The sequence below is a fragment of the Sinorhizobium chiapasense genome (assembly GCF_045277575.1).
In the GTDB taxonomy this organism is placed as follows: Bacteria; Pseudomonadota; Alphaproteobacteria; order Rhizobiales; family Rhizobiaceae; genus Ensifer; species Ensifer chiapasense_A.
In genome coordinates this window covers 2,092,553-2,148,977 of the sequence record NZ_CP144205.1, presented here as the reverse complement: position 1 = coordinate 2,148,977, position 56,425 = coordinate 2,092,553, and the positions used below count along the sequence as shown (strand labels likewise).

Genomic DNA, 56,425 nt, shown 5'->3' with positions numbered 1-56,425 from the left:
TGATCTTCTTGAAGTAATCGAGATCGAGCAGCAGGAAGGACACCGGCTGTTGCCGTGCAAGGCTGGTGGTCAAGGCGCGCTGGCCAAGATCGAGCAGGGCGCGCCGCGACAGCACGCCCGTCAGCTCGTCGCGGGCGATCGCGGTCTTGAGGTCGGTGATCACCCGGTTCTGGATCATCAGGATCACGCCCAGGAACAGCACCGGCAGATAGAAGTAACGCATGACGGCACAAGCGAAATCCCAGCCGGCGGGTGCAGGCGGGATCGCTGTGCCTCCGTGGGCGGCGGGCGAGAGTACGGCGACTGCGAGCAGGGTCGAGCAGCCGGTCGCCGCGCACGCGATGACGTAGAGCCGTTCCACCGGCCCCGGCGCCTGGCGCCGGTGCTGCGAGCAGACGGCGATGATCAGCACGAAGGCGGCGGCGATGCCGATGACGGAAAGCGCATGCAAGGTCGTGCTTTGCGCGCCGAATGCGGCAGTGAACAGCGCGACGAACGCCATCGACGCGGCCGCGACAAGGGACGTCGAGGTGCGTCTGTGAACGCCGAGCGCGCGGTGAAAGCCGGAAAGCACGAGCAGGCAGGCGCCGGCCAGGAACACAAGGCCGATCAGGGACAGCGGCTGGAGTGCCGGAAACTCGGAGAGCATCATGAACACGGTTGAGGCGCTTGCCACCGCACTGGCCGCGGCGAATTCCGTGCCGCCCTCGACCATCGAGGCCCGCAGCGAAATCAGGACCGGGAGCATCGCCAGGAGGGCGATGATCGATATGGCAGGGAGAAAGCTCATTTCGAAACGGCCTGTCGTGCTAAAATCAACAAAGGCGGCTTGCGTCTCAGCCAGATATGCAAGGCCAATTGGTAGCGAGGGCGCCTTAACGAAAGCCGGCGAATTCCGATGCAATTTTACCGATTGGCCTAGATTGGCACGGTTGTTCACATCAGCGCCCGGGTAACCGAGAGATGGCGGATTGTCCGGGTTTTCATGCGCGCCTGATGGCTGGATGCAAAGATCTCCTTCGGCGGGCGCACGGGCTGCGGGGAACGACGGAGAGGCCGGGCTGGCGGAAAGCGCTGGAGGCGGGCGGAACCCGACCGGGCTTTTCATCATTCCGTGTCTGCGGGCCAATCCTCCGCGTCCGGCGGACCGGATTGAACCGCGGCGACGGCGAACCTGGGAGAGATGAGGTGTTTACGGGAACATGGCTCTTCGAGAACAGGGCGGATGCCGGACGGCAACTCGCCGAGGCGATCGAGGACGAGACGCTTACCGATCCGCTGGTGGTGGCGCTGCCGCGGGGCGGCGTGCCGGTCGCCTATGAGATCGCCATGCGCATCGGCGCACCGCTCGACGTCCTGATCGTGCGCAAGATCGGCGCGCCGGGGCACGCGGAATTCGGGCTCGGCGCGCTGGTCGACGGCGAGGAGCCGGAATTGTTCCTCAACCGCCAGGCGATCCGGCTCGTGCGTCCGGCAAGGGGCTACGTGGAGGCGGAAACCGAGCGCCAGCATGCCGAAATCCTGCGGCGCCGCGCGCTCTACTTCGGCGATCGCGCACCGATCTCGCCCAGGGATCGTGACGTGATCCTCGTCGACGACGGGATTGCGACCGGCGGGACCGTGCGCGCGGCGATCAGGGCATTGCGCCGGGCAAACCCACGCCGCCTCATCCTTGCCGTTCCGGTGGCGCCGAAAGGCGAACTCGCAGATCTCCGCAAGTCGGTCGACCGCGTCATCTGCCTCGCCACCCCTTCCGCATTTCGCGCCGTCGGCCTGCACTATCACGACTTCGAGCAGACGAGCGACGAGGAGGTGATCGCGTTGATGCAGAAGGCACGGCGGGAGGACGAAGGGTGAAGCGGCCGCCGGAGGTCATGGCGGATCGGTTGTTGCAATCGCCGCAACCCATCCAAATAGTTGCATGAAGCGCACTCGGCCGTATTGCAACGGCAGGCCTCTCGCGCCACATTCCCGGCGCGAGATGTTGGCGGAGTGGGCGCCGGAGGAGGCGCCCCGGAGGAGAGGCAATGGCCGCGAAGCTGGAGATTGGGAAGACGCTTGAGGATTTCTGCCGTCCGGAGCGCATGGCGCTGGTCGTCTACGACATGCAGGTGGGCATCACCCGGCAGATGAAAAACGGCGCCGAAATCACCGAAAGGGTGCTGAAGGTGCTGGAGGCGGCACGGGCAGGTGGGTTTCCGGTGATCTTCATGCGACACCTCTCGATGCCGAAGCCGCTGATGGGCGCCTTCCAGATGCGACAGGCGATGGCGTGGCAGCGGACGGACGACCCGGATGCGGTGCACCCCTGGTTCCTGCGCGGCACGCCGGGTTTCGAACTCGTGCCGGAGCTTCAGCCGCGCGAGGACGAGGCGATCCTCGACAAGATCACCTTCTCGGCCTTCGAGGGCACGCCGCTCGCCATGATCCTGCGCGATCTCGGGCTCACCTCCTTTGCGATCTGCGGCATTGCCACCGAGATCGGTATCGACCCGACCGTGCGCCATGCGACTGATCTCGGCCTTGTGCCCATCGTCGTGCGCGACGCCTGCGGGGCGGGGCACCACGAGGCGGGCGAACGTTCGATGGAGAACATCGTCTTCATGGGCGATGCGATCATGACCGACGTTCAGGCAATCACATCAGCTATGACCAATCGCTAGATGGGCAGTGCCACTCCGTTGAATCGATCATGGGACCGATAATGACTGACAATCTCCGCATCCGCCCGCTTGCCAAAGCCGACTATGATCAATGGCTGCCGCTCTGGGACGGCTACAACGCCTTTTATGGCCGCTCCGGCGAAACCGCGCTCGATCCCGCGATTACCGCCATGACCTGGTCGCGCTTCTTCGACGCCTATGAGCCTGTGCATGCGCTGGTGGCCGAAAGCGAGGGGCGGCTGATCGGCCTTACCCATTACCTGTATCACCGCACGACGACGTCCATCCAGCCGAACTGCTACCTGCAGGACCTCTTCACCAATGCGGAGGCGCGCGGCAAGGGCGTCGGCCGGGCGCTGATCGAGGGGGTTTACGAGGCAGCGCGTGCGGCCGGTTCGCCGCGGGTCTATTGGCAGACGCACGAGACCAATGGGACGGCGATGGCGCTCTATGACAAGGTGGCGGAGAAGTCGGGGTTTCTGGTGTATCGCAAGATGGTTTGAGGGGGCACTGGTCCTGCGCTCGCACTTCACGTTTCCGCCGGCGCCCGGCTTTCGACCTCGCTGGTATCGCGGCTCGGCGACTGCATGGTCCAGATTTCGATCGGGCCGAAACCCTTGATGTCTTCGTGGCCGGAGCGGACGAACTGGAAATGACCGTTTAATCGCTGCCTGATCTCTTCGGTCGTCGTGATGCAATCGGGCTTGCCGATGGCTTCCAGGCGCGCGGCAAGGTTCACCGGCGCGCCCCAGACGTCATAGGCGTATTTCGTTCGCCCAAGCACGCCAGCCGTTACCGATCCCGACGCCATACCCGCGCGCAGCGACACGACAACGCCATAGCGCTCGCCGATCTCGCGGGCCGCGGCGATGGCGCCGAAGCCGAACGCCGCAGCCGCCTTCTCCGGAGCCGGATGCCGCCTCGGCACGCCAGCCACTGCGAGATAGGCGTCGCCAATGGTCTTGATCTTTTCAACACCGACATTCGCAGCCAGGCGATCGAACGCGCTGAAGAGTTCGTTGAGCAGGCTCACGGTCCTTTCCGGTCCCAAGCCATTTGACAGGTTCACGAACTGGACGATGTCGGTCAGGACCACGGTCGCGTGCTCGAATTCGTCGATGATCGTTTCCCGTTCATTTCTGAGGAGGCGTGCCACGATCTCGTCCGGCATGATCGATGCCATCAGACGGGCGAGCCGCCCTTGCGCTTCTCTCGCCAGGTGGAAGGCATAATAGATCGTGGCGAAGCACAAGAGCGTGAGGGTGACGATCGAGGATGAATAGAGGAGCTGCAGGAAGCCGTCGGCGTCGTAGACGCCTGACCGCGCCTCCGGGAACGCGATGGATGCGGCGATGACCGTGATCGTAGCCGTGGCGCTCAAGACCGTCACCAGGGCGATATTCTCAAATCCAAGGATCGCGAAGGCGACCGGCGTCACGCCGAGCAGGGTCAACAGGACGCCGGAGTCCCGGCCGACATAGGAGGCGATCCAGACCAGGATCACGATGCAGATCCCGAATTCCCAAAGCCCCGACGCGATACGCCCGAAGCGATGAAACAGCGGCGTCAGTGCAGCGGCCGCCGCCAAAGCGAGATTGGCGTAGACGAGCCGCACCAGGCTCGGCTCGCCATAGAGAGCATAGATCAATGCGAACGTCGTCGTGGTGACGACGATCACGCACGCCGCGACATTCGCGACGAGAATGCCTTCGCGGTCACCCTCGGCAGCATTTGAGGTGCCCAGCTCCAGCAGGCGGCGAACAGCATTCGTCCAGGACATGTCTCCATCCACTTCGCGTCGAGGGAGATCGGTACAAGGTTTCGTTTAAACGCGAGAATTGTGCCTGCAATTATTAGGGCACTTCTGAGGTCGGCGCCATGAGATCGACGGTTGCGCGATCAATGACGATGCACGTGGGGAGAGCTTCGGATGGGCGAAAGCGATCACCCTCCATGGCGAGGTAGTGGCCCCGTTGGGTGGTCACGCTCCCAAGAAGCCGGTCCAAATTTTTCTCATGCCTCGCCGTTGAATTCGTCGTTTGTCGGGCCTCTGCAGGTCTGACAGTTTTCCGCCGCTCGTAGTGTACAAGGCGCCGTCCCGGCGTTTCGCAAGGAAGGACGATGTTGCCCATGGACGAAAAAAGGCGAGATAGCGCGACCTCATCAGGCGCGACAGGCCGCGATCGGGTCCTCCGCAGAAAGTCCCGCGCCCTCTTCGTGATTGGTCTTCTTGCGGGAACCATGGCTGCGCCTGCGATGGCCGGGGAAGACACCGTTGTCGGACGGCGCGGCCTTGCCGGGGCGGAGGAGACGCCGGCCGAGGTCGCAAGCTGCGATCACCTTGCCGAAACGCTCCGCGATTTCAAACTACCTGATGGGCGCGTAGACCTTTGGGCAACTGGGCCGCTCACCCTCGTCGAGACGGATCAGGTGCTCTGGTATCTCGCCATCTGCTCCGACCCGGGTATCCGGGTGATGTGTGTTACCTATTCCGCCAACGGTTTGAAGGTGGGCGAACAGGCCACAATTCGCGGCGCCATGCGGATCGAGGACGAAAGGCATGTGGTGCTCGACCCCTGCCTTGCCTCCCGAGATTGAGGTGCCCGCTGGTCGGCTGGCGTGATGAAGGGCCATGCCGCTGGCCGAGCCCGCCTCACACCTTCTCGACAAATCCATCCAGCACGCGCTTCTGGCCGGCGCGGTCGAAGTCGATGGTGAGCTTGTTGCCTTCGATCGCGGCGATGTTGCCGTTGCCGAATTTCATGTGGAAGACGCGGTCGCCGACCGAGAAGCGTGAGGGTTCGGCGGTCGTCGATTTGGCCACCAGTTCACCGTCGATGGTGCGGCCGCGCGGGCCGCTTTCGCCGTAGCCGATGCGCTCGACCGCGTGGCCGGAGCGGGTGCCCCAATTGTCGCGGGTGGCGTCGGAGCGGTGCTGCTGGGCGCGCTTCCAGCCGGGGGTCGCGTAGGAGTTCTGGAAAGGATCGGCCTTGTCGAAGCGCGACTGGCCGTAACCGCCGCGGCCATAGCCGCCATAGGACTGTTCATTCTCGGCCACGTCGACATGGGCAAGCGGCAGCTCGTCGAGGAAGCGCGAGGGCATGGTCGACTGCCAGAGGCCGTGGATGCGGCGGTTGGAGACGAACCAGATGTGGCAGCGGTGCTTGGCGCGGGTGATGCCGACATAGGCGAGGCGGCGTTCTTCCTCGAGGCCGGCGCGGCCGCCTTCGTCGAGTGCGCGCTGGTGCGGGAACAGGCCTTCCTCCCAGCCGGGCAGGAAGACCGTGTCGAACTCCAGGCCCTTGGCCGAGTGCAGCGTCATGATCGACACGGCATCGAGGTTCTCGTTCTGCTCGGCATCCATGACGAGCGCGACGTGCTCAAGGAAGCCGCGCATCGACTCGAAGGCTTCCATCGAGCGGATGAGTTCCTTCAGGTTTTCCAGCCGTCCCGGGGCTTCGGCCGTCTTGTCGGCCTGCCACATGGCGGTGTAGCCGCTCTCGTCGAGGATCTGCTCGGCAAGCTCGGTATGCACAGTCGTCTCAAGCAGGCTCTGCCAGCGGCGAAAATCGGTGACGACATCGAAGAGGGCCTTGCGCGCCTTCGGCTTCAGCTCGTCGGTCTCGATGATCTCCGAGGCTGCCGCCAGCATGGGAATATCGCGGGCGCGGGCATAGTCGTGCAGCGTGCGTACGGTGGTATCGCCCAGGCCGCGCTTCGGCGTGTTGATGATGCGCTCGAAGGCGAGGTCGTCGGCCGGCTGGCAGACGAGGCGGAAATAGGCCATGGCATCGCGGATTTCGAGGCGCTCGTAGAAGCGCGGACCGCCGATGACGCGGTAATTGAGGCCGAGGGTGACGAAGCGGTCTTCGAACTCGCGCATCTGGAACGAGGCGCGCACCAGGATCGCCATGTCGTTCAGATTGTGCTTCTGGCGCTGGAGCTGCTCGATCTCTTCGCCGACGGCGCGAGCTTCCTCTTCGGAATCCCAGGCGGCGTGCACCTGCACCTTCTCGTCATCCGGATCGGTGCGGTCGGTAAAGAGCGTCTTGCCGAGGCGGCCCTCGTTGTGGGCGATCAGGTGACCGGCAGCGCCGAGGATATGCTCGGTCGAGCGGTAGTTGCGCTCGAGCTTGATGACCTTGGCACCCGGGAAATCCTTCTCGAAGCGCAGGATGTTGTCCACCTCGGCGCCGCGCCAGCCATAGATGGACTGGTCGTCGTCGCCGACGCAGCAGATGTTGACGCTGGATTGCCCCTCACCCCGGCCCTCTCCCCGTTCTGACGGGGAGAGGGGGGCCGTAGAGCGTGCCGCTTGTCCCTTCTCCCCGTCTTGCGGGGAGAAGGTGGCCGACAGGCCGGATGAGGGGGACCCCGCAGGGGAGAAGGCCGGCTTGCGGCCCGGCCGCTGCGCCAAGAGCCGCAGCCACATGTACTGCGCCGTATTGGTGTCCTGATACTCGTCGACGAGGATGTAGCGGAACTTGTCGTGATAGTCCTTCAGCACGTCCGCATGCATGCGGAAGATGCGGATCGGGTGCAAAAGCAGATCGCCGAAGTCGCAGGCGTTCAGCGTCAACAGCCGGTTCTGGTAGGCGGCGTAGAGTTCGCGGCCCTTGCCGTTGGCAAAGGCGCGGGCGTCACCCTCGGGGATCTGGGCGGGGTCGAGCCCCTTGTTCTTCCAGCCGTCGATCATGCCGGCAAACTGCTTGGCCGGCCAGCGCTTGTCGTCGATGCCTTCGGCCTGGATGAGCTGCTTGATCAGCCGCACCACGTCGTCGGTGTCGAGAATGGTGAAATCGGAGCGCAGGCCAACGAGCTCGGCGTGGCGGCGGAGCAGCTTGACGCCGATCGAGTGGAAGGTGCCGAGCCAGGGCATGCCTTCGACCGCATGGCCGACGAGCACGCCGATACGCTCCTTCATCTCGCGCGCCGCCTTGTTGGTGAAGGTCACGGCAAGGATCTGCGAGGGGAAGGCGCGGCCGGTGGAAAGGATGTGGGCGATGCGGGTCGTCAGCACGCGGGTCTTGCCGGTGCCGGCACCGGCGAGAACGAGCACCGGACCATCGAGCGTTTCGACCGCTTCGGACTGTTCCGGGTTGAGGCCTGAGAGATAATCCGGGCGCGGCTGGGCGCGATCGCGCGCCGCCATGGCACGCGCGGCGATGCCGCCCGTGGCCGGGATACCTCCGGTGGCTGGCGGCTGCTTGCGCGGCGCCGGCTCCTCGTCGAAGAAAGGAATGTCGTCGAAACCACTCATCATGCGGCTCAATGTAGTGATTCGGTGGGGAAAGGCCAGAAAGGATGTTCTTCTTTTATTCCGTTTTCTGCGCCAGCCGCACCAAGCCTGTGGAAAGACAGGCGATTTCGAGACCGCTTATTCTTGGACGCTGGTTCGTTTCTCGCATGTCGTTATCGCAAGACCGCTGCACACTTTTGCGCGACATGCTTATTCAGCCGTTTTGTCGAAGACGGCATCGACCGGCACCTGCAGCGCGGTGGCAAGCTGGTTGGTGCGGGCGGCAAGCGAGATCACCCGGAGCAGGTCCGCATGCTCGGCATCGTTCATGCCCTTCGCCCTTGCCGCCGCCGTGTGGGAATGGGCGCAGTAGCCGCAGCCATTGGTGACGGAAACGGCGATATAGAGCATCTCCTTTACCAGCGGATCGAGGGCAGAAGGCGTGGCCATCACCGCCTTGACGTCGCGCCAGGTCTGCTCCAGCAGATCCGGGTCGAAGGCGAGCCACAGCCACATATTGTTGATGAAATCGGATTTGCGCGTGGCGCGGATATCGTCGAACACGGCCTTGACGCGTGGGTTCGCTTCCGGGTCCTTCGGCGGGGCAACGGTACTCATGGGCTTCCCTGCGTGGTGTTGCCGGCGGCCTTGCACCGTCGGATTGAAGAATGGGGATCAGGCAAGGGCAAAGACGCGCGCCGGGCCGCCGGTGCCGCCGCGGTGCTTCGGCGCACCGAGGATGAGCGTCGCGCCCTTCACCGGCAGCTTGTCGAGATTGGCGGCGGCTTCGAGGCCCCAGCGGCCCTCGGGCAGCCAGGCATAATGCGTGGCGAAATCGGGCGAGGGGCCGTGGTCCAGCGAAAGCGTATCGACGGCGATGCCGGCGGCCTTGCTCTCTTCGATGAGATATTTCGCAGCCTCGACGTGAAAGCCGGGAAAATGCAGCTTGCCGCTGCCGTCGGCGTTGCGGAATTTCTCCGTGCCCATATGCGCGCTCCAGCCCGAGAGCATGGCGACGCAGGCGTTTTCCGGGATCTCGCCATTGGCGGCGATCCAGGTCTTGAGATCGTCGGGCGTCACCTGCGCGTCTGCATCACCAGATGCCTTTTCGCGGATGTCGACGATGCAAAGCGGCACGACGAGCTTTTCCACCGGCAGTTCGGCGACCGAAAGGCCGTCGGCGGAAAAGTGCAGCGGCGCGTCGACATGGGTGCCCGTGTGTTCGTTCACCCGCAGTTCGAACAGGTTGAACTTGTCCTTGGCGTAGTTGAACTTCTGTTCGCGGAAGAACTGCTGCTGACCGAAGAAGGTCGGAAAATCCTCGTGCAGTTCGTGGGTGAGATCGGTGACGCTTGTGTGCCCCTGAGCCAGGGCCGGGGGCGCGAGACCGGTGCTCGCCGCGGCGAGGCCGGCGGTTCCAACGGCAGCGGCTTTGAAGAAGCTGCGGCGCGAGAGCATGCGCTCCTTCACCGTTTCCATCACACAGGCATCACACATCTTTCTTGCTCCCCTTCAAGAAACTGAAAAAACCAGACGGCGAAATCGCTCGAAGAAAGCGGCCGGCGGTTGCAGGATAGCGCGTCCGAAGTCGCTGTAAATGCCGGCTCGTGCAGGAAATCGCGATTGGCGGCGGGGACCGTGGGGCCACTGCGCCGCGCGTCATCATGCCGCCACCAAATTCGCTTTTATTACAATTGCGTAATGATGCCATTCCGTCATTGCCCCGACGCGCGCGAACAGGGATACTCCGCGCAATCGGAACGAACCGCCGGCCGTGCCGCGCTGGGGCGTGTTTTTTGCTTTATCTGGAGATTTGAATGCGGGTTTGGAAACAGCTTGCGGTGAGCGCCGCTGTGCTTCTCGTGGGCGTGACCGCCTGGGTGCGGTTCGTGCCCGGCGCAGGTGAAACGCTCGCCGCCATCGGCGTTTCTCACCCGCTGATCGATGCCCTGTCGAAACCCACGACCGGCGGCGGCCAGGGCGGCGAACGCAATGGCGGTCGTGGCCAGGGCGGCGGCGCGATCCTGGTGATGGTTCGCCCCTCGGCAACATCAGTCGTCAACGACCGGCTGAACGCCATCGGCAACGGCGAGGCGATCCATTCCGTCAGCGTCACGCCGACGGCGACCGGCAATCTCACCGAAATCCTCGTGCGCTCGGGCGAAAAGGTGGCGGAGGGTCAGGTGATCGCCCGGCTCGACAGCGACGACCAGAAGATCGCCGCCGACCAGGCGCGGCTGACGCGCGACAGCGCGCGCGAAAAGATGGAACGCTACCGCAACCTCAGCACCGCGCGGGCGGTGACCGCGGTGGACGTGCGGGATGCCGAAATCGCGCTGCAGGCGGCGGAGCTGGCGCTGAAGACTGCCGAGCTTGACTTGAAGCGCCGCGATATCGTCGCTCCGTCCAAGGGCGTCGTCGGCATCATCACCGTCAATGTCGGCGACTACGTCACCACGACGACGCCGATCGCCGTCGTCGACGATCGCTCGGAGATCCTCGTCGATTTCTGGGTGCCGGAGCGCTTCGCCAACAAGATCACCGTCGGCCAGCCGGTCACCGCCTTTGCCATCGCCCAGCCGGGCAATCAGCTCGACGGCGCGATCCACGCGATCGACAACCGGCTGGACCAGGCAAGCCGGACGCTCCGCGTGCGCGCACGGCTCGAAAACCCCGAGGATACGCTGCGGGCCGGCATGTCCTTCTCCGTGACCATGGCCTTTGACGGCGACACCTATCCGACGGTCGATCCGCTGGCGATCCAGTGGAGTTCGGAAGGCTCCTACATCTGGCGCGTTGTCGGCGATAAGAGCGAGAAGGTGCCGGTGAAGATCATCCAGCGCAATCCCGACAAGGTGCTGGTGGACGCCGCACTTTCCGAAGGCGACGAGATCGTGACCGAAGGCGTGCAGCGCCTGCGCAACGGCGGCGAAGTCCGCATCGCCGGCCGTGAGCGCAAGCAGGATGCCGCCCAGAAGGTTGCGGAGGAAACCAAGTGAGCGGCGGGGAAGGGCACAGCAAAGCGTCCGCCCGCGAGCGCGGCAAGACCGGCTTTACCGCACTCTTCATCCGCCGGCCGATCTTCGCGCTGGTGGTGAATACCCTGATCGTCGTGGCCGGCCTTGCCGCCTGGAACGGCATCGAGATCCGCGAACTGCCGCAGGTCGACCAGCCGGTGATCTCGGTGACCACGACGCTCGATGGCGCGGCACCGGAGACGATGGACCGCGAAGTGACCTCCGTTGTCGAAGGTGCCGTCTCGCGCGTGCAGGGCATTCGCGACATCTCCTCGACGTCGACCTTCGGCCGCAGCCGCGTGACGCTGCAATTCTCCGACACGACCGACATCGGACAGGCCTCGAACGACATCCGCGATGCGCTCGGCCGGGTGCGCAACCAGTTGCCCGACAATGTCGACGAACCGAGCATCGTGAAGGCCGATGCCGACAGCCAGCCGATCATGCGGCTGGCGCTGACCTCCGACACGATGAGCATGGAAGACATGACGCTGCTCGTCGAAAACGAGATCAGCGACCGGCTGGCAGCGGTGGAAGGCGTTGCCGACGTCGCGGTCTATGGCGACCAGGAGAAGATCTTCCGCATCGACCTCGACCAGGCGAAGCTCGCCGGGCGCGGGGTGACGGTGGCAAACCTGCGCACGGCGCTGGCAAACGCCTCCTACGACGTGCCGGCCGGCAAGCTGACCAGCGCCAGCCAGGACATCTCGGTTCGCGCCACCGCCGACCTGCAGACGCCGGAGCAGTTCGAGAACCTGATCCTCGTCAACAACGTGCGGCTGCGCGACGTCGCCACCGTGACGCTCGGTCCGGATACGGGCACGACGGCGCTGCGCTCCAACGGCCGCCAGGGCATCGGCCTCGGCATCGTCCGCCAGGCGCAATCGAATACGGTCGATATCTCCGAGGGCGTTCGCAAGGTCGTCGATACGATCCAGAGTGAGATCCTGCCCGAGGGCACGCAGCTTCGGATTACCAGCGACGACGCGGTCTTCATCAACGGCGCCATCCACGAGGTGGAGATTGCGCTGGTCGTCGCGGTCTTCATCGTGACGCTGGTCATCTACCTGTTCCTGCTCGACTGGCGGGCGACGCTGATCCCGACCATCAGCATGCCGATCGCGCTGATCGGCACGGTGGCAGCGATCTATCTCGCCGGCTTCTCGATCAATATCCTGACGCTGCTGGCGATCGTGCTGGCAACCGGGCTTGTCGTCGACGATGCGATCGTGGTGCTCGAAAATATCGTGCGGCGGCGCGCCGAAGGGCTCGGCCCGCGTGCGGCTGCCGTGCATGGCACGCTCGAGGTGTTCTTCGCGGTGCTGGCGACGACGGCGACGCTTGCCGCCGTCTTCGTGCCGCTCTCCTTCCTGCCGGGGCAGACGGGCGGTCTCTTCCGCGAGTTCGGCTTCGTGCTTGCCTTCTCGATCCTGTTATCGTCTTTCGTGTCGCTGACGCTCTGCCCGATGCTTGCCTCGCGCATGCTGACGAAGGAAACGCATACGGTGCCGGGGCCGATGGCGCGGTTCGGGGCACGCGCCGCCGGCTTCTACCGGGTGACGCTTCGCGCCTGCCTCAACTCGCCGGTGATTGTCTTCGTCGTCGCCGCCTTCTTCACCGCCATGGGTGCGGCCGGCTTCCTGACGCTGAAATCGGAACTGACGCCGAGCGAGGACCGCTCGCAGGTGATGATGCGGATCAACGCGCCGCAGGGCGTTTCGCTCGAATACGCCCAATCCCAGATGCGCCGCATCGAGGACGGCCTGCAGCCGCTGGTCAAGTCCGGCGAGATCGACAACATCTTCTCGATCTCGGGCCAGGGCGGCTCGGTGAACAGCGGCTTCATGGTGCTGACGCTCGCCTCCTGGGAAAAGCGTGACCGCACCCAGCAGGAGATCGTCGCCGACATCAACAAGGTGACGGCCCGCATCCCCTCGGTCCGCGTCTTTGCCATGCAGCCGAACAGTCTCGGCATCCGCGGCGCCGGCAGCGGCCTGCAGGTGGCGCTGGTCGGCAACGACTACAACAAGCTCGGCGACGCGGCGGCGAAACTGGTGCGCCAGATGGAGGACAGCGGCCGCTTCGAAAACGTTCGCCTCAATTACGAGGCCAACCAGGCGCAGCTCTCGATCACCATCGACCGCGAACGGGCCTCCGACATGGGTGTCGACATCGGTGGTCTAGCCTGGGCGCTGCAGGCGATGCTCGACGGAAACAGTGTCGTCGACGTCTATGTCGATGGCGAATCCTATCCGGTGAAGCTCTTATCCTCGACCAATCCGGTCAACGACCCGACGGATCTGCAGAACATCTTCCTCAAGGCCGGAGACGGCAAGATCGTGCCGATGTCGACGATCGCCAGCGTCGAGGAGATGGCGGTGGCGCCGCAGCTTTCGCGGGAATCGCAGCTTCGCGCGGTATCGCTGTCTGCCGGCCTCAAATCGGACCTGGCGCTCGGCGAAGCGCTGACCATGGTCGAGCAGATGGCCGAGCCGCTCTTGCCGCCGGGGTCGCGCATCATGCCGCTCGCGGAAGCGGCGACGCTCAACGAGAACGCCAATGGCCTCTTCGTCACCTTCGGCTTCGCCCTCGTCATCATCTTCCTGGTGCTGGCCGCCCAGTTCGAGAGCTTCGTCAGCGGCCTCATCATCATGTCGACGGTGCCGCTGGGGCTCGCCTGCGCGGTCTTCGCCATGATCATGACCGGTAACACGCTTAACATCTACAGCCAGATCGGTCTGGTCATGCTCGTCGGCATCATGGCGAAGAACGGCATCCTGATCGTCGAATTTGCCAACCAGTTGCGCGATCGCGGCCAGGACGTGCGTTCGGCAATCGAGAACGCCGCCAATATTCGCCTCCGCCCCGTGATGATGACGATGATCGCCACCATCGTCGGCGCGGTGCCGCTGGTGCTGGCGAGCGGCGCGGGTGCCGAAGCGCGCATCGCGCTCGGCTGGGTGCTGGTCGGCGGTCTCGGGCTGGCGGTGATCGTCACGCTCTATCTGACGCCGGTCGCCTATCTCGTCATTGCCCGCTTCACCAAGCCGCATGCGGACGAGGAGCGGAAGCTGCACGAGGAAATGGAAGCGGCAGCGGCGCTGGAGGCGCACTGAGTCGGCAGCTGGGGTCCGCTCTGCGCTACAGTTCGAGCGCGGCGGCAATGAGAAAGATCGTTGCCGCCAGGCCGCCAAGTGCGGTTCGCCCGGCATGGAGCCTGCCCCAGCGCTTGAGCAGGCTGCGGCTTTCCTCGCCGGTCTCCTCCGGCCGCGTTGCCTCCAGCTTGCGATTGACCGGCATCACGAAGAACAGCGTATAGGGCCAGTTCAGGATGATGATTGCGGCACCCATGCCCCAAAGCACATGGCCGGTCCTTCCCCAGGCGGCGGCGCCGAGCAGGCCGGAGACAAGGGCAAGTGTTGCCTGCATCTCGAAGGCGCGGCGGTAGGAAGGAACCCATTGCGCCAATGCGGCGCGATCGTCGAGATGGAGCCTTGCGGGCTGTTCGGCGAGATTGATGTAGATGGCGGCGCCGAAAAAGATCGACGCGGTGAGCAAAGCGGTGAGACCCAGCATTGCCTCTCTCCCTTCACGCCAACATGATAATCCAACGCCGGCAATTTGAGCAGGTGTTTTCTGCGCTCTCGCCCTCATAGGTGGACCCGGATCCCTTGAAACTGATTCCGATTTCGCTGGCAGCGCCTTGAAATCGAATCGCTTTTGAGGTCTGCCGCGCTGAAAAATTTGCTATTTTCCCCGCTCTGATACGGTCTTGTGACACTCCGGTCTCACGTCAGGCGTTTTCCTGCGTTAGCCTGGCAGTCAAGAGCGCGAGCGTCTGGACAAAGTGAATCCGATTTGCACAGTAGCGCCTTGAAATGACTGCGCTTCCAAAGCATCGCTTCGGGAGTGCCGTGCATGCAACAGGAAGGGCGTTTTCCGTGGCATTGAAGGCGATCAGAGCTGGCGTGAGGAACGAGGCCGGCATTACGGCGGCAAAGCAGGAATTGGCCGACCGCTTCGGCGACCGGTTCCAGACGGGCGAGGCGATCCGCGCCCAGCATGCCCACACCACCACCTACATTCCGGCGCAGCTTCCCGATGCGGTGGTGTTTGCCGAAAGTGCTGAAGACGTGCGCGAGATCGTTCGGATCGCCGCCCGGCACAAGGCGCCGCTGATCCCCTTCGGCACCGGGTCGTCGCTCGAGGGCCATATCAATGCGCCGCATGGCGGCATCTCGGTCGATCTTGCCCGCATGAACAGGGTGCTGGAGGTCAATGCCGAGGATCTCGACTGCCGGGTCGAGCCGGGCATCACCCGCGAGGAGCTCAATACCTATCTGCGCGACACCGGCCTCTTCTTCCCGATCGACCCCGGCGCCAATGCCTCGATCGGCGGCATGGCCTCGACGCGGGCTTCGGGCACCAATGCGGTGCGCTACGGCACGATGAAGGACAATGTACTGGCGCTGACGGTGGTGACGGCCGATGGGCGCGAGATCCGCACCGCCCACCGGGCGCGCAAGTCTTCGGCGGGCTACGACCTGACGCGGCTTTTCGTCGGCGCGGAAGGCACGCTCGGCATCATCACCTCGATCACGCTCCGGCTGCAGGGTATCCCGGAGGTGATTTCCGGCGGCGTCTGCCCGTTCCCGACGATCGAAGACGCCTGCAACGCGGTGATCCTCACCATCCAGTCCGGCATTCCGGTGGCGCGCATCGAGCTTCTCGATGCGCTGCAGATGAAGGCCTGCAACGGCTATTCCGGCCTCTCCTACGCCGAAACGCCGACGCTCTTCGTCGAGTTTCACGGCAGCGCCGAAAGCGTCGAGCTGCAATCGCGCCAGTTCGGCGAGATCGCGTCGGAGTTCGGCTCGACCGGCTTCCAGTGGACGACCAATCCGGAGGAGCGGGCGCGGCTCTGGAAGGCCAGGCACAATGCCTATTGGGCGCAGAAGAGCCTGATCCCGGGCGCCGCTATCCTGTCGACCGACGTCTGCGTGCCGATCTCGCGGCTCGCCGATTGCGTCGTGGCGACGCAAGAAGACAGCGCCGCCCACGGACTGACCGCGCCGATCGTCGGGCATGCGGGCGACGGGAACTTCCACGTCGGCCTGCTGTTTGACGACACGGACGCGGCCGATGTGGCGCGGGCCGAGGCTTTCGTCGAGCGGCTGAATGCCCGGGCGCTCGAAATGGATGGAACCTGTACCGGCGAGCACGGCATCGGCCAGGGAAAGATGCCGTTTCTCGAGGCCGAGCTCGGCGACGCGCTGGACCTGATGCGGCAGGTCAAGCGTTCGCTTGATCCGGACAATATCTTCAATCCGGGCAAGATCTTCGCCTGAGGCGGCCCCCCGCGCGAGGGCGTCAGGTTTTGGCCCAATTTTTCGGGCAATGCGCCGGCGCCAAAGTGTGGTACTGCATAGTTCCGAAGTCGGAATCGACCCCGAACGAATTATGCGGCAAATCAGGGTGCCAGGGCGCGAGCCACTGGCGCTCAAGTGACGTGCGGCGCGTAAACGCGCCGATGAACTGAATGGGAATGTAGGCACGGTGCTTTCGCGAATTCTGCTTGCCGTCGGTGGACTTGTGGTCGTTGCGCTCTTCGCGGCGCTGATCGCCCCGTGGTTCATTGACTGGACGGATTTTCGCAAGGAGTTCGAGCGCGAGGCGAGCCGCATCATGGGCAAGCCGGTGGTCGTGCATGGCAGCGTCGATGCGCGGCTGATCCCGTTCCCCACCGTGACGCTTAATGATGTGCGCGTCGGCGCCAGCGAAGACGGTGAGCCGCTGATTCAGGTGGCGCAGTTTTCCATGAGCGCGGAACTGGCGCCGTTCCTGAGCGGCGAGGCGCTGATCTTCGACATGCGGCTGGACCGGCCGAAGGCCAAGGTGCGGCTGCTGCCTGACGGCACGCTCGACTGGGCGCGCGGTCGCCGCACTTCGATCCCGGCCAAGACCGTCGTGCTTGAAAACGTCGAGATCACCAATGGCCAGATCGAGTTCATCGACGAGCAGACCGGCCGCACTCGCCGTGTCAGCGGGCTTGCCGCCGATGTTTCCGCCCGTTCGCTCGCCGGTCCCTGGAAAGTGGAGGGGCGCGCGGCGCTCGACGGCGAAGCCGGCAGCTTCTCCCTTACCAGCAACGAAGTGGACGCAGCCGGTGCGCTCAGCCTCAAGGCGCGCGTAACGCCCGACAAGCGCCCCTTCGGCGTCGAGACCGACGGCGCATTGAAGATCGTCGATTTCAAGCCGGTCTACAGCGGCCGCTTCACCCTGACGGAAAACCGGCAGGGCGAGGACAAGGATGACGACCGGGCGCCATTGCGCATCAATGGTGACTTCCAGCTCACCAACGAAAGCATCCGCGTCCCGGACTATCGCTTCGAGGTCGGTTCGACGGATGATCCCTATGTGGTCACCGGCGAGGCGACGCTCGATACCGGCAAGGATCAGAAGTTCCTGCTGATCGCCGACGGCCAGCAGATCGACGTCAGCCGGATCGGCCCCAATCGCAACGCCAAGACCGGCCGTGACCCGGCGATCTCCATGCGCCAGCGGCTGGAGGCGATGCTGACGATTGCGGCCGAGATTCCCATCCCGCAGGTGCCGGGCCGCGCCAGCCTGAAGCTGCCGGCGATCGTCGTCGGTGACACGACGGTTCGCGACGTGCGCATTGACGTCCAGCCCGATGGTGCCGGCTGGGTGATCGACAACGTCGTCGCTCTGCTGCCGGGGCGCACGCAGCTCGAGGCCAAGGGGCGGTTGAACCTCAAGGGGCAGCGCAGCTTCCGCGGCGACCTGCTGCTTGCCTCCAACCAGCCATCCGGTCTTGCGAACTGGCTGGCAGGCTCGGTCGATCCGGCAATCCGCAAGCTGAAGACCGCCGGCTTTTCGGCCAAGGTGAACCTCACCGATACGCTGCAGCAGTTCGAAAACCTCGAACTGGCGGCCGGTGAAGCGAGCCTCAAGGGACGTCTCGAAAGGCAGTCCTTTGCCGAGCAGCAGCCGAACCTCTCGCTGCAGCTCAAGGGCAACCGCATCGATTTCGAGGCGCTTCAGGCGCTGACCGGACTGGTGGCGGGCGACGCCTCCACCGATACGCTGCTGCAACACGCCATCGCTGCCGACCTTTCGGCCGACGAGTTCTCCGCCTTCGGTGAAGAGGCCAAGGACGTGCAGGCGGTGCTGACGCTGAAGAACGGCCAGCTCCAGGCCGAGCGCGTGGCGATCGGCTCGCTCGCCGGCGCCCAGCTCGCTTTCTCCGGCCGGGCCAGCGGCGATCTGGAAAAGCCTGTCGTCTCGGCCAAGATGAAACTCGCCGCCAAGAACCTGGCGCCGTTCCTGGAAATGGTCGGCCGGCACGCGGTCAACCATCCGGCGCTCAGGCAGCTGATCAAGGCTGGACCCTATTACAGCGACGCGGCTTTCGACGTGACGCTGACGGCCGGTAACAAGGAAGGCAATGCGCCGGCGACTTTCGGCATATTCGGCACGGCGAACGGCACCAAGATCGCCGCCAGCTACCAGGCGCCGGACATGGCGCAGGCGCTGACCGGCAAGGCGATCCTGCTGGAAGCGACGCTCGAAAATCCTGAAACCCGCCTGCTTCTCGGTCAGACCGGTTTCGATCCCTTGCCCTTCGATGCGGACGCCAACGGCATTCTCTCGGTCAAGCTGCAAAGCACCGATGGTTCGAAGGCGAACGGCACGGTGACCTTCACCACCGAGAAGTCGTCGCTGGCTGCCAAGGGCAATGTCGATCTTTCACGCGACCACTTTCTCGAAGGCCAGGCGAAGATCACGCTCCAGACCCAGGACATCGAGCCCTATCTGCTCCTGCAGGGCGTGGCGCTGCCGCAGATGGGCAGCGGTCTGCCGCTGACGATCTCGGCCGATGTCGCGGCAAGTCCGGAGGCGATCGCGCTGACGGCGGTCGAGGGCAAGGCGGACAACAACGGCTTTACCGGCACCTTGACGGTGGACCGCAAGACACCTGGTGCTGCGACCGGTCAGCTCACCGTCGACACGCTCGACCTCGCCTGGCTGGGCGAGGGCATCCTGGGCCCGGTCGAGGATGCGAACGGCGCGTTCTCGAAGAGCGCCCTGGCGCAGCCGGCCTGGACCGGGCTCAACGTCGCACTTGACGTACAGGCGGGAAAATTCTGGCCGGGCGTCTATGGCGCGGTCACCAGCTTTGCCGGCAAGATGGAATGGAAGGGCGACGAGATTTCCCTGACCGATGCCACCGGCGACTGGCTGGGCGGCAAGCTCGCCGGGCGCGTGCAGGTCGGGAACGCCAACGGCTCCGGCTTCCTGCGCTCGCGCCTGGACGTCAAGGGCGGCGACCTCGCGCAGGCGGGTTGGACCCATTCTGAAGCCCCGGTGGCGACCGGGACGTTCGATCTCTCCGTCGCGCTGGAAGCATCGGGCGCGACAGCGGAGGCGATGGCGCATTCGGCCAGCGGCTCCGGTACGGCAACCTTCAACGGCCTGACGTTGAACGGCATCAACAGTGCCGCTCTTCCGCCATTGATTGCCGCCGCCGATGGCCAGAAGACGCAGATTTCCGCGGATAGCATCCGCAGCGCGGCGGAAGCGGCCGTGTTCTCCGGTCAATCCGTGGTCGGCGTCGTCAAGGCTCCCTTCAGCATCGCCGGCGGCGTGCTGAGGGTGCAGAACGTCACGGCCGGAGATGGTAATGCCGCCTTCATGGGCGGAGCCGCGCTCGACCTTGCGGCCGGCCGGATCGATGGCGGCATCGACCTGACCTTCCGCCCCGGCGAGGAGGCGCTTGCCGGGGCCGAACCGCGCGTGCGGATCGGCTATGCCGGCCTCATCGAGGCGCCGGGCGTCAGCCTCGACGTCGCCGATCTGGCCAATTTCCTGTCGCTGCGCGCCTTCGAGCGCGAGCGCCGGCGGGTCGAGATCCTGCAGGCGAACGTGCTGGAGAAACAGCGGCTGCGCCGTGAAGTGGCACTTTACAAGGCGAAGGCGGAAGCACGTGACCTCGAACGGCGACGGGCCGTTGCCGAAGAACGCCGGCGTGCCGCCGGGGCTGCGGAAGCAGCCCGCGTCAAAGCCGAACTGGAAGCGCGCGCCGCGGCTGAGCGAAAGGCTGAAGCCGAACGGCAGGCCGAAGCGGCACGCCGGGCGCAACAGGCGCCGTGGGGCATGCGCGGTGCCGGCGGGGAGCAGCAACCGATCGCGCCGCAAGGTGGGCCCGACGGTGCCCAAGGCGGCAGCTCCGGGCGGCCAGCCGGCCAGAAGCTGAACTTCGAAGTGCTGCCCGACATCACGGTGCAGTAACCGGCACTCAAATCCGAACCGATCTGCGCGCCTCAGCAGCGCCTTTCGCGCCCTGCGCCCCGCCAATCCGGCGCCGCGTTGCGTGGCAGGGCCTCCTATGCCCAGACATGCGCGCGCGACCGAATATCGTCGATGCTTCCGGATTCCGCTGGGGATTAAGGCCCTCGCAGCAGCGATTTCGACAAAGTTTAACGATTTCTGAAGCCATTTCTCTACGTTTGGTCGCTAAATTAGCAAGATGTTTTGGAGCGCAGGGAGGGGCGCGGCCGATTGGCCGCTTCTAGCTCCAACTCATTGGAATCGATGACGTCTCTTGTTTTGGGGCCATGTGGCTCCGAAGTCGTCGTGATCTGCTGAGGGGCAACGAAGCAAGATGCTAAGCAAACTGAAGAACAAGCTCGTCCGCATGCTTGAGGACGAAAGCGGCAACTTTGCCGTCATGACAGCCCTGGTGATGATACCGCTGTTTACGGCTGCTTCCATCGCCATCAATCTCGCCCGCATCAATCTCGAGTCCGCCAAGATGCAGGACGCGCTCGATGCGGCCGCCTTCTCCGCGGTCAAATCCTATGGAGAAGGGGAAGATGAAGCCCAGGCGAAAGACCTGGCGAACAACACCTTCTTTGCCAATTTCGGCGTGCCGGAGATCGTCGACGAGATCGGGTCGGGGGGAAGTTCGACGCCGGTGGCGGCACAGGCAATCAAGGTCGCTTTCGGCACGGCTGGCGTGGAGAGCACGGCGACGGCCACCTATGAGCTCAAGTATGCTCCGCTCTTCTGGGGGCTTCAGCCCTATACGATCGACCGCGCAAGCGTCGCGGCGCGCATGCCGGGAAGGGAAGCGTGCATTCTGGCGCTTCATCGGACCGCAACCCGGGCGTTCGAAGTGAGCGGCAGTGCCAGCGTCGATACGTCCGGCTGTACCATCACGTCGAATTCGAGCGATGCCCAGTCGATCTATCTCAGTGGTTCGGCCAGCTTGAAGGCCGAGTGTCTTTACGCGGCCGGCAAGGTATCGGCGACGCTGGCCCATCTCGAGCTCGCCTGCGGCAAGGCGGTGGAGGATGTTTCGCCGATCCTGGATCCGTTCCGGTTCAAGAAAATGCCGACGACGGGGAGCTGGGTGAGCCTCGCCGGATGCGGACAGAACTTCGTGGCCGGCGGTGGCGGCAATGGCAACTGCAACGGCACGAGCAAAACGCCGAACAACGCACCCGTCGGCTATACTGTCGAACTGAAGCCCGGCACCTATGGCGGTCTGGAAATCAAGGGCAAGGTTCTCTTGCGGCCGGGCGCCTACATTATCGACGGCGGTGTCCTGAAACTTGCCAGCCAGTCGGTGCTCACGGGTGAGGGCGTCACCTTCTTCCTGATGAACGGCGCCCAGCTCGACATTCACGGCGGCTCGACCTTCAAGATCACGCCATCCCTGACGGGGGACTGGGCCGGTTTCTCGATCGTCGCCGCCCGGAACAATACGGCGACCGCGACGATCAACGGCAACAGCGCCTCGTCGCTTGCGGGCATCATCTACATGCCGGCATCACGCGAGATCCAGTATGCCGGAAGTGGTTCCACCGGCGGCGAATGCGTGCGCATCGTCGCGCAGGAGATCACCATGATCGGCAACAGCAGCTTCAAGCTCGATTGCAAGGCGGAGCTCGCGAACAACACCATCAACAACCCCGGTGCCATTCGTCTGGTCAGATAGGCTGCGGCCAATCTCGCCATACGACGTTAAACCCGGTTGCAGGGCAACCGGGTTCTTTTTGCGCGAAGGCTCAAGCCGTTTCAGAAGCGTATGGCAAGGCCGAGGATCGGGCCCTGTTGAACCACGTCGAAGATAAAGCCGTCATTGTCGTAGTCGACGCCGAGTGCACGGTAGCCGGCAATCGCCGAGATCGTGTCGTTGAAGCGATAGCCGAGGCCGAGGGCCACATCCCAGTCGATGTCGGCACCGCCGCCGCCGACGAGGCCCCAGCCGGTCAGGTAGATTTCCGGCGTCAGATAATAGGCGCCGCGCAGGCCCACCATGCCGTCGACCCAGGTCTTGCCGTCGTCGCGGCTGACACCGTCAAGCGGACCGCCATGGAAGGAGATGGTGGTATCGACCGACCAGACCTTCACGCCGCCGACCACGTCCAGGTTTGATTGCTGATCCTGGAACACCGTGTAGCCGACGGCGACGAGGCCGGCGAAGGTCTCCGAGTCGACATCCACAGTGTCGGTGAAAATTCCGCGCGCCTTACCGTCGCCGGAAAGCTTCGAGTAGATCAGATCGGTAAAGATGCTGAAGCGATCGTTCCGCGCTTCGCCGATCGCCATGGCGGCGAAATCGAGATTGCTCCAGATGTCGCCGAAGTCGGAATCGATGTGGACGGTCGGCAGGCCGAACTGCGCCGTGTCGCCGGAGAGCCCGGCGATCCAGAAATAGGGGGCGAAGGTGAATTGCCAGCCGCTCTCGGTTTCCTGGACCGGTGCCGAAGGGGTCATCAGCGGTGTGATGTCTGCTGCATTGGCCGGTAGAAAGGGCACCAGGCTCAGGCAGGCCGCAAGGCCCAGTCGCGTAGAGATACTCATGAAATGCTCCCCTCTGAGACGGCAGCACTAGCCGTCTCTCCATGGGACATTTTTATATAAGCCTGCCCGAAAACAACTGAATTCGATCGATGATGGGGGTCGCGAAGGGCAAAACCGGCCGGGCTGTTGCAAGGCGCACACAATCAGGCCGTGCGGGTAGGCTATTTCTCGCCGTCAGGCCCCGTCGGGCGAAGATGCCAGAATCTTCGCCTTCAACCATTCGAGCACATAGACACGCAGAGCCGACGAAAGATTGCTGTCTGGGCCGCGCTGGTCGTCGATCTCGGCGATGAGTTGGGCAAGCGGCATCGCCCTTGCCGCGGCGATTTCCTTCAGCTCCTGCCAGAAGGCATCCTCAAGCGAGAAGCTGGTGCGGTGGCCGTGCAGGGTCGCGGAGTGCTTACGGATCATCGTCCGGTCTCTGTATCAAAATGACTTTGGGGCGGATTGCGCGCACCCCCTTATAAATTGGAACAGGATGCCGGCGAAAAATCGCCGCACGCGGCGCTCCGGAATCGATTCACCTGAAGCGCATCGCGATTCGCGCCTTGCGCTTGAAGTTTGATATTTCGCATGTCGTTATCACAAGACCGCCGCACGCTTTTGCGCGACATGCTTCCGTTGGCATTTCGATTCGGAAAGCGGCCGCAACTCCTTGCTCCGGAATCGCTTTCTTCGAGGAGGGCGGCTCAGTCCTTGCCGTCGCCGCCTTCGTCCTTGGCCGGCCGCTCCAGGCGGCCCTGGTCGAGGCGGGTCTCCGCCTTGTCGTTCAGCGCCTTGGTCAGGGATTTTTCGGCCTTGGTGCGGCCGAAGGAGATGCGGTTCTGTTCGGCCTGCTTTTCCTTTTCCGTGCGCTCACGGCGCTTGCGGAACTGGCGCAGATTGACGACGTCGCCGGTCATGACCCGAGGCTCCTTCAGCCGGCTGCAATCAAAGAAACATGCAGTCGATGGTGATCAGTTCTTCTTGCGGAAGGAATCGAGCGAAACGACCGAGCCGCCGCCGTTTTTCGGTTCGGTCGGCTTGTCGTCCTTGGCCGTGGCCTCGCCGTTTTCCTCCGGGACCGGATAGGCGGTGATTTCGGCCGATTCCACTTCTTCCTCCTCGCCGGCGGCGACATCGAACTCCAGCTCGAAATTGACCGAGGGGTCGTAGAAGCCGCGGATGGCGTTGAACGGGATGACCAGCCGCTCCGGCGTATCGGAGAAGGAAAGCCCGATCTCGAAGCCGGTTTCGGTTACCTTCAGTTCCCAGAACTGATGCTGGACGACGATGGTCATCTGCTCGGGATACTTCGCCTTGAGGTGCTGCGAGATGCGCACGCCCGGCGCGCCGGTCAGGAAGGTGATGAAGAAGTGGTGTTCGCCGGGCAGATGGCCCGTCGTGGCGACCTCGGTCAGGACCTTGCGGATGACGCTGCGGAGCGCGTCCTGTGCCAGAATGTCGTAGCGGATGTGGTCCTGGCCCATGAGTGTCCCGTCTTTCCTCGAACTCAATCTTACTGCTTTTCCGTCGGCGATCCGCCGTCGACTTTTCATTGCCCATCCACAAGGAACGAGTCAATTATTTGAGCATCTATAGACCATTTCGAGCCGGGGGAGAAGGTGAAGGCTTCTGTTGCCAGGTGCCTTCGGACCCCGCCTTACGGTGCTACCCGCAAGGGCTTGATTTGAAGTGCCGCACCGCCGTTAGGCAGCGAGACGTGCTTCAGCATAGTTGTCGTTTGCAACTATAAGTTTAGCCCGATAACGGTGGTACAATGCCGAGCAAAAAGTCGATCTTTACGCCCTTGTCGATCCTATTTCGCCCCCATCAAAAGCCGATCCTCGAAAGATCGGTTTTTGGTGGAGGCGCCGGGTACCGCCCCCGGGTCCAATGGGTTTATTTCATCGCCCGTTTATTGCCATAGCCGCCCGAAGACGGCACCGTTCATATAGGTCTTTCCGGCCTCCAAGAAAAGGGGGATGTGTCGGATATATGACTTTGTCCCGGGCTGCGCGGCGCCGAACTGCCTTGACTTGACCGACATCCGTGAAAAACTCCCGCTGTTGCACGCGGCCGGCAAGATCCGGCCGCAGTTTCGAGAAACGAAGCAAGCTGGAGGCCTCATGGCGGACTACCTCGCAGATGTGCTGAAATACGACAGCGGTGCCGACGAGGCGATCGTGAACAAGATCGTGCGCCACCTTGGCATTGCCCTTCGCAACAAGGATTCTTCGCTCGTTTCGGCGACGGACCCGAAGGAGCTCGAACGGGTCAAGGAAAAATGGTGCGAGAAGAAGCTCGGCATCAGTGGCGCCGACGCGGACAAGGCGATCGACGCCACCGTCCAGGCGATGTCCGCCGATCGCTCCAAGTCGCGCGTCACCTTCTATTACCTGGTGGCGAAGAACCTCGGGAAGCTGCAGGCCCTGTAGCTCACCTTGGTTTCGGGCCGAACGGACCCCAAACCATAAATGGGATCGCTTCCGATCGATGGAACGGGATGCAGGCGGGCCATGCACACGTTTCCTCATCCTGCGCCAGCAGACGGCCGAATTTCCGGGATAATCACCCGGACGCCATTGGTTCGCCGCCGGCTTCGTCCTAAATTTGGGGCATTACGAATCGGCGGCGCCAGACCATGCAGCAATATCTCGACCTTCTCGATCATGTGATGACCAACGGAACCGACCGGGGCGACCGGACGGGAACGGGCACGCGCTCGGTCTTCGGCCACCAGATGCGCTTCGATCTCTCCGAGGGCTTCCCGGTGCTGACCACCAAGAAGCTGCACCTGCGCTCGATCATCCATGAGCTGCTCTGGTTCCTGAAGGGCGATACCAATATCGCCTACCTCAAGGAAAACGGCGTCACCATCTGGGACGAATGGGCCGACGAGAACGGCGACCTCGGCCCGGTCTATGGCTACCAGTGGCGCTCCTGGCCGGCGCCCGATGGACACCATATCGACCAGATCGCCGGGCTCGTCGAAAGCCTCAAGACCAATCCGAATTCGCGCCGCCACATCGTTTCGGCCTGGAACCCGGCATTGGTGGACGAGATGGCGCTGCCGCCCTGCCATTGCCTGTTCCAGTTCTACGTGGCGGATGGCAAGCTTTCCTGCCAACTCTACCAGCGCTCCGCCGATATCTTCCTGGGCGTGCCCTTCAACATCGCCTCCTACGCCCTTTTGACGATGATGGTGGCGCAGGTGACCGGCTTCAAGCCAGGCGATTTCGTCCACACGCTCGGCGACGCGCACATCTACCACAACCATTTCGAACAGGCCCGGCTGCAGCTCACCCGCACGCCGAAGGCGCTGCCGCGGATGGAGATCAATCCTGACGTGAAGGACCTGTTTTCCTTCCGCTTCGAAGACTTTACGCTCGTCGGCTACGAAGCTGATTCAACGATCAAGGCGCCGATCGCGGTCTAAGGCAATCGGGCCCGGCAGTCTGCACCAAGCTATGTCTTGGCGTGCGCAGCGAGGCTTCGTCGCCAAGGTTGCGCGGCAGGCATCGCCCATCGGTCATGGCTGCGGCGAAGAATGGCCGCGGAGGGCTCGCCCTTGAGGGAGGTATGATGCTCACACTGATCCATGCGCCCCTGTCGCGGTCGTCGCGCATCGTCTGGCTGCTCGAGGAGTTGGGCGCCGAATACGAGATCCGTTACGTCTCGATCCGCCGCTGGGATGGCTCCGGCGCGCCCGATGACAACAATCCGCATCCGCACAAGCAGGTGCCGGCGCTGCTGCACAACGGCGCGGCGATCTGGGAGTCGGCGGCCGTCGTGCAATATCTCACCGACCTCTATCCCGATTGCAGCCTCGGCCGCCCGCCGGGCCACAAGGATCGCGGCGCCTATCTTTCCTGGCTTGCCTACTATGCCGGCGTGATCGAGCCGACGGCGCTCGCCCATGTTTCCGGCGCGACCATCAACAATCCGGCCCAGGCACGGCTCTACAACGACATGTGCGCGCATGTGATCGACGTGCTCACCCGCCAGACCTATCTGCTCGGCGAGACGATGAGCGCGGCCGACCTGCTCTTGGCAAGCGCACTGCAATGGATGCGCAAGATCCTGCCGGAGAGCACGGTGGTCGACCGCTACATACGCGTGGTGACGGACCGGGCGGCCTATGACCGGGCACGGGAAATCGACAGTAAACCGAACGGGTTCCATGACTGAGACGAAGAGCACACATCCGAAGATATCGATCGTCGTGGCGGTTGCCGCCAACGGCGTCATCGGCCGCGACGGCGATCTGCCCTGGCGGCTTTCGACCGACCTCAAGCGCTTCAAGGCGCTGACGATCGGCAAGCCCGTGATCATGGGGCGCAAGACCTGGGCTTCCCTGGGGCGACCGCTGCCCGGCCGCGCCAATATCGTCATCACCCGCAACGCGGATTTTGTCGCGGAGGGAGCGAGCGTCGTGCCGTCGCTCGAGGCTGCGATTGCGCTCGCGAACCGTGAGGCTCAGGCGACGGGCGCTGACGAGATCTGCGTGATCGGCGGCGGCGAGATCTATCGCCAGTCGATCGGCGTGGCCGATATCCTGCATGTGACCGAGGTCCAGGCGACGGTGGAGGGCGACACGCGTTTTCCGGATATCGACGCGCAAGTCTTCGAGAAGGTGTTCGAGGAAGATCTGCCGCAGGGCGAAAAGGACAGCCACGCCATGCATTTCGTCACCTTTAGGCGGCGTGCGACAGCCTGACGCGCCGGATCGTCAACTATTTTGAACCATTTACGGTGAACTCGGCCCTATCGCGTTGAAAGCGGTGCGGGTGATACCTATAACGGTTTGACATCGTGAACGACCGTGCGGTGGCGCGGCCGTTTGGCGTGGGAAGTTTCAATAGAGAGGTTTTGATGCCCTGGAGCAATCAGAATGGCGGCGGCGGCCCGTGGGGCGGCGGCGGCGGCAATCAGGGGCCATGGGGCCAGGGGCCAAACCGGCCGCGCGGCAAGGGCGGCCCGCCGGATCTGGAAGAGATCATTCGCCGCGGCCAGGACCAGCTTAAGAACGTCGTTCCCGGCGGTTTCAACGGCGGCGTCTTTGCCATTGTCGGCCTGCTGATCGTCGGCTTCATCCTGATCAACTCGATCTACACCGTCCAGCCGGACGAGCGTGGCGTCGAGATGCGCTTCGGCAAGCCGAAGGACGAGATCTCGATGCCTGGGCTTCACTACCACTTCTGGCCGTTCGAGACCGTCGAATTCGTGAAGATCACCGAGCAGCAGCAGAACATCGGCGGGCGCGGCAGCGGCCAGTCGAATTCCGGCCTGATGCTGACCGGCGACCAGAACATCGTCAACGTGCAGTTCTCGGTGCTGTTCTCGGTCACCGACCCGCGCGCCTATCTCTTCAATGTCGAAAATCCGTCCGACACGCTGCAGCGGGTGGCCGAAAGCGCCATGCGCGAAGTGGTCGGCCGCCGTCCGGCGCAGGACATCTTCCGCGACAACCGTCAGGCGATCGCTGCCGACGTGAAGAGCACGATCCAGGCGACGATGGACACTTACGGCGCCGGCGTTTCCGTCAACACGGTCGCGATCGAGGACGCAGCGCCGCCGCGTGAAGTGGCCGATGCGTTCGACGAGGTGCAGCGTGCCGAACAGGACGAAGACCGCTTCGTCGAAGAAGCCAACCAGTACGCCAACCAGGTGCTCGGCAAGGCTCGCGGCCAGGGCGCGCAGATCCGCGAAGAGGCAGCCGCCTACAAGGACCGCGTCGTCAAGGAAGCACAGGGTGAAGCGCAGCGCTTCATCTCGGTTTACGACGAATATTCCAAGGCGCCCGACGTGACCCGCAAGCGCCTCTATCTCGAAACGATGCAGGGTGTTCTCGGCAAGTCGAAGAAGGTGATCCTCGACGAGAAGAACGGGCAGGGCGTTCTGCCCTATCTGCCGCTGAACGAAATCGGCCGGCCTGTCCAGTCGGGAGCAGCCGCAGCAGCATCGGGAGCAGCCCAGTGATCAACAATCGTACCTCCGTCATCCTGATCCTGCTCGCCTTCGTCTTCGTCGGCATCTATTCCTCGATCTTCGTGGTGAACGAGCGCCAGCAGGCGATCGTCGTTCGCTTCGGTCAGATCAAGGACGTCAAGAGCCAGCCGGGCCTTTACTTCAAGCTGCCCTTCGCCTTCATGGACGCCGACCGCGTTCAGTATGTCGAAGACCAGGCGCTGCGCTTCGACCTCGACAACATCCGTGTCCAGGTTTCGGGCGGCAAGTTCTATGAAGTCGACGCCTTCGTCGTCTACAAGATCGCCGATGCCCGCCGCTTCCGCGAAACCGTTTCGGGCGATCGCGACTCCGCGGAATCGCGTCTGCGCACCCGTCTCGATGCGTCGCTGCGCCGCGTCTACGGTCTGCGTGGCTTCGAGGCGGCGCTCTCGGACGAGCGCGCATCGATGATGCGTGAAGTTCGCGCCGACCTCAAAGGCGACGCCGAGTCGCTCGGCCTCAACATCGAGGACGTCCGTATCCGCCGCACCGACCTGACGCAGGAAGTCTCGCAGCAGACCTACGACCGCATGAAGGCCGAGCGTCTGGCGGAAGCGGAACTGATCCGCGCCCGCGGTAACGAAGAGGGCCAGCGCCGCCGCGCCATCGCCGACCGTCAGGTCGTCGAGATCGTCGCCGACGCCCAGCGCGATTCGGAAATCCTGCGCGGTGAGGGCGAAGCCGAACGGACGAAGACCTTTGCCGACGCCTTTGCGCGCGATCCGAAGTTCTTCGAATTCTACCGCTCGATGTCGGCCTATACCCAGTCGATCGGCAGCCCGGACACAACGCTGGTGCTGTCGCCGCATTCGGAATTCTTCCGTTTCTTCAACAATTCCGAAGGCACGGCACCGGCTGCCGCGGCGCCGCAACCAACCACCGGGAACTAGGCGAGCGATGTCGGATTTCCTGACGGGAATCGCGTTCTTCCTGATCATCGAGGGGCTGGTGTACGCACTGGCCCCTTTGGTTTTGGTGGAAATGGCGAAGCGTTTGCCGTATGTCCCCGAACATCAGCTTCGACTGGCGGGGGTCGTTTCCGTGGCTGCCGGGGTCGGACTTGTATGGTTGCTTCGAGGATAATGCGAAATGCCACATAAACTGCTGATCCGGCTGGTCGATGCCGAATACGCCATCACCCGCCTCAATATCGGCTCCAGCATACCCGAATGGTTGCCGGGGCCAGGCTTCTGGACCGTGTCGAGCTCGCGCGAAGAGATGACGCTGGTCTGCCGTGCCGCCCGCGTGCCTTCCAGCGTCCAGAGTTCGCTCGGCTGGCGCTGCTTCCGAGTCGAACAGCATTTTGCCTTCGATGTACCCGGCGTACTGTCTTCTGTGCTCCGGCCGCTTTCGGCCGCCGGCGTCGGCGTCTTCGCCAACTCGACCTTCAGCACCGACTATGTCTTTGTTGCCGGTTCCGATCTCGACAAGGCGGTCCAGGCCTTGAAGGACCACGGGCACGACCTGACGACCTGACGCGTCGCGCCCCTTCCAAGAACGCGCAGCCGGTATCTTTTACTTCCAGCAGTCCCTGCGCGGGGATCAGGAAATCGTGTTTGGACGCTTCCGAATTCCGCCTTATCTTCTGGTAAGGTCGGATGTCGAGCGGTTTGCGGATTGCGTCGACGGTTCCTGCTGCTTAAGCGATCTTGCCGGTTCCGGTTGACGCAAGATTATGCGAAGAATCAAAGTTCTACGGCGCCTCAACGCCGTAGACGAGAGCGGGACGAGGAAAGGTGCATGCGGTGTTCCGCCCCGGATTTCGCTCTAACTTATGACAAACGATCACGCTATGATCTTGGGTCGGTTGGACCCGAGATCATCGGGATCCAGGAGAGGTGGCGGCCAGGAGAACCGGTCGATCATCGCGCATCGAGAGGAGCCTAAGCGACTTGTCCACGCGTACGAAATCCCGAGCTTACTCGCTTGGCACCTCCTTGGGCATTCTGGCGCTCGCAGGCGCGCTTGCCTTCAGCAATACGGCGCTCGCGCAGAACGCCGCCGTGCGCCCGCCGACGAACGGCCCGGCTTCCGTTGCCGATCTCGCCGCCGGCCTGCTCGACGCGGTCGTCAACATCTCGACCTCGCAGAAGGTCAAGAACGACGACGATGCGCCGACACCCCAGGTGCCGGAGGGTTCGCCCTATCAGCCCTATTTCGATGAATTCTTCAAAGGGCAGGGCGGCCAGGGCGGTAACCGCCAGCGCACGGTCGATTCCCTCGGCTCCGGCTTCGTCATCGACCCGACCGGCTACATCGTCACCAACAACCACGTGATCGAAGGCGCCGACGATATCGAGATCAACTTCGCCAATGGCAGCAAGCTGAAGGCGAAGCTCGTCGGCAAGGATACCAAGACGGATCTGGCGGTGCTGAAGGTCGAGCCGAAAGCGCCACTGAAGGCGGTGTCCTTCGGCGATTCCCGCAAGATGCGCATCGGCGACTGGGTGATGGCGATCGGCAATCCGTTCGGGCTCGGCGGTTCGGTTTCCGTCGGCATCATTTCGGCCCGCGGCCGCAACATCAATGCCGGTCCCTATGACAACTTCATCCAGACGGACGCCGCCATCAACCGCGGCAATTCCGGCGGACCGCTCTTCAACATGCAGGGCGAAGTGATCGGCATCAACACCGCGATCATCTCTCCATCCGGCGGCTCGATCGGCATCGGCTTTTCCGTGCCGACGGAGCTTGCCGCCAATGTGGTGCTGCAGCTCAAGGACTTCGGCGAGACCCGGCGCGGCTGGCTCGGCGTGCGTATCCAGCCGGTGACCGACGATATCGCCGAGAGCCTGAAGATGGCGACGCCACATGGCGCGCTTGTCTCCGGCATCATCGAGGGCGGGCCGATTGCGCACGGCGAGATCAAGGCCGGCGACGTCATCGTCAAGTTCGATGGCCGCGACGTCACCGAAATGCGTGACCTGCCGCGTGCCGTTGCCGAAAGCCCCGTCGGCAAGGCGGTCGACGTGGTGGTGGTGCGTGACGGCAAGGAGCAGACGGTCAAGGTCACCCTCGGCCGCCTCGAGGACGGCGGTGAACTTGCCAGCGCACCGGCGGCGACGACTGGCGACGAGACGCAGAAGCCGGACAAGCCCGAAGCGGCCCCGCTGCCGGCGACAGACGTCGTGCTCGGCATGAAGCTTGCGACGCTGAACGAGGAGACGCGCAAGAAATACGGCATTGCCGACGACGTGGATGGCGTTGTCATTACCGAAGTCTCGCCGAATTCGGCGGCGGCGGAACGACGCGTCGAGCCGGGCGACGTCATCGTCGAGGTCGGGCAGGAGGCGATGGACACGCCTGACGACGTTGCCCAGCGGGTCGAGGAGCTGAAATCGAACGGCCGGCGCAATGCGCTGCTGATGCTCTCCAACAAGACGGGCGAACTGCGCTTCGTCACGGTGCGGGTGGAGTAGGGCCCCACCAGGATGTGCGGCTGCGGCATCGGTTCGGTGCCGCGGCGCTGCTTTCGAGCGAGGGCGATTGCCGAATCTTTTCAGATCCATCGCCGGTCGCGCTGACAGATTGAATCCGCTTCCTCAGATTTTGATTCAAGCTCCCGGTCGCTGCCGTCTTCGGCGCTTGGCAGCGCCGGAAGTGGCCCCTCATCCGCCTGCCGGCACCTTCTCCCCGCAGGCGGGGAGAAGGGACAACGCCGCGCCCGCTCGGAGAGCGACGTCCGGTCCGGGCTGTTTTCCGCCCGAGGCTCTCCATTCTTGGACCGGGGCCATACGGTGGTTGGTGGCCGGGCACGTCCCTTCGCCCCGCGAGCGGGGAGAGGTTAGTCCTCGGGTTAAACCCGAGGAGAGGGGCAAGTCTGGAGGGTGTCGCATTTTGATATCAGCAGTCGTCGCCACTCGCCGACCGTTCCGGCGCGTAGGGTGCCTTTCGCGCAGGCTGGAAGGTCACCAGCCGCAGGGCTTCGAACAGGATTTCGATGATCGCAAGCATGGCTGAACCTCCTTCCGGGTTCCCATTTCACCGCACTTGCCCGCACCCCTCAAACGAGTTTACTGTGGCTCTCGAATGACTTGAGGTTATGCATGAAGCGCAGCCGCTTGCCTCTGACAGCGTTGCGGAGTTTCGAGGCGGCCGGGCGGCTCGAAAGCTTCACGCTGGCTGCCGCCGAGCTTTTCGTCTCGCAGGCGGCGATCAGCCGGCAAGTGCGCGAGCTCGAGGACCTGATCGGCCGGCCGCTGTTCGAGCGGCATCATCGCAGCGTCCGCCTGACCGCCGATGGCCGCGCCCTGCTCGGCGTGTTGACGGCCGCGTTCGACATGGTGGGCGAGCGTCTTGACATGCTCTCGGGGTGGCGGCTCTCGCAGACCCTGAAGGTCAGCGCCGAGCCGTCTTTCGCCGGCTGCTGGCTGGTGCCGCACCTGCAGGAATTCCAGGAGGCGCATCCGGAGATCGATCTGGAGATCGATGCGGAATCCCGGCTCGCCGAGTTTCGCAGCGGCGATGCCGACATCGCCATCCGCCACAGCCTGACCGCCGATTCATGGCCGCGGGTGGAGACGCGCCCGCTTGCCGAAGTCGAGATGATCCCCGTGATCGCGCCGGCGCTGGCGGCCGGTGGGCGACCGCTCGAGCGGCCCGAAGACCTGATGCAGCATGCGCTGTTGCATGAGGACAACCGGCAGCTATGGGAACATTGGTTTGCAGCCGCCGGCGCCGGCCCGGTCAAGGTGGATCGCGGCGCCATCTTCGCCGATGGTTCGATGGTGCTTCAGGCGACGCTCAGGGGAAATGGCGTCGGGCTGATCGACCGCGACCACGCGCGTGACGATATCGAGGCCGGGAGGCTGCTCCAGCCCTTTCACGTCTCGGTGCCCTATGGCGCGTTCTTTCTCGTGGCGCGGCGCTTCGATGCGCTGTCGGACGCGGCAAAGGCCTTTGTCGCCTGGATCGAGCGGAGCTATCCGGGGGCGGAGCGGAAGAGGTGAGGTCGAGTGGACGCTATGGCCCGGCGACCGGGCTGCCCCTCATCCGCCTGCCGGCACCTTCTCCCCGCAGGCGGGGAGAAGGACACCCCAGCGAGCGCTCGGCACTCGTCAACGTTTGTTGGGGGAGCAACATTGCGGTTGGCATCTCTCTCCCCGCCTGCGGGGAGAGATGTCCGGCAGGACAGTGAGGGGCCGTACGGTCGAAAGGAGGCGCTTACTTGGCCTTCGCCTGCGCGCGCCATTCCTCGGCGCTGATCGCGTAAAGCACATGACGCACCAGTGCCGGCTGGTTGGCGGGGACGGTCGAAGTCGCGGCTTGCATCGCGGTGCATGCCGAGCCGCTGCATCACCGCCGTCGAGCGGGTGTTGGCGGCGACGGCAAAGGAGACGACCTCGTCGAGCCCTCTTTCCTCGAAGCCGTAGCGCAGCAGGTCGGAGGCCGCTTCGGTGATGTAGCCCTGGCCCCAATAGCGGGCGGCGAGCCGCCAGCCGATCTCGACCGTGCCATTGGGAAAGTGCGGTTCCAGGTCCGTCAGGGCAAGGCCGCAGAAGCCGATCGGGCGGTCGTCGGCCTTCAGCGCTATGGCGAAGAAACCCAGGCCGGTTTCGGCGATGCCGCGGCCGACACGATCGAAGAGCGCGTCCGCTTCCGCGCGGCTGCGACGGAAGGGAAAGAACTCCATGACCTTGGGATCGCTGTTGATCTCGAAGAAGAGATCGCGATCGCTGTTCTTCCAGGCCCGAATGCGCAGCCGGTCGGTCTCGCAGATGATCATCCGACGAAGTCCGTCTTGCGATAGCCCTGGAGATAGAGAAGGGCGGTCAGGTCGCCATGGTCGATGCGAACCTTGGCCTGTTCGGCCACCACGGGCTTGGCGTGCAGTGCGACGCCGGTGCCGGCGAGCTGGATCATGCCGAGATCGTTGGCGCCATCGCCGACGGCAAGGGCCTCACCCGTCGAGATGCCGAGGCGCGCGGCGATGTCGATGAGGGCATCGACCTTGGCCTGCTTGCCGAGAATGGGGTTGGCGACCTCGCCGGTCAGAATGCCCGCTTCGGCGATCAGCGTGTTGGCGCGGTTCTCGTCGAAACCGAGCATCTCGGCGATCGGCCCGGTGAAGACGGTGAAGCCGCCGGAGACGAGCGCGGTGTAGTGGCCCTTGCTCTTCATCGTCGCAATCAGTTGCCGCCCGCCCGGCGTCAGCGTGATGCGCTTGGCGATCACCTCGTCGACGACGCTGAGCGGCAGGCCCTTCAGCAGCGCGACACGCTCGATCAGTGCCGGCTCGAAGGCGATCTCGCCGTTCATGGCGCGGGCGGTGATTGCCGCCACCTGGTCCTTGAGGCCGACTTCGGCGGCCAGTTCGTCGATGCATTCCTGGCCGATCATGGTCGAATCCATGTCGGCGATCAGCAGTTTCTTGCGGCGACTCTCGGCGTCCTGCACGGCGACGTCGATGGCGGCGGTTCCGATTTCGGCACGCAGCAGCGCTTCGGCCGCGTTCGCGTCGGTGCCGTCCTTCAGTGCGATGTCGCAGGCGACGCCATCGGCCAGCCAGTAGAGGCCGGACGCCTTGACTGCATCGGCAGCCGCTTCCGCGAGCGCGGGTGTCAGAACAGGATTTGACGGATTGGCGATAAGCGTGGCAACGAGAGCCATGGACAATAACCTTGAAACCGAGAGCGACGCGATCCTGATAACCGGGCCGACCGCCAGCGGCAAGTCTGCGCTTGCCGTCGAACTGGCGCGGCGCCACGGCGGCGTGGTCGTCAATGCCGACAGCATGCAGGTCTATGACACGCTGCGGCTGCTGACAGCGCGGCCCGATAATCAGGATATGGGCGGTGTGGAGCACTGCCTCTACGGCCATGTACCGGCGGCATCAGCCTATTCCACCGGCGCCTGGGTGCGTGAGGCGCAAGCGCTCGTTGCCAGGCTCAAGCAGGAGGGACGGCTGCCGGTCTTCGTCGGCGGTACCGGGCTCTATTTCAAGGCGCTGACCGGTGGCCTTTCGGACATGCCCGAGATCCCCGCCGCGATCCGCGAGCGTCTGCGCGAACGGCTGAAGGCGGAAGGGCCCGAAGCGCTGCATCGCGCGCTGAGTGCCGAGGACCCGGAGACGGCGGCGACGTTGAAGGTCGGCGACGGCCAAAGGATCGTCCGGGCGCTCGAAGTGGTGGAAGCGAGCGGCAGGCCGATCCGCTTCTTCCAGCGGCAGAACGGCCCTGTCATCGTCGATCCGGACCGGGCGGAAAAATACGTGGTGCTGCCGGAGCGCAAGCTCCTGCACGACCGCATCAACCGCCGCTTCGAACTGATGCTTGCCGGCGGCGCCATCGATGAGGTCAAGGCACTGCTTGCGCTCGACCTGCCGCCGGAAATGCCTGTCATGAAGGCGATCGGCGTCAGCCAGATCGCGGCGCTCCTCAAAGGCGAGATCGGGAAGGCCGAGGTGATCGAGGCCGGTGCCGCTGCCACGCGGCAATATGCCAAGCGCCAGATGACCTGGTTCCGCAACCAGCTCGACGAGCGCTGGCGGCGCATCGAGAGCGCCGACGCGGTGCTGTAGGGCAGGCGGCGGCCAGGATGGCTCAGTCGGCGAGGTTCAATTGCCAGGACACGCCAAAGCGATCGTTGACCCAGGTAAAGCGCTGGCTGAATCCGTAATTGTCGAGCGGCATCAGCACGGCACCGCCTTCGGCCAGCATGGTCGCGAGCGTGATGATCTCGTCCTCGCTCTGGCATTCGACGAAGAAGGAGAAGGACGGAGTGAAATCGAAGGCGTGCTTGACCGGGCTGTCGATGCACCTGACCCGCTGTGCGCCGAGCCGGAAGAGTGCGACCTTGATACTGCCTTCAGGGCCCTGTTCGCCCGGGCCGTAATGCTCGATCTCCAGGACCTCTGCATTCGGGAACAGCGAGATGTAGAAGGCCATGGCCTGCTCCGCCACGCCATCCTGAAACATCAAAAAAGGGGTAACGCTTGCGACCATGGCGGCCTCCTCACTCCACTTTCGTCGATTGCTTGAAGATCCGCCGGCTGTCCGCGCCACAGGATCGCGCAGACCAACGACGCGGCGCCGCAAAAGTTCCTTGGCATTCCAAGGAGTCTCGCGGCTGCCTCGTTCACGTCGTCGCGGCCGAGAAAAAGAGGAAACGCGGCTTGGTCGACAGGCTCTGCCGTGGGATCACACCGTATTCTAACGGCGGCCCAATTTCCCTGGCAGGGCCAGGTGGCGCGCCAGAATGGCCCGGCGTGAGCGCTAACGCGCGTCGCGATCTTTCAGATTCGCTCCTTGCGCCTTAAGTCTTTGATATTTCGCATATCGTTATCGCAAATCCGCTGCGCACTTTTGCGCGACATGCGTTAGGTCTTGCGGATGATGCTGCCGAGCGGCCGCTTCAGCAGGCTTTCCCGGAGCGACCCTTCGCGGGGCCGATCGCCGGCGGCCGGGGAGCCGTGTCCGGTCGGCGCCGCCGCCCCGAAGCGGGGTGCTGGCTGCTCGGTCGCGGGCTTTTCGTTCAGAAGCTGTTGGCGGATCTGGTTGAAGCGCTCCAGCTCGGGATTGGGGGAAATGGTGGTACGTGGAAGCATGTCCGGGCGGTAGGGCTCGGCGGCCAGAGCCGAGTCCGCGAAGCCTTGTTCCGTCTCGCTTGCCGATCCGGCGCCAAGTTCGCCATCCCAGAGACGCTCTTCGCTGCCGGTCGAGGCTGCCATGTAGCTCTGCTGGAAGCTGGAAATATCCGGCCCGTTGATCGCCCGCATGCGGCTGACAATCGAACGCAGATCGACGGTCGGCGGCGCATCCACGTCGATCCGGTCGACGATGCCGTGGGCGCGCGGCAAGCGCTCTTCGGCGATGCGGGAAAAGCGCATGCGCATCGGCACCGCGACGGCCTCACCGAAGGCGATCGCTTCGCCGTTGCCGATCGAGGAGATGAAGCTGGTGGTCGAGGTCGAGGAGTTCGGAATGGCCGAACGGATGATCTCCTGGTCGCGGTCGTTGGCCAGCCGCATGGCAAAGACCGTCGAGCATTGCGAAAGGATTGTCGGGTCGAGCTCGCCGGGGCGCTGGGTGATGACGCCGAGCGAGACGCCGTATTTACGGCCTTCCTTGGCGATGCGGGCAATCGCCTGGCGGGTCGGCAGGAAGCCGAGCGAGGGATCGGCCGGCACGTAGCGGTGCGCCTCCTCGCAGACGACGAGCATATGAATGCCGCCATTGCTCCACAGGCCGATTTCGAAGGCCATGCGGCAGAGCACCGAAGCGACGGAATTGACCACTTCCGAGGGAATGCCGGCAAGCTCGAAGGTGGCGATCGGCTTCCCATCGCCGGGAATGCGGAAGATCTTGGCGATCGTGTCCTGGATGGTGTCGGTGATGGTGTTCGAGGAGAACATGAAATGGTAGCGCGGATCGTTGATCGCCGAGACGATCTTGACCTTCAGCGAGCGCAGATGCGGCTTGTCGTTGCGTCCCTCGAGTCTGCCGATGCGTTCGTCGATCAGCGCCAGGAGGTCGGCGATGCGGTAGGGCACCGGCGTATCCGCGGTGATCGAGCTCTTCTCGGTCTGGCGCCGCATGAGGCTGGATTCGCCGCCCCGGAAAGCCTTCTTCGCTTCGGGAATGATGTCGCGCAGCATGTCGAGCTCGTCCGGCGGCGCCGGGCGGCCGCGGAAGATCACCTCGGCGAATTCCTCGAGGCGGAAGAACCAGAAGGGCAGGTCGAGCGTGTCGGTGTCGATGACGACCGCAAGCTCGGGGAAGGCGGCGGCGAACTCGTTGTGCGGGTCGAGGATCAGCACGCGCAGTTTCGGGTCGGAGGCGATCGCCTTGTTGAGGAGCAGCGTGACCGCGGTCGATTTGCCGACACCGGTCGTGCCGACGATGGCGAAGTGCTTGGCGAGCATCGAGGGAACGTGGATCGTCGCGTCGAGGCTTTCATCCTGGGTGAGCTTGCCGATGATGCAGCTATCGCTGCGGCCGGAATCGTAGATGCGGGCAAGGTCGGCCGCGCGAATGCGGTGCACGATGGCGCCGAGATAGGGATATTGGCTGATGCCGGCGGAAAACTCCTCGCGTCCATCGGGCCCTATGTGGACCTCGCCCATCAGCTCGACTTCGATGCGGAAGGTGTTGTTGGCTTCCTCACCCCATTCGGCCGAGGCGGTCTGCATCGAATAGACCAGAGCCACGACACGGTTTCTGCCGACGGAGATCGAGATCAGCCGCCCGACCGACCAGAGTTCGGTCAGCGACGTCTCGCCGTTTTCGGCGACGGCAGCGATGGTGGCGCGCGCGCCGTTGCACGCGACGACACGCCCCAGGAACCGGTTGCCGGGCTTCAGGCCGTCACGGCGATCCTGCTCTCCTGCGCGGATCGAGGAATGAAGTTCATTGTTCAGCAACGCAAAAACCCCGGCATCACAGCCGCTCATGTTAGCCGGGGGGATTTAACAAGTGGTTTCGCGGATTTGCCGGACGTTCAGCCCAGAACGTGGCGAAGGATACCGGCCGAGGCGACGCCTTGATGGCCGGCGAATGTGACTTCCTGCTGCGGATCGTCGCCCGCGATCTCGATGACAACAGGCGCTTTCAGATCGAGCATCTGACTCGGATCAAGGGTGTGCAGAGCGTCAAGACGGATGTGCCGATGCGGAAGGTCAAGTTCTCGACGGAACTGCCGCTATAGAGGAGCAGTCGCCTTCTCATGTCCCGCTCCGGCGGCGAAGGCGCTGAATAGTGCACGTCCACTCGGCCAGTCCGCCAGCCCGCTCTTGCCATTGATGTGGCCAAGGGCGCCGATTTCGACGATGCCGCTCCCCCACTGGGCCGCCCGCGTCCGGGCATAGCCGATGCCGCCAAAGGGGTCGTTGGAGCTTGCGACGATGAGGGAGGGGAAGCGGAAGCTGTCCTGCGGCACCTCGGCAAAACCTTTGGCCTCCGCCGGGAAGGCGCCGGAGGTCGGGTCGGGAACCGCGACGAGGAAGGCGCCGGCGACGGGGCGGGCGGAAGTCTTCTGCCAATGGGCGATGAGAAGGCAGGCAAGACTGTGGGCGACCAGGAACGGGGCCTTGCCGGCAGCGGCGACCGCGCGGTCGAGCGCCGCGATCCAATCGGTGAGTTCCGGCCGGTCCCAATCTGTAGGCCGGAAGCGATGGGCGCGTGGTTCCGATCGCTCCCAGTGGGTTTGCCAATGCGTCTCTCCGGATCCGCCGATGCCGGGCAACAGGATGATATCGCTCATGCCTTCCTCTCATCTTCAACTTCCGCGAGGATGACAGCTTCCCTCCGCATGCGGAATGCGCAATCATCGGAAAGAGCATCCGTTTGCCGATGGAATGAAGGTGAGACATGTCATTTGCCCGCATCGACCGTTCCCCTCTCGACCCGACCGACATCGCCATCATCGAAGCCTTGCAGGCGGACGGGCGAATGGCGGTCTCGGAGCTCGGTCGCCGGATCGGTTTGTCGCAACCGGCGACCTCGGAACGGGTCAAGCGACTGGAGGAGCGCGGCATCATCGCCGGCTATGGCGCGCGGATTGATGCGGCGAGCCTCGGCCTCGGCATGATGGCGGTCATCCGGCTCCGCACGACGCACGAGCATATCCGTGCCTGCATCAAGCAGTTTTCCGAGATGCCGCAGGTGATCGAGGTGCTGCGGCTGACGGGTGAAGACTGTTTTCTGCTCAAGGTGCTGGTACCTTCGCCCGGTGAGCTGGAAACGATCGTCGATACGATTGCCCGCTACGGAGCGGTCACGACATCGCTGGTGCTGCGCGGCGAACCGCCGAAGCCCATCGGACGGGCGCTGATCCAACGGGTTTGAGGGCCGCGTCCGAACGCCGTGCCGGCCTCGGTGCGGAGAGGTCGGGCGGCATCCGAGTTGATCAATGTCAATGCGGTCTCGCAGTTGATACGGGATAGTCTCTGGTGTTGATCAACCGCATTCGCTGCCGGCCGACCGCACGACCGTGAGACGTGTTGCCGATTGCCGGCACCTGCGGGTTGGCGAGGGGGAGAGCCATGAGCAATGCACTGGATTATATGCGCCGGACACCCATTCTGTGGCTGCTTGTCTTCGTACCCGTCGTCATCGCGGGAGAGCGTATCTGGCCCGGCGCGCACACCTTGCTCTTCCTGCTGTCGGTCGCCGCCATCGTGCCGCTTGCGGCGCTTCTCAGCCAGGCGACGGAGGCGGTTGCGGCACGGACCGGCGATACGATCGGCGCGCTCCTCAACGCGACGCTCGGCAACCTGACGGAACTCGTCATCGCGCTGATGGCGCTCAATGCCGGCCAGTATCTGCTGGTCAAGGCATCGATCGCCGGTGCGATCGTCACCAATACGCTGTTCATGCTGGGCGGCTCGTTCCTCTTCGGGGGGCTGCGCCATCACCTGCAGGAATTCAACCGGGTGAATGCGCGCTTCCAGGCAAGCCTCCTGTTCCTGGCGACGGTCGCGGTGCTGGTGCCGTCGCTGATCGGCAGCGCCGACAGCCAGCCGCAGACGGCTTTCACCCAGCAGCTCAGCGCCGGCCTCTCCATCGTGCTCATCGTCGTCTATGGGCTCTGGATGCTGTTTTCGCTGAGGACGCACCGCGAGCTCTTCATCTCTGCCGGCTCCGGGCATGGCGAAGATGAAGTGCATTGGCCGCTGGCGACGGGCATCGTCGTACTTTTGGCCGTCACGGTGCTGGTGGCGCTGGTCAGCGAGGTCTTCGTGGGATCGGTGCAGGTGGCGGCCGAAGAGCTCGGCATGACGCCGGCCTTCGTCGGCTTCATCGTGGTGGCCCTGGTCGGTGCCGCCGCCGAGATGGCGACGGCCTTCGCTGCGGCGCGCAAGGACCGGCTGGACCTGAGCGTCGGCGTCGCGCTCGGCAGTGCGGCCCAGATCGCGCTCTTCGTCGCGCCGCTGCTGGTGCTGCTGAGCTATGTCATCGGCCCGCACCCCATGGACCTGCAGTTCTGGCCGGGCGCCGTGGTGATGATGCTGATCGCGACCGTGGCCGCGACGCTGCTCTCCAACGGCGGGCGCTCGGCCTGGTACATGGGCGTTCTGGCGCTGACCGTCTATGTGATCTTCGGCATGACCCTGTTCCTGCTGCCGCCGGCACAGCCTTGAGGCGCGCCTCCGGCATGTTTCGCCGTTGCTTCATTTTGGCAGCCCCGCCTTCAGCAGGCCCTGGCGGAACAGGTCACGGTGTTCGTCCATCTCGAGCAGGAGGCCGCGCCGGATGAAGTCTTCCGTCGAGAAGTCCGGACAAGCCTGTAGAAGGCGGGCCTTCATCTCCATGGCGGCGGCGTTGCTGCCGGCTTGCGCATGACAGGCGACAAGGCGCGCGAGCGTGAAGGGGCCGGGATTGGGCAGTTCCTTCAGCGCCGCCGCGGCCTCTTCGTAGCGCCCGAGGATATAAAGGGCGTTTCCCAGCGCGGCACTGTACCAGGGCGGCGGAAACGGGTTCAACCGGAAGCCTTCGTTGATCCACTCCATCGCCTCGTCAAGCTTGCCCCGTCGCGCAAAGAGCCCGCCCATCTGCACCAGCGTATTGGCATCGTTGGGGTTCAGCAGATAGGCACGCCGATAGTGCCGCTCAGCCAGTTCGAATTCGCGGCGATTGCCGTGAATGAGCGCCAGCAGCCGCTGGCAACCGCCTTCGGTCTCATCGAGCGAGACCGCCTTGCGCGCAATGGCCAGGGCCCTGTCGAGAACGTCCTGCGGGGCGTTGGCGTAGCCTTGCTCGGCGATGATCGCGAGGGCCAGATGGGCGTGGGCCAGGGCAAAATGCGGGTCGCGGTCGACCGCCGCCTGGAACATGGCGCAGGCCTGCCGGTTGTCGTCCGGCTCGTAGCCGCGAATATGCGCAAGCCCACGCAGGTAGAATTCATAGGCCGCAAGGCTTGTCGGCGGCTTGCGGAGCGCCTGACGCACTTCGGCGCTTTCGATCTGCCCGACGAGCGTAGAGACGATCGTGCGGGTCACCTCGTCCTCAACCGCGAAAATGTCCGTCAGATTTCGATCGTAGTGCTCCGACCAGAGATGCGCGCCGCTGGCAGCTTCGACCAGTTGCGCGGTGATGCGGATGCGCTCGCCGGCGCGGCGGACGCTGCCTTCGACGAGGTAGGTGGTGCCGAGCCTGCGGCCGATCTCCCTTTTGTCGGTACTCCTGTCGCGAAAACTGAAGGATGAACTGGCCGATGTGACCGAAAGCGAGCGGAACCGAGCGAGCCCGCCGATGATATCCTCGCTGATGCCGTCGCTGAAGAAGGTCTGATCCGCCGCGCCGCCGAGGTTCTCGAACGGCAGGACGGCGATCGAGGTGCGCGCGCAGGCTTGCGACATCGATGGGCCGACCGTCGGCGCGTCCGTCCAGTGCCAGACGTGGATGGGCCGCGTGATGTTCTTCAGCGCGATCTCTCCGCCGTCGAGGAAGGCCGATCGGCCCTTGGCGCCGAGTTGCCGATGGACGACATCGGCGATGCAGATGCCGCCGGGGGTGGCTGAGGCCTGCAGGCGGGCGGCGACGTTGACGCCGTCGCCCAGCAGATCGTCGCCTTCGATCACGACGTCGGCAAGGTTGATGCCGATCCTGACGAGAATACGGTCGTCGGTCGGCTGCTCCTGCTGGTCGCAAGCCAGCGCCTCCTGCAGCGATATGGCGCAATCCACCGCATCGACGGCGGAGTTGAAGACGACGAGCGTGCCGTCGCCCATCAGCTTGACGATCCGGCCGCCGCAAGCCGTGATGCCGGGCGCAAGGATGGACGTCTGCAACCGCTTCATCGTGTCGAGCGTGCGGGTTTCGTCGGCCTCCGTCAGACGGGAATAGCCGACAATATCGGTGGCCATGATGACCGCAAGTCGCCGCTCGACGCGCCCGTTTGCCATCCCGCTCTCCGCATGCCGCTTGTACTTTAGCGTGTTCTCATGGGTGCCGGAAGATGATTGCGCTTACGCCTATGCCCGTCCCATCTGTTCCTGCAGAAACGCGATGAAGCGCTGGGTCTTGGCCGGCAGCAGCCGGGTTTCGGTGATGGCGTGAACCGAGACGGGCGTGCCTTGCCAATCCGGAAGCACGCACGGCGCTCCAGCTGGCGGCCGACAGGTCTGGCGGAATGCGCGCGGGCAGCCGCGCGCGGTATTCCTCCGCTCGGAACATGGCAGCGTCGCCGATCGACCCCATCAGGGGTCGATCGTGTTTTCATCAGGGCAATCGGCCTGCAGTGACCCGCTGCTGCCGCGACGCCTGCCGGAGCACGAGCATCGCAACCACCAGCAACAGCGCCTCCGCCGTCGGCGTCGCGAACCAGATGCAGGGTTCGCCAAAGCTCGATGCGTAGAGCGCGACCAGCGGCATGGTGAAGAGATAGGGCTTTGAAAGCCCCAGAATGGCCGCCCGGCCGGCATCGCCGATCGCCTGGAAATAGCTGCCGAGCATGATCAGCGGACCCGAGAAGAGGTACATCGCGACCATGGCGGGCATGATACGCGCGACGTCGGCGACGACCGCATCGCTGTCGACGAAGAGCGCGCCGACCGGCCCGGCAAGACCGACGAGCAGGACTTCGATGGCAAGGCAATAGATCAACGCCACGAACAGGCCGAGGCGCAGCATCCTGTTCGCCCGATCGGCGAGGCCGGCGCCGATGTTGTTGCCGACGATCGCCTGCATCGCCTGGCTCAGCCCGAGAAGCGGCAGCAGCGCGAAGGTCATGATGCGGGTGACGATGCCATAGGCGGCGACCGTGGTGTCGTAGCTTTCGGCAGCCGTCTTCTGCAGTGCGGTCATGATCGTCACCGAAACCAGCGCCATGCCGATGAAGCCGAGGCTTTGCGGGCTCCCGAGCGCGATCATGCGGCTCCATCCCGTCAACGGACTGTGCCGGAACAGGGCCGACAGGCGGAGCTCGGTGCGTCCGACGGTGCGGAAGACGACGATGAGGTCAAGCGCCAGGGCCTGGGCGAGAACCGTGGCCGTGGCGGAGCCCGCAACGCCCCACCTGAGATGCGCGATCAGCACATAGTTGAGGGCGAGGTTCGCGATCGAGACCAGCAGGCTGAGGCCGACCATCAGCCCGGCGCGGCCTTCGCAACGAAGCGCATCCGAATGAACCGCCAGCAGGAACTGGATGGGCGTGCAGAAGATTATGATCGCGATATAGCTTTCGGCCATGCGGGCGAGGGGCCCGGGACCGTTGGCGAGCATCAGCACCAGTGGCTCGCCGAAAGCGACGAACAGGCCGATCAGTGCCACGGCAATCGAGAGCGCCAGCATGTGGGCGCCGGCAAAGACGCCGCGGGCATCCGTAAAGCGGCCGGCGCCGAGATGGCGGGCAAGCAGGCTCGCCATGCCGCTGACGACGAGCGTTGCCAGCGCCACCGTGAGGATGAAGATCGGGAAAACCGTGGTCACGGCGCCGACGGCATCGGCACCGACATAGATGCCGAGCATGACGGCATCGACGACGGCGAGAAGTCCGTTCATGCTCATCACGAAGATGATCGGCAAAGCCGTCTTTGCGAAGATCGCGCCGAGCGGCGCGGTCAAAAAGGTATTCTGCCTGGAAGTGTCCTTGGACATCCAACGCTCCTGTCTTCGCATTTCGATCGGGAAGAGGAGGGGCCCGCATTGCCTGCCACACGAAATGCGATCGGGGCGAGAGGGTGTCGTCAGATGTCAGATTTCACCGGGACGAGAACGTCTGCGAGCGGCGGGGATCTGAAGCCCGCAATGGAGGTAGCGCCAAGCAGCATCGCCGTCAAGCCGGGGGCTTCGATGGCCCTTGCACGTCCGTAGACGTGCGGCGCCGTGCCGTCATCGTCATGCTCCCGGTCGCCCGATTTTCTCGGCCGGCCATGGGGTCGAGCGCCTCGGTTTGCGCAACAATGTTCCGCACAGGAACCGGATCGTGTAACTAAAAGCCGTTGACGCATGGGGGTTTTGTGGTTATCAAATCGCCCCATGAAAAATTTCGCGGTTATTCTTGTGGTGGGACGGCGCATGGGCAGGATGGTGTAACCATCCGGCGGTAGCCACCCATGCGCTGAACGAGGCTCCTGACGGGGCCTTTTTTTATGCCTTCAAACAAGCTAAGCACCCAACGGGAAAAGGGACGGAAGCAGGTCAATGAGCGGTACAGAAAATCAGATGACAGGCGCGGAGATCGTTCTCCAGGCTCTGAGAGACAACGGCGTCGAGCATATCTTCGGCTATCCCGGCGGCGCCGTGCTTCCGATCTATGACGAAATCCACCAGCAGGACGATATCCAGCACATCCTCGTTCGCCACGAGCAGGGCGCCGGCCATATGGCCGAAGGTTATGCCCGCTCCACCGGCAAGGTCGGCGTCATGCTGGTCACGTCCGGCCCCGGCGCCACCAATGCGGTGACCCCGCTGCAGGACGCGCTGATGGATTCGATCCCGCTGGTCTGCATCTCCGGCCAGGTTCCGACCTCGTTGATCGGTTCCGACGCATTCCAGGAATGCGACACCGTCGGCATCACCCGGCCGTGCACCAAGCACAACTGGCTGGTCAAGGACGTCAACGATCTCGCCCGCATCATCCATGAGGCCTTCCGCGTCGCCCAGTCCGGCCGTCCGGGCCCTGTTGTCGTCGATATCCCGAAGGACATCCAGTTCGCGACCGGCACCTATACGCCGCCATCCGCCGTCCCGACCCAGAAGAGCTACCAGCCGAAGAAGCAGGGCGACCTGAAGAAGATCGAGGAAGCGGTCGAGTTGATGCGCACCGCGCGTCAGCCGATCATCTATTCCGGCGGCGGCGTCATCAATTCCGGTCCGGAAGCCTCGCATCTCTTGCGCGAGCTGGTCGAACTGACCGGCTTCCCGATCACCTCGACGCTGATGGGCCTCGGCGCCTATCCGGCCTCCGGCAAGAACTGGCTCGGCATGCTCGGCATGCACGGCACCTACGAAGCCAACATGGCGATGCATGATTGCGACGTCATGATCTGCATCGGCGCCCGCTTCGACGACCGCATCACCGGCCGCCTCAATGCGTTCTCGCCGAACTCCAAGAAGATCCACATCGACATCGATCCGTCGTCGATCAACAAGAACGTCCGCGTCGACGTGCCGATCCTCGGCGATGTCGGCACCGTTCTCGAAGACATGGTCCGCCTGTGGCGCGCGGCCTCCAAGTCGGCCGACAAGGCGCGTCTCTCGGACTGGTGGGAGACGATCACCAAGTGGCGCGCCCGCAACTCGCTCGCCTACACGCCGAACGACGAAGTCATCATGCCGCAATACGCGATCCAGCGGCTCTATGAGCTGAGCAAGGACCGCGACACCTACATCACGACCGAAGTCGGCCAGCACCAGATGTGGGCAGCGCAGTTCTTCGGCTTCGAGCAGCCGAACCGTTGGATGACTTCGGGCGGCCTCGGCACCATGGGCTATGGCTTTCCGGCGGCGATCGGCGCGCAGGTCGCGCATCCGAACAGCCTCGTCATCGACATCGCCGGCGACGCCTCGATCCAGATGTGCATCCAGGAAATGTCCTGCGCCGTTCAGTACGGCCTGCCGGTCAAGATCTTCATCCTCAACAACCAGTACATGGGCATGGTGCGGCAATGGCAGCAGCTGCTTCATGGCAACCGCCTGTCGCACTCCTACACCGAGGCGATGCCTGACTTCGTCAAGTTGGCGGAAGCCTATGGCGGCGTTGGTATCCGCTGCGACAAGCCGAGCGAACTCGACGCTGCGATCCGCCAGATGATCGACACGCCGGCACCGGTTATCTTCGATTGCCGTGTGGCGAACCTTGCCAACTGCTTCCCGATGATCCCGTCGGGCAAGGCCCACAACGAGATGCTCCTGCCCGACGAAGCCACGGACGAAGCGGTCGCCAACGCGATCGACGCCAAGGGCCGTCAGCTCGTCTGAGATAGGTAGAGGAACCAATTGAAATGAACGCACATCTTCAACCGACCGGCTCCGCCTACTTCATCGCCAAGGAGACCGAGCTCGCCGAAACCCATACGCTTTCGGTTCTCGTCGACAACGAGCCGGGCGTCCTTGCCCGCGTCATCGGCCTGTTCTCGGGCCGTGGCTACAACATCGAAAGCCTCACGGTTTCGGAAACGGAACACGAGGCGCACCTGTCGCGCATCACCATCGTGACGCGCGGCACACCGCACGTGCTCGACCAGATCAAGAACCAGCTCGAGCGGCTGGTGCCGGTGCACCGCGTCGTCGACCTGACGGTGCGTGCCGCCAGCCTCGGCCACGATCGGCCGATCGAGCGCGAGCTGGCACTCGTCAAGGTCCACGGCTCGGGCGACCACCGCGTCGAGGCCCTGCGTCTCGCCGACGCCTTCCGCGCCTCGGTCATCGACGCCAATATCGACCACTTCGTCTTCGAGATCACCGGCAAGCCGTCGAAGATCGAGCAGTTCATCGCCATCATGAAGCCGCTCGGCCTCATCGAAGTCTGCCGCACCGGCATTGCGGCGATGAATCGCGGCCCGCAGGGCATGTGACTTTTCTCGCGGGTGAGGGGGTAGCCTCGCGTGCTCTGCGTGAGGCTGTCCTCGGCGGTATTGCCCTGACGCTCCACGCGGAGCTGCCCCTCACCCCAGCCCTCTCCCCGCAGGCGGGGAGAGGGGGCTTTGGCGCTGAGTGCGCTGCACCCTTTCTGATCTCCAGACCCATAGCTTTCGGTGACGCCGGTGCTTTTGTACCGGGTGCCCGCCGCACGTTTCCTTCTCCCCGCGTGGCGGGGAGAAGGTGGCCGGCAGGCCGGATGAGGGGCGGGCGAAACCCTGGAACGTGCTTTGAATCGAGAGCATCTTTCTGCTTGCAGCGATTCCTCTTGAGAGCGAGGTGTTCTCACGGAAGCTGTTACACCATTCGCTCGGTTGACTTCGCCGGCATTTCTCGCCGACTAATCCCGGATGGAAATCCGAAGATATCGGGTGCCGGATGAGCTCCACGACGATGCGGGCATTGCTTCTGACACGATACGGCGGTCCCGACGCTGCTGAGTTGCGCCACGTGCCGCGTCCGCGACCGGCGCGCGGCGAAGTGCTGGTTCGGGTGCATGCCGCAGGTCTCAATCCCGTCGACTACAAAACGCGCGAAGGTGCTCTGAGGGTCGTCCAGCGCTATCCGTTGCCGATCGTCATGGGCAACGAGCTTGCCGGCGTGGTGGAGGAACTGGGGGAAGATGTCACGTCCTTCACGCCGGGAGACCGTGTCTTTGCGCGCATGCCCAAAGATGCCATGGGCGGCTTGGCCGAGTATGCGGTCGTCCCTGCAAAATTTCTGGCGAAGATGCCCGCATCGATCGATTTCTGCACCGCGGCTGGCGTGCCTCTCGCCGGTCTCACCGCATTGCAGGCGCTTCGTAACGAACTCGACGTGAAGCAGGGCAACAGGATCTTCATATCCGGCGGCGCAGGGGGCGTGGGCACCTTCGCCATCCAGTTGGCAAAAAGGCTGGGGGCAGAGGTGACAACCACGGCATCGCCTCGTGGTCGTGCGCTGGTCGAAGAGCTCGGCGCGGACGTGGTGATCGACTACACGAGACAACGGTTCGAGGAGCGCTTGCACGACATGGATGGCGTCTTCGATCTGCTCGGCGGCGAAGCGCTCGAAAGGTCGTTCAGCGTGGTCAAGCGCGGCGGAAAAGTGGTTTCCATCGCCGGCATGCCCGAGCCCGAGACCGCGCGGAAGGATCTCGGCGGTGGCGTGTTCCTGACGACCCTTTTCTGGCTTGCATCCTACAAGATACGCGCCGTCGCCAGGAAACATGACGTCACTTACCGCTATCTTTTCATGCATCCTGATGGAACCGAGCTTTCCGAGCTTGCCGATCTCATCGAGGCCGGGGCGGTCCGGCCCGTTATCGACCGTGTCTATCAGTTCAAGAACGTTTCGGAAGCCTTTGCCTATCTGGAATCCGGCCGCGCCAAGGGCAAGGTGGTGGTGGAGATGGAAGGCCCCTCCGCCTCATCGAAGTCTGCCGTACCCGCCGACGTCGCGCCCGACGGCTAACTTTCAGGGACGAGCAGGCTGCCAATCGTTCCTGTCGGGTCGAGTGGGCGCGGCGGATTCCCTTCTCCCCGCAGGCGGGGAGAAGGTGGCCGGCAGGCCGGATGAGGGGCCGGTTCGGCGCGAAGGCAGAGCCCTCAAATCATCTCCAGCGAGCGCTTGCGCCTCGGCGGCGGGAAGGCGCGGTCGAGGTCGGCGAGGTCGTCCGCCGTCAGGTGAATGTCCATCGCGTAGCGGTTTTCGCGGGCACGTGTCGCCGAGCCGGTCTTCGGGATCGAGATCACCCCCGGGCGGGTCTTGAGGAAGGCGAGGGCGATCTGGGCCGGGGTCGCCTGGTGCGCCTTGGCGATGTGGATGAGATCGGGGTTGCGCAGCAGCCGGCCCTCGTCGAGCGGCGAATAGGCCATGATCGCGATGCCACGTTGCTGGGACCAGGGCAGAAGGTCGAACTCGATGCCGCGGCGCGAGAGGTTGTAGAGCACCTGGTTGACGGCGACGTGGCTGCCGTCCGGCACCGACAGAAGCTCCTCCATGTCGTCGACGTCGAAGTTCGAGACACCCCAGGCGCGGATCTTGCCGGCCTTCTTCAGCGCTTCGAAAGCCGCGACCGTTTCGGCGAGCGGATAGCCGCCGCGCCAGTGCAGCAGATAGAGGTCGATATGGTCGATACCGAGATGCCTCAGGCTGCGCTCGCAGGCGGCCTCGGTGCCGAGCCGGCTGGCGTTCGACGGCAGCACCTTGCTGACGATGAAGGCCTCGTCGCGGCGGCCGCGCACCGCTTCGCCGACGACGCGCTCGGAGGCGCCATCGCCGTACATTTCCGCCGTGTCGATCAGCGTCATGCCAAGATCGAGACCGAGCTGCAGGCTTTTTACCTCATCGGCAGCGCGCGAGGGCGCGTCGCCCATGCGCCAGGTGCCTTGCCCCAGTACGGGCACGCGGCGGCCATCGGGCAGCGTCGTTGTCGGGATCGGATCATGCATGCTGTTCTCCTCGCGGGCGAATAGGTCGGACGGCGGTCGTCCGGTCAGATCGGCAATCTAGCGCAAAGTCGCGCGCTTTCGAGCCCACCTCCTCGACCAAGCTCTCTTGCGCTGCAGGCGGCTAATCTCGCGTGAAAGTCGTTGATAATGGCCTTCGTCAATTTGTCATGGTGACAAGTTCGCGTCTGGTGCCGGCCAATAGGTCAATTATGTTGACCCAATTAGCCCGGAGGAAACCCATGCAGGCCGATACGCTGCTGGCGCTGTTTTTGTTTGCATTCACCACATCGATCACGCCGGGACCGAACAACATGATGCTCTTCGCATCGGGCGTGAACTTCGGCTTCGTGCGCACCGTGCCGCATATGCTGGGCATCGGCGCCGGTTTCTTCGTGCTTCTGATCGCCGTCGGCTTCGGCCTCGGTGCGCTGCTCCATTCCGTGCCGCTCATCTACACCACGCTGAAATTTGCCGGCGGCGCCTATCTCGTCTGGATCGCCTGGAAGATCGGCACCTCGCGTTCGCTGGGCGAGGGCAAGGCGGGTTCCAGGCCGATGACCTTCCTGCAGGCGGCGGCCTTCCAATGGGTCAATCCCAAGGCCTGGGTCATGGCGGTTTCGGCCATGGCCACCTATACCAGCAGCGAGAGCTATCTGATGAGCGTTCTCGTCGTCGGTCTCGTCTTTGCGCTCGTCAACGTGCCGAGCGTTTCCACCTGGGCGGGCTTCGGCTCGGCGCTCCGCCAGTGGCTGTCCGAGCCGTCGCGGCTGAAATGGTTCAATATCACCATGGCGGTACTGCTCGTCGTCAGCCTCTGGCCGATGCTGAAATAGAGAAAGCCGAAAGACCGTGGAGGTGCCCGGCGGTTTCGGCGGGCGTGATTCTGCACTACAGCGCCGCGCGTCTTATGAGACGCGCAAAGGTCGCTGTAGCACTTTGACTTGATGCATGTCTTTGTCCTTAAATCGAGCTCGATTTAAGGAGACATGCAGTAGTAATGACAGCGATTTCCCGGCGGAGGAGCCAGGCATGTCCGAACACCATCACGGCCACGATCACGACCATCACCACGACAATCATTTCACCGACATGGAAGCGCGGGTGAAGGCGCTGGAGACGGTGCTGACCGAGAAGGGGCTGATCGATCCGGCGGCGATCGATGCGATCGTCGAGACCTATGAAACGAAGATCGGCCCGCGCAACGGTGCGCGCGTGGTGGCGAAGGCCTGGGTCGACGCCGATTTCGCCGAGTGGCTGAAGCGTGACGCCACGGCGGCGATCGCCAGCCTTGGCTTCACGGGCCGCCAGGGCGAGCATATGCGCGCCGTGTTCAACACGGCCGACACCCATAACCTCGTCGTCTGCACGCTGTGCTCCTGCTATCCCTGGTCAGTGCTCGGCCTGCCGCCGGTGTGGTACAAGGCGCCGCCCTATCGTTCGCGCGCCGTCATCGATCCGCGCGGGGTGCTCAAGGAATTTGGGGTGACGCTACCGGCGGCGACCCGTATCCGGGTGTGGGATTCGACGGCGGAACTGCGCTATCTCGTGGTGCCGGAACGGCCGGCGGGCACCGAAGGCTTCAGCGAGGAGGAACTGGCGGAACTGGTGACGCGCGATTCCATGATCGGCACCGGCCTGGCGCTTTCCGCGGAGGCGCTTCGATGAACGGCCCCCACGATCTCGGCGGCGCCCACGGCCTCGGGCCAGTGGCGCCGGAAAAGGACGAACCCTATTTCCATGCGGAATGGGAGAAGCGGGCGCTCGGCATCACGCTCTCCTGCGGTGCCTTCGGCGCCTGGACGATCGACGAAAGCCGGCATGCGCGCGAAAGCCTGCCGCCGGCGACCTATCTTTCGGCGAGCTATTACGAGATCTGGACGCGGGCGCTGGAGACGCTGCTGAAGCGCCACGGCTTCGTGAGCCAGGCCGAACTCGACGGCGGCCACAGGCTGAAACAGGGTGCGACCCCGAAGCGGGTACTGAAGGCCGACATGGTCGCCGGCGTGCTCGCCAAGGGTGGCCCCTGTGATCGCCCTGTCGAAACCGCGCCGCGCTTTGCCGTCGGTGACCGGGTGCGCACGAAGAATTTCAACCCGGAAACCCATACGCGCCTGCCGCGCTACGCCCGCGCCAAACTCGGCCGGGTGGAGGCTGTGCAGGGCTCCTTCGTCTTCCCGGATGACAACGCCCATGGTCGCGGCGAAAATCCGCAATGGGTCTATACCGTCGTCTTCGACGGGCCTGAGGTCTGGGGCGAGGGCGCCGACCCGACGCTGACGGTCTCGATCGATGCCTGGGAGAGCTATCTTGAGCACGTGTAAGGTGGTGTCGCCGCTCATCGCCTCGGCCGAGCTGCCGAAATCGCCGGAGGGTGATCCGGTTTTCGCCGAACCCTGGCAGGCGAACGCCTTTGCCATGACCGTGCGCCTCCACGAGAAAGGCGTATTCTCCTGGCCGGAATGGGCCGAGGCGCTTTCGGCCGAACTCTACAAGCCCGGCCGCAAGGCGGACGCCAGCGACTATTACGACTGCTGGGTGGCAGCGCTCTCGCGCCTCGTCACCGAACTCTCGATCGCCTCCGGCCGCGAACTGGAACACCTGACGCGGAGCTGGCAGCGGGCGGCGGAAGCGACGCCGCATGGCCAGCCGATCGTGCTCGCCAACGATCCCGAGCGCCCCTGACGTCGAAGGCCCCGCCGGAATAGAAAGTTGATCGCAGCCGGATTTTCACGTAGAGGCTGCTAAGCTAAACGATCCGGGGCTTGCCGTGGGCGAAACGCGATATCCTTTTTCCTCCACGGAGGCGGCGGAGAGCGTATTCGGAAGGACGCCGCTCCAGCGTCTCAGTACTTGGCTGGAAACGAAAAGGATGGCCCGGCGCGAGAGGAAAAAGAAGCGCCGGCACGAGTTGACGTGCCTCAACGCGCGGGGGCCGGCGACCTTGGCGTCCGACGATATCCCGCTGATGTTCATCACCCATAACGACCTCAAGCTGATGCCGTCGTTCCTGGCGCATTACCGCAAGCTCGGAGTAACGCGCTTCATCTGCGTCGACGACGTCTCATCCGACGGTACGCGCGACTATCTGGTGGCGCAGCCGGATGTCGACGTCTGGTCGTCCATCGTTCGATTCAAGGAGGCGCGGCGCGGGCGCGAGTGGCGGGAAACGCTGTTCGAGCGCTATGGCACCGGCCGCTGGTACGTCAATGTCGATTCCGACGAGTATCTCGTCTACGACGGCTATGAGGAACGCGGGCTCGGCTGGCTCATTCCGGTGCTGGAGCGCATGGGCGCCTGCCGTCTGCTCGCCCCCATGCTCGACATGTATCCGGTCGACCTCGAGCGCGCCGACGTCGAGAAGCTGAAGCAGCAGGCTCCCTGGGAGATTGCCGATCATTTCGACGCTGCCGGCTATACGATGTGCGCGATGAAGCGGGCCATTTGCGTCAAGGGCGGACCGCGCCAGCGCAAGTTCGGCGCCGACCTCGAGATGGTCAAATATCCGCTGATCTTCTGGGACGGCGAATGCTGCTTCGGCCCCAGTATCCATCAACCATTGCCTTATGACAGGAATTTCCCGGCCGCCATGGGCGTGCTCTTGCATTTCAAGTTCTTCGCCGATTATGCCGAGGTCGTCGATGCGGCGGCGGCAGGCGGCCAATATTTCGATGCCTCCGCCGTCTATGTGAAAATCAAGGAGAGCATTGCAAATGCCGGCGGCCTGCAATTGACGTCGGACGTATCGGTGCGCTTTACCGGATCGAGGCAATTGCTGGATCTCGGATTCATAACGCGGCTTGAGCGCGCCTGAGGCGCCGCCCGGAAAAATAGCTTGGAGTGAGAATGGGGAAGGCGAAACTCGTCGTTCTGTTTCCGGTCTTCAATGGGGCAAAGACCCTGGAGAAGTGCCTGCAGTGCATCGCGGATCAGGATTTCAAGGATTTTCGTGCCATCATCCTCGAGAACAGGTCGACCGATGGTTCGCTGGAAATCGCCAGGGCCTTTGCGGCGAAAGATCCTCGCTTCGAGGTGCTCGAGAACGAGGTGCATCTCGACGCCGACGAGAACTTTCTCAAGTGCTTCCGCCTCGGTACCGAGCTCGGCGAATATTTCTGCCTGCGGGCTTGCGACGACTATTCGACGCTCGACTACCTGTCGCGCCTCGTCGCCGCGCTCGAAGCGGACGAGACCAAGCTTCTGGGGGCTTCGGACGTCCGGCGGATCAGCAAAGGCAAGGAGCGCCTTGCCACCCCCAACCGCGATGTCTTGAATTTTGCCCAACGCATCCGCGACGGCAAGATCCCGCGCAATCTCAGCTATCCGTCCGAATGGGTGTACGGCATCTATCGGTCGGAAGGCAGCCTGGAGATCCTGCTTAGCCGCTATGCGGAGTTCAGCTATCCCTGGACCGGCGCCTCCTACATCATCACGGAGTTCGTGGTGCGCGATCTCGTCGCCTATGTGGAGGGGCCGGAGTTCCATTTCATCGAGGGTTCGGGATCGGTTCAGCGCTATGGGGCAAAGACCTTCCGGGAGAAATTTGCGCAGCGCTGGGAATATACGGTCGGCTGCTATCGGTTGAAGGACAAGCTGCCGCCGATGTCGCCGTGGACGCGGTTCCTGCTGTTCCGCATGTTCTGGAACGACGCGCGCCGCAAGACCCGCTACAAGCTGCTCGGCTTCTTCTGAGCGGATGAAACGCGCCAGTGAGACGGCACGGCGCCGTCTCAGCTTCCCGTCGCCTCGCTCCTGTCAAACTGGCGGTAGCACTCGTGGGCCACCTGCTGCAGCAGGTCGCGCGGCACCTCGCCGGTGACGGCGTAGCCGATCGAACCGTCGATCCAGTAGAAGGTCTCGACGCCGTCGGCGCTGTCGATGCGGAAACTGGTCTCGCGGTTGTCGTCGTTGCGGCCGAGAAGAACGGTCAGCCGGCGTCCGGTGCCGTCCTCATACATGAACATCGCCCCCGCCTTGCCGTTGACCGGCAGCAGCCGGCCGCCGACCAGCGAGAAGCCGAGCGAGGAGAGATCGGGGATCGACAGCGGGTGATCGAGGCGCTTTCCGAGCCAGTTGGCAAGATGGCTCTGTTCGTCGGCGCCGACTTCCACCGCGTGGCGCACTTCGCTGGCATAGACCAGGAAGGCCGATTGCGCCTGTCGCGGCAGGCTGTCGGCGGTCTCGATCGCACGGCTGTCGCGATCGGCCGAAAGCAGCGCGGGTGCATAGAGGCCGGTGAGCCCGCCGGCGGCAAAAAGTGCGAGACCGGCGGCGATGGCGCGCAGATGGCGGATGGCGGAGCCTGTGTCCTTACCGTTGTTCTTGCCCGGGTACGGTTGCGGAAGATCGCTATGGCTGTGGTTCGAGAGCAAGGCGCGGTCGCGTGCGTCGCTATGGGCGTAACCGGCGAAGAGCGCACGAAGGTCCACCGCCTGCGCTTGCCATTGCCTGACTTCTTCGGCGCGCGCGGGGTTGCGCTCCAGCCATTGCTCGATCCGTTCCCGTTCCCGCGGGGTCAAGAAACCGTCGACATAGGCGTGCAGGTCGTCTTCGGAGACGGTGTTGAGATCTTCCGTCATTTCGGTCTCCGCATGCTGATCACATTGTCGTCCTTCATGGCTTCGGCCAACTGGCGTCGGGCGCGCGAGAGCCGCGACATGACAGTGCCGATCGG

The 56,425-nt window shown here is 64.0% G+C and carries 51 protein-coding genes, 1 other RNA gene and 2 pseudogenes (2 of these 54 cut by a window edge); 32 read left to right on the top strand and 22 right to left on the bottom strand.

Annotation, left to right across the window (positions count from 1 at the left end):
* On the bottom strand, window positions 1-790 hold the 5' portion of the coding sequence (locus tag QM996_RS10505) for a GGDEF domain-containing protein (RefSeq protein ID WP_500267424.1). 455 nt of this gene lie to the left of the window's left edge; 790 of the gene's 1,245 nt are visible here — the first part of the coding sequence; the start codon lies at window positions 788-790; its stop codon lies beyond the left edge, outside the window.
* Window positions 791-1,188: 398 nt separating this feature from the next.
* On the opposite strand from QM996_RS10505, the gene QM996_RS10500 reads away from it, so the two are divergent.
* From QM996_RS10500 to QM996_RS10490, 3 genes are all read left to right on the top strand, one after another.
* Window positions 1,189-1,857, top strand: a complete 669-nt coding sequence (locus tag QM996_RS10500; RefSeq protein WP_500267423.1) for a phosphoribosyltransferase — start codon at window positions 1,189-1,191, stop codon at window positions 1,855-1,857.
* Between the two features lie 170 nt (window positions 1,858-2,027).
* A complete protein-coding gene (locus tag QM996_RS10495; RefSeq protein WP_500267422.1) occupies window positions 2,028-2,663 on the top strand; it encodes a cysteine hydrolase family protein in 636 nt (211 codons plus the stop codon).
* Between the two features lie 41 nt (window positions 2,664-2,704).
* A complete protein-coding gene (locus QM996_RS10490; RefSeq protein WP_500267421.1) occupies window positions 2,705-3,166 on the top strand; it encodes a GNAT family N-acetyltransferase in 462 nt (153 codons plus the stop codon).
* Between the two features lie 26 nt (window positions 3,167-3,192).
* Here the strand turns inward: QM996_RS10490 and QM996_RS10485 are convergent, their stop codons facing one another.
* Complete coding sequence (locus QM996_RS10485) at window positions 3,193-4,443, bottom strand: adenylate/guanylate cyclase domain-containing protein (RefSeq protein WP_500267420.1); 1,251 nt, start codon at window positions 4,441-4,443, stop codon at window positions 3,193-3,195.
* A gap of 461 nt (window positions 4,444-4,904) precedes the next feature.
* On the opposite strand from QM996_RS10485, the gene QM996_RS10480 reads away from it, so the two are divergent.
* Window positions 4,905-5,261, top strand: a complete 357-nt coding sequence (locus QM996_RS10480) for a hypothetical protein (RefSeq protein ID WP_500267419.1) — start codon at window positions 4,905-4,907, stop codon at window positions 5,259-5,261.
* A gap of 55 nt (window positions 5,262-5,316) precedes the next feature.
* Here QM996_RS10480 and QM996_RS10475 read toward each other — a convergent pair whose 3' ends face one another.
* The 3 genes from QM996_RS10475 to QM996_RS10465 all read right to left on the bottom strand — a co-directional run bounded on the left by QM996_RS10475 (window position 5,317) and on the right by QM996_RS10465 (window position 9,399).
* Window positions 5,317-7,926, bottom strand: coding sequence for an ATP-dependent helicase (locus QM996_RS10475; RefSeq protein ID WP_500270288.1), 2,610 nt, complete (start codon window positions 7,924-7,926; stop codon window positions 5,317-5,319).
* Window positions 7,927-8,112: 186 nt separating this feature from the next.
* Window positions 8,113-8,520: a carboxymuconolactone decarboxylase family protein gene (locus QM996_RS10470; protein ID WP_500267418.1), complete on the bottom strand. Its 408-nt coding sequence runs from the start codon at window positions 8,518-8,520 to the stop codon at window positions 8,113-8,115.
* Between the two features lie 57 nt (window positions 8,521-8,577).
* Window positions 8,578-9,399, bottom strand: coding sequence for a cyclase family protein (locus QM996_RS10465; protein WP_500267417.1), 822 nt, complete (start codon window positions 9,397-9,399; stop codon window positions 8,578-8,580).
* A gap of 320 nt (window positions 9,400-9,719) precedes the next feature.
* On the opposite strand from QM996_RS10465, the gene QM996_RS10460 reads away from it, so the two are divergent.
* Both QM996_RS10460 and QM996_RS10455 read left to right on the top strand, forming a co-directional pair.
* Window positions 9,720-10,901: an efflux RND transporter periplasmic adaptor subunit gene (locus QM996_RS10460; protein WP_500267416.1), complete on the top strand. Its 1,182-nt coding sequence runs from the start codon at window positions 9,720-9,722 to the stop codon at window positions 10,899-10,901.
* A complete protein-coding gene (locus QM996_RS10455) occupies window positions 10,898-14,035 on the top strand; it encodes an efflux RND transporter permease subunit (RefSeq protein WP_500267415.1) in 3,138 nt (1,045 codons plus the stop codon). Before QM996_RS10460 ends, QM996_RS10455 begins: the two co-directional genes overlap by 4 nt.
* A gap of 25 nt (window positions 14,036-14,060) precedes the next feature.
* Here QM996_RS10455 and QM996_RS10450 read toward each other — a convergent pair whose 3' ends face one another.
* The gene (locus tag QM996_RS10450; RefSeq protein ID WP_500267414.1) at window positions 14,061-14,495 is read right to left on the bottom strand and encodes an anthrone oxygenase family protein; all 435 of its coding nucleotides are present in this window, start codon (window positions 14,493-14,495) and stop codon (window positions 14,061-14,063) included.
* Window positions 14,496-14,860: 365 nt separating this feature from the next.
* Here QM996_RS10450 and QM996_RS10445 point away from each other — a divergent pair, with 365 nt between their 5' ends.
* The 3 genes from QM996_RS10445 (at window position 14,861) to QM996_RS10435 (ending at window position 21,942) form a co-directional block, all read left to right on the top strand.
* Window positions 14,861-16,267 (top strand): FAD-binding oxidoreductase, encoded by a 1,407-nt coding sequence (locus QM996_RS10445; RefSeq protein WP_500267413.1) that lies wholly within the window; start codon window positions 14,861-14,863, stop codon window positions 16,265-16,267.
* Between the two features lie 244 nt (window positions 16,268-16,511).
* Entirely contained in the window at window positions 16,512-20,231 is a 3,720-nt protein-coding gene (locus tag QM996_RS10440) for an AsmA family protein (protein ID WP_500270287.1), read from the top strand.
* 373 nt (window positions 20,232-20,604) lie between these two features.
* A complete protein-coding gene (locus QM996_RS10435) occupies window positions 20,605-21,942 on the top strand; it encodes a TadE/TadG family type IV pilus assembly protein (RefSeq protein WP_500267412.1) in 1,338 nt (445 codons plus the stop codon).
* 80 nt (window positions 21,943-22,022) lie between these two features.
* Here QM996_RS10435 and QM996_RS10430 read toward each other — a convergent pair whose 3' ends face one another.
* The 5 genes from QM996_RS10430 to ssrA form a co-directional block, all read right to left on the bottom strand.
* A complete protein-coding gene (locus tag QM996_RS10430; RefSeq protein ID WP_500270286.1) occupies window positions 22,023-22,724 on the bottom strand; it encodes a hypothetical protein in 702 nt (233 codons plus the stop codon).
* A 261-nt stretch (window positions 22,725-22,985) separates the two neighbouring features.
* Entirely contained in the window at window positions 22,986-23,222 is a 237-nt protein-coding gene (locus QM996_RS10425; protein ID WP_500267411.1) for a ribbon-helix-helix domain-containing protein, read from the bottom strand.
* A gap of 278 nt (window positions 23,223-23,500) precedes the next feature.
* Window positions 23,501-23,713, bottom strand: a complete 213-nt coding sequence (locus QM996_RS10420; RefSeq protein WP_500267410.1) for a DUF4169 family protein — start codon at window positions 23,711-23,713, stop codon at window positions 23,501-23,503.
* A gap of 54 nt (window positions 23,714-23,767) precedes the next feature.
* On the bottom strand, window positions 23,768-24,280 hold the full coding sequence (locus QM996_RS10415; protein WP_429806671.1) for an SspB family protein: 513 nt from the start codon (window positions 24,278-24,280) through the stop codon (window positions 23,768-23,770).
* A 134-nt stretch (window positions 24,281-24,414) separates the two neighbouring features.
* Window positions 24,415-24,774, bottom strand: a transfer-messenger RNA (tmRNA) gene (ssrA, locus tag QM996_RS10410).
* 145 nt (window positions 24,775-24,919) lie between these two features.
* Here ssrA and QM996_RS10405 point away from each other — a divergent pair.
* From QM996_RS10405 to QM996_RS10360, 10 genes are all read left to right on the top strand, one after another.
* Complete coding sequence (locus QM996_RS10405) at window positions 24,920-25,228, top strand: DUF2853 family protein (RefSeq protein WP_500267409.1); 309 nt, start codon at window positions 24,920-24,922, stop codon at window positions 25,226-25,228.
* Between the two features lie 206 nt (window positions 25,229-25,434).
* On the top strand, window positions 25,435-26,229 hold the full coding sequence (locus QM996_RS10400) for a thymidylate synthase (RefSeq protein WP_500267408.1): 795 nt from the start codon (window positions 25,435-25,437) through the stop codon (window positions 26,227-26,229).
* A gap of 146 nt (window positions 26,230-26,375) precedes the next feature.
* Window positions 26,376-26,981: a glutathione S-transferase gene (locus QM996_RS10395; RefSeq protein ID WP_500270285.1), complete on the top strand. Its 606-nt coding sequence runs from the start codon at window positions 26,376-26,378 to the stop codon at window positions 26,979-26,981.
* Window positions 26,974-27,510 carry a dihydrofolate reductase gene (locus QM996_RS10390; RefSeq protein WP_500267407.1) on the top strand — a complete coding sequence of 179 codons (537 nt, stop codon included), beginning with the start codon at window positions 26,974-26,976 and terminating at the stop codon, window positions 27,508-27,510. Before QM996_RS10395 ends, QM996_RS10390 begins: the two co-directional genes overlap by 8 nt.
* A gap of 155 nt (window positions 27,511-27,665) precedes the next feature.
* Window positions 27,666-28,772: a protease modulator HflK gene (gene hflK, locus QM996_RS10385; protein WP_500267406.1), complete on the top strand. Its 1,107-nt coding sequence runs from the start codon at window positions 27,666-27,668 to the stop codon at window positions 28,770-28,772.
* A complete protein-coding gene (gene hflC, locus QM996_RS10380) occupies window positions 28,769-29,692 on the top strand; it encodes a protease modulator HflC (RefSeq protein ID WP_500267405.1) in 924 nt (307 codons plus the stop codon). The genes hflK and hflC overlap by 4 nt, the downstream gene beginning before the upstream one ends.
* A gap of 7 nt (window positions 29,693-29,699) precedes the next feature.
* Window positions 29,700-29,885, top strand: a complete 186-nt coding sequence (locus tag QM996_RS10375; protein WP_429806684.1) for a DUF2065 domain-containing protein — start codon at window positions 29,700-29,702, stop codon at window positions 29,883-29,885.
* A gap of 6 nt (window positions 29,886-29,891) precedes the next feature.
* Entirely contained in the window at window positions 29,892-30,278 is a 387-nt protein-coding gene (locus tag QM996_RS10370; protein WP_113536086.1) for an ACT domain-containing protein, read from the top strand.
* A 416-nt stretch (window positions 30,279-30,694) separates the two neighbouring features.
* Window positions 30,695-32,221, top strand: a complete 1,527-nt coding sequence (locus QM996_RS10365) for a DegQ family serine endoprotease (RefSeq protein ID WP_500267404.1) — start codon at window positions 30,695-30,697, stop codon at window positions 32,219-32,221.
* A gap of 627 nt (window positions 32,222-32,848) precedes the next feature.
* Window positions 32,849-33,751 (top strand): LysR family transcriptional regulator, encoded by a 903-nt coding sequence (locus QM996_RS10360; protein ID WP_500267403.1) that lies wholly within the window; start codon window positions 32,849-32,851, stop codon window positions 33,749-33,751.
* A 214-nt stretch (window positions 33,752-33,965) separates the two neighbouring features.
* Here QM996_RS10360 and QM996_RS10355 read toward each other — a convergent pair.
* Both QM996_RS10355 and serB read right to left on the bottom strand, forming a co-directional pair.
* Window positions 33,966-34,527: pseudogene (locus QM996_RS10355) on the bottom strand (GNAT family N-acetyltransferase).
* A complete protein-coding gene (gene serB, locus QM996_RS10350) occupies window positions 34,524-35,411 on the bottom strand; it encodes a phosphoserine phosphatase SerB (RefSeq protein ID WP_500267402.1) in 888 nt (295 codons plus the stop codon). The pseudogene QM996_RS10355 and the gene serB overlap by 4 nt, the downstream one beginning before the upstream one ends.
* Here serB and miaA point away from each other — a divergent pair.
* The gene (gene miaA, locus QM996_RS10345; RefSeq protein ID WP_500267401.1) at window positions 35,410-36,321 is read left to right on the top strand and encodes a tRNA (adenosine(37)-N6)-dimethylallyltransferase; all 912 of its coding nucleotides are present in this window, start codon (window positions 35,410-35,412) and stop codon (window positions 36,319-36,321) included. The two genes, serB and miaA, sit on opposite strands and share 2 nt — an antisense overlap.
* 22 nt (window positions 36,322-36,343) lie before the next feature.
* Here the strand turns inward: miaA and QM996_RS10340 are convergent, their stop codons facing one another.
* The gene (locus tag QM996_RS10340) at window positions 36,344-36,745 is read right to left on the bottom strand and encodes a VOC family protein (protein ID WP_483503440.1); all 402 of its coding nucleotides are present in this window, start codon (window positions 36,743-36,745) and stop codon (window positions 36,344-36,346) included.
* 374 nt (window positions 36,746-37,119) lie between these two features.
* Window positions 37,120-39,162 carry an ATP-binding protein gene (locus QM996_RS10335; protein WP_500267400.1) on the bottom strand — a complete coding sequence of 681 codons (2,043 nt, stop codon included), beginning with the start codon at window positions 39,160-39,162 and terminating at the stop codon, window positions 37,120-37,122.
* Between the two features lie 122 nt (window positions 39,163-39,284).
* On the opposite strand from QM996_RS10335, the gene QM996_RS10330 reads away from it, so the two are divergent.
* Window positions 39,285-39,446, top strand: coding sequence for an Lrp/AsnC ligand binding domain-containing protein (locus QM996_RS10330; protein WP_500267399.1), 162 nt, complete (start codon window positions 39,285-39,287; stop codon window positions 39,444-39,446).
* Here QM996_RS10330 and QM996_RS10325 read toward each other — a convergent pair.
* The gene (locus QM996_RS10325) at window positions 39,441-40,001 is read right to left on the bottom strand and encodes an RBBP9/YdeN family alpha/beta hydrolase (RefSeq protein WP_500267398.1); all 561 of its coding nucleotides are present in this window, start codon (window positions 39,999-40,001) and stop codon (window positions 39,441-39,443) included. The two genes, QM996_RS10330 and QM996_RS10325, sit on opposite strands and share 6 nt — an antisense overlap.
* Before the next feature lie 107 nt (window positions 40,002-40,108).
* Here QM996_RS10325 and QM996_RS10320 point away from each other — a divergent pair, with 107 nt between their 5' ends.
* Window positions 40,109-40,585, top strand: coding sequence for an Lrp/AsnC family transcriptional regulator (locus QM996_RS10320; RefSeq protein ID WP_500267397.1), 477 nt, complete (start codon window positions 40,109-40,111; stop codon window positions 40,583-40,585).
* Window positions 40,586-40,782: 197 nt separating this feature from the next.
* On the top strand, window positions 40,783-41,880 hold the full coding sequence (gene cax / locus QM996_RS10315; RefSeq protein WP_500267396.1) for a calcium:cation antiporter: 1,098 nt from the start codon (window positions 40,783-40,785) through the stop codon (window positions 41,878-41,880).
* Between the two features lie 30 nt (window positions 41,881-41,910).
* Here cax and QM996_RS10310 read toward each other — a convergent pair whose 3' ends face one another.
* The 3 genes and pseudogenes from QM996_RS10310 to QM996_RS10300 all read right to left on the bottom strand — a co-directional run bounded on the left by QM996_RS10310 (window position 41,911) and on the right by QM996_RS10300 (window position 45,337).
* On the bottom strand, window positions 41,911-43,644 hold the full coding sequence (locus QM996_RS10310; RefSeq protein WP_500267395.1) for an adenylate/guanylate cyclase domain-containing protein: 1,734 nt from the start codon (window positions 43,642-43,644) through the stop codon (window positions 41,911-41,913).
* A gap of 69 nt (window positions 43,645-43,713) precedes the next feature.
* Window positions 43,714-43,833 (bottom strand): annotated as a pseudogene (locus QM996_RS10305) (LysR family transcriptional regulator); the annotation flags it as partial.
* 127 nt (window positions 43,834-43,960) lie between these two features.
* The gene (locus QM996_RS10300; protein WP_500267394.1) at window positions 43,961-45,337 is read right to left on the bottom strand and encodes an MATE family efflux transporter; all 1,377 of its coding nucleotides are present in this window, start codon (window positions 45,335-45,337) and stop codon (window positions 43,961-43,963) included.
* Window positions 45,338-45,883: 546 nt separating this feature from the next.
* On the opposite strand from QM996_RS10300, the gene QM996_RS10295 reads away from it, so the two are divergent.
* From QM996_RS10295 to QM996_RS10285, 3 genes are all read left to right on the top strand, one after another.
* Complete coding sequence (locus tag QM996_RS10295) at window positions 45,884-47,662, top strand: acetolactate synthase 3 large subunit (protein WP_500267393.1); 1,779 nt, start codon at window positions 45,884-45,886, stop codon at window positions 47,660-47,662.
* Window positions 47,663-47,685: 23 nt separating this feature from the next.
* Complete coding sequence (gene ilvN / locus QM996_RS10290; RefSeq protein WP_065374914.1) at window positions 47,686-48,258, top strand: acetolactate synthase small subunit; 573 nt, start codon at window positions 47,686-47,688, stop codon at window positions 48,256-48,258.
* Between the two features lie 442 nt (window positions 48,259-48,700).
* Window positions 48,701-49,774, top strand: a complete 1,074-nt coding sequence (locus tag QM996_RS10285; RefSeq protein WP_500267392.1) for an NADP-dependent oxidoreductase — start codon at window positions 48,701-48,703, stop codon at window positions 49,772-49,774.
* Window positions 49,775-49,908: 134 nt separating this feature from the next.
* Here the strand turns inward: QM996_RS10285 and QM996_RS10280 are convergent, their stop codons facing one another.
* Complete coding sequence (locus tag QM996_RS10280) at window positions 49,909-50,754, bottom strand: aldo/keto reductase (RefSeq protein ID WP_500267391.1); 846 nt, start codon at window positions 50,752-50,754, stop codon at window positions 49,909-49,911.
* Window positions 50,755-50,993: 239 nt separating this feature from the next.
* Here QM996_RS10280 and QM996_RS10275 point away from each other — a divergent pair, with 239 nt between their 5' ends.
* From QM996_RS10275 to QM996_RS10250, 6 genes are all read left to right on the top strand, one after another.
* Window positions 50,994-51,587 (top strand): LysE family translocator, encoded by a 594-nt coding sequence (locus QM996_RS10275; RefSeq protein ID WP_500267390.1) that lies wholly within the window; start codon window positions 50,994-50,996, stop codon window positions 51,585-51,587.
* A 196-nt stretch (window positions 51,588-51,783) separates the two neighbouring features.
* Window positions 51,784-52,419 carry a nitrile hydratase subunit alpha gene (nthA, locus tag QM996_RS10270; RefSeq protein ID WP_500267389.1) on the top strand — a complete coding sequence of 212 codons (636 nt, stop codon included), beginning with the start codon at window positions 51,784-51,786 and terminating at the stop codon, window positions 52,417-52,419.
* A complete protein-coding gene (nthB, locus tag QM996_RS10265) occupies window positions 52,416-53,075 on the top strand; it encodes a nitrile hydratase subunit beta (protein ID WP_500267388.1) in 660 nt (219 codons plus the stop codon). Before nthA ends, nthB begins: the two co-directional genes overlap by 4 nt.
* Window positions 53,062-53,436, top strand: a complete 375-nt coding sequence (locus tag QM996_RS10260) for a nitrile hydratase accessory protein (RefSeq protein ID WP_500267387.1) — start codon at window positions 53,062-53,064, stop codon at window positions 53,434-53,436. The genes nthB and QM996_RS10260 overlap by 14 nt, the downstream gene beginning before the upstream one ends.
* A 187-nt stretch (window positions 53,437-53,623) precedes the next feature.
* Entirely contained in the window at window positions 53,624-54,565 is a 942-nt protein-coding gene (locus QM996_RS10255; protein WP_500267386.1) for a glycosyltransferase family 2 protein, read from the top strand.
* Window positions 54,566-54,597: 32 nt separating this feature from the next.
* Entirely contained in the window at window positions 54,598-55,443 is an 846-nt protein-coding gene (locus QM996_RS10250; protein WP_500267385.1) for a glycosyltransferase family 2 protein, read from the top strand.
* A 38-nt stretch (window positions 55,444-55,481) separates the two neighbouring features.
* On the opposite strand, the gene QM996_RS10245 is transcribed toward QM996_RS10250, so the two are convergent.
* Together QM996_RS10245 and QM996_RS10240 are read right to left on the bottom strand one after the other, a co-directional pair.
* The gene (locus QM996_RS10245; protein ID WP_500267384.1) at window positions 55,482-56,330 is read right to left on the bottom strand and encodes an anti-sigma factor family protein; all 849 of its coding nucleotides are present in this window, start codon (window positions 56,328-56,330) and stop codon (window positions 55,482-55,484) included.
* Window positions 56,327-56,425, bottom strand: the 3' end of a protein-coding gene (locus QM996_RS10240; RefSeq protein WP_500267383.1) for an RNA polymerase sigma factor. Its footprint extends 456 nt past the window's final position; only the last 99 of its 555 coding nucleotides appear in the window; its start codon lies off the right edge, out of view; the stop codon is at window positions 56,327-56,329. Before QM996_RS10240 ends, QM996_RS10245 begins: the two co-directional genes overlap by 4 nt.

What these genes read in the sequence shown, in the direction of transcription:
- QM996_RS10470 (WP_500267418.1), bottom strand. Translation starts at nt 8,520, where the DNA reads ATGAGTACCGTTGCCCCGCCGAAGGACCCGGAAGCGAACCCACGCGTC.
- QM996_RS10325 (WP_500267398.1), bottom strand. Translation starts at nt 40,001, where the DNA reads ATGAGCGATATCATCCTGTTGCCCGGCATCGGCGGATCCGGAGAGACG.
- QM996_RS10425 (WP_500267411.1), bottom strand. Translation starts at nt 23,222, where the DNA reads ATGATCCGTAAGCACTCCGCGACCCTGCACGGCCACCGCACCAGCTTC.
- QM996_RS10450 (WP_500267414.1), bottom strand. Translation starts at nt 14,495, where the DNA reads ATGCTGGGTCTCACCGCTTTGCTCACCGCGTCGATCTTTTTCGGCGCC.
- serB (WP_500267402.1), bottom strand. Translation starts at nt 35,411, where the DNA reads ATGGCTCTCGTTGCCACGCTTATCGCCAATCCGTCAAATCCTGTTCTG.
- QM996_RS10475 (WP_500270288.1), bottom strand. Translation starts at nt 7,926, where the DNA reads ATGATGAGTGGTTTCGACGACATTCCTTTCTTCGACGAGGAGCCGGCG.
- QM996_RS10250 (WP_500267385.1), top strand. Translation starts at nt 54,598, where the DNA reads ATGGGGAAGGCGAAACTCGTCGTTCTGTTTCCGGTCTTCAATGGGGCA.
- QM996_RS10415 (WP_429806671.1), bottom strand. Translation starts at nt 24,280, where the DNA reads ATGGGCCAGGACCACATCCGCTACGACATTCTGGCACAGGACGCGCTC.
- nthA (WP_500267389.1), top strand. Translation starts at nt 51,784, where the DNA reads ATGTCCGAACACCATCACGGCCACGATCACGACCATCACCACGACAAT.
- QM996_RS10465 (WP_500267417.1), bottom strand. Translation starts at nt 9,399, where the DNA reads ATGTGTGATGCCTGTGTGATGGAAACGGTGAAGGAGCGCATGCTCTCG.
- QM996_RS10390 (WP_500267407.1), top strand. Translation starts at nt 26,974, where the DNA reads ATGACTGAGACGAAGAGCACACATCCGAAGATATCGATCGTCGTGGCG.
- QM996_RS10295 (WP_500267393.1), top strand. Translation starts at nt 45,884, where the DNA reads ATGAGCGGTACAGAAAATCAGATGACAGGCGCGGAGATCGTTCTCCAG.
- QM996_RS10420 (WP_500267410.1), bottom strand. Translation starts at nt 23,713, where the DNA reads ATGACCGGCGACGTCGTCAATCTGCGCCAGTTCCGCAAGCGCCGTGAG.
- QM996_RS10340 (WP_483503440.1), bottom strand. Translation starts at nt 36,745, where the DNA reads ATGGTCGCAAGCGTTACCCCTTTTTTGATGTTTCAGGATGGCGTGGCG.
- QM996_RS10245 (WP_500267384.1), bottom strand. Translation starts at nt 56,330, where the DNA reads ATGACGGAAGATCTCAACACCGTCTCCGAAGACGACCTGCACGCCTAT.
- QM996_RS10285 (WP_500267392.1), top strand. Translation starts at nt 48,701, where the DNA reads ATGAGCTCCACGACGATGCGGGCATTGCTTCTGACACGATACGGCGGT.
- hflK (WP_500267406.1), top strand. Translation starts at nt 27,666, where the DNA reads ATGCCCTGGAGCAATCAGAATGGCGGCGGCGGCCCGTGGGGCGGCGGC.
- QM996_RS10495 (WP_500267422.1), top strand. Translation starts at nt 2,028, where the DNA reads ATGGCCGCGAAGCTGGAGATTGGGAAGACGCTTGAGGATTTCTGCCGT.
- QM996_RS10435 (WP_500267412.1), top strand. Translation starts at nt 20,605, where the DNA reads ATGCTAAGCAAACTGAAGAACAAGCTCGTCCGCATGCTTGAGGACGAA.
- QM996_RS10255 (WP_500267386.1), top strand. Translation starts at nt 53,624, where the DNA reads ATGGCCCGGCGCGAGAGGAAAAAGAAGCGCCGGCACGAGTTGACGTGC.
- QM996_RS10280 (WP_500267391.1), bottom strand. Translation starts at nt 50,754, where the DNA reads ATGCATGATCCGATCCCGACAACGACGCTGCCCGATGGCCGCCGCGTG.
- miaA (WP_500267401.1), top strand. Translation starts at nt 35,410, where the DNA reads ATGGACAATAACCTTGAAACCGAGAGCGACGCGATCCTGATAACCGGG.
- QM996_RS10395 (WP_500270285.1), top strand. Translation starts at nt 26,376, where the DNA reads ATGCTCACACTGATCCATGCGCCCCTGTCGCGGTCGTCGCGCATCGTC.
- QM996_RS10400 (WP_500267408.1), top strand. Translation starts at nt 25,435, where the DNA reads ATGCAGCAATATCTCGACCTTCTCGATCATGTGATGACCAACGGAACC.
- QM996_RS10275 (WP_500267390.1), top strand. Translation starts at nt 50,994, where the DNA reads ATGCAGGCCGATACGCTGCTGGCGCTGTTTTTGTTTGCATTCACCACA.
- QM996_RS10300 (WP_500267394.1), bottom strand. Translation starts at nt 45,337, where the DNA reads ATGTCCAAGGACACTTCCAGGCAGAATACCTTTTTGACCGCGCCGCTC.
- QM996_RS10485 (WP_500267420.1), bottom strand. Translation starts at nt 4,443, where the DNA reads ATGTCCTGGACGAATGCTGTTCGCCGCCTGCTGGAGCTGGGCACCTCA.
- QM996_RS10405 (WP_500267409.1), top strand. Translation starts at nt 24,920, where the DNA reads ATGGCGGACTACCTCGCAGATGTGCTGAAATACGACAGCGGTGCCGAC.
- QM996_RS10460 (WP_500267416.1), top strand. Translation starts at nt 9,720, where the DNA reads ATGCGGGTTTGGAAACAGCTTGCGGTGAGCGCCGCTGTGCTTCTCGTG.
- nthB (WP_500267388.1), top strand. Translation starts at nt 52,416, where the DNA reads ATGAACGGCCCCCACGATCTCGGCGGCGCCCACGGCCTCGGGCCAGTG.
- QM996_RS10490 (WP_500267421.1), top strand. Translation starts at nt 2,705, where the DNA reads ATGACTGACAATCTCCGCATCCGCCCGCTTGCCAAAGCCGACTATGAT.
- QM996_RS10430 (WP_500270286.1), bottom strand. Translation starts at nt 22,724, where the DNA reads ATGACCCCTTCGGCACCGGTCCAGGAAACCGAGAGCGGCTGGCAATTC.
- QM996_RS10330 (WP_500267399.1), top strand. Translation starts at nt 39,285, where the DNA reads ATGGCCGGCGAATGTGACTTCCTGCTGCGGATCGTCGCCCGCGATCTC.
- QM996_RS10310 (WP_500267395.1), bottom strand. Translation starts at nt 43,644, where the DNA reads ATGGCAAACGGGCGCGTCGAGCGGCGACTTGCGGTCATCATGGCCACC.
- QM996_RS10480 (WP_500267419.1), top strand. Translation starts at nt 4,905, where the DNA reads ATGGCTGCGCCTGCGATGGCCGGGGAAGACACCGTTGTCGGACGGCGC.
- QM996_RS10375 (WP_429806684.1), top strand. Translation starts at nt 29,700, where the DNA reads ATGTCGGATTTCCTGACGGGAATCGCGTTCTTCCTGATCATCGAGGGG.
- ilvN (WP_065374914.1), top strand. Translation starts at nt 47,686, where the DNA reads ATGAACGCACATCTTCAACCGACCGGCTCCGCCTACTTCATCGCCAAG.
- QM996_RS10370 (WP_113536086.1), top strand. Translation starts at nt 29,892, where the DNA reads ATGCCACATAAACTGCTGATCCGGCTGGTCGATGCCGAATACGCCATC.
- cax (WP_500267396.1), top strand. Translation starts at nt 40,783, where the DNA reads ATGAGCAATGCACTGGATTATATGCGCCGGACACCCATTCTGTGGCTG.
- QM996_RS10320 (WP_500267397.1), top strand. Translation starts at nt 40,109, where the DNA reads ATGTCATTTGCCCGCATCGACCGTTCCCCTCTCGACCCGACCGACATC.
- QM996_RS10360 (WP_500267403.1), top strand. Translation starts at nt 32,849, where the DNA reads ATGAAGCGCAGCCGCTTGCCTCTGACAGCGTTGCGGAGTTTCGAGGCG.